Raw genomic sequence first — 56,701 nt, forward strand, 5'->3', positions numbered from 1 at the left:
TGTCGGCGGCTATCAGGGATCGCCGATTTCGCATCTGATGGATGTTCTCGCGGATGCGAAGGACGTTATGGAAGACTTGGGCGTCCATTTCGAATCGTCCGCATCGGAAGCCGCAGCCGCAGCCATGCTTTCCGCCTCCGTGATGTATCCGGTGCGCGGTGCGGTGACGTGGAAATCGACGGCTGGCACCAATGTCGCCTCCGACGCCCTGTCCAACCTTGCCTCTGGCGGTGTGACCGGCGGCGCGCTGGTCATCATCGGCGAGGATTATGGCGAAGGCTCCTCCATCATGCAGGAGCGCAGCCATGCCTATGCGATGAAATCGCAAATGTGGCTTTTGACGCCGCGGCCCAACCTGCCTTCGATTGTGGAAGCCGTTGAAAAAGGCTTTGAACTGTCGGAAGCCTCCAACACGCCGGTCATGTTGCAGGTCGGCATTCGCAGCTGCCACGTGCATGGTCAGTTTGTGGCGAAGGATAACAAGCGGCCTGCCCACACGCTGGCCGAAGCACTGGAAAATCCGAAGCGCGACGTCAACCGCATCGTCCTGCCGCCTGCATCTTTCCTGCATGAGAAGGAAAAGCTCGAAAAGCGCTGGCCCGCAGCCGTCGAGTTCGTCAAAGCCAATCGTCTCAACGAATATTTCGGCCCGAAAGAGGGCGATGTCGGCATCATCCTGCAAGGCGGGCTTTACAACAGCGCCATGCGCGCCTTGCAGCAAATGGGGCTGGCCGATGTTTACGGCGAAAGCCGGGTTCCGCTCTATGTGATGAATGTCGCCTATCCGATGATAGACGACGAGGTCATCGACTTCGTTGCCGGCAAAAAAGCCGTGGTGATGCTGGAGGAGGGCGCGCCTGAATATATCGAGCAGGCGCTGCATACGCTGCTGCGCCGCCGCGATATACAGACAAAACTGTCCGGCAAGGACGTGCTGCCGCTCGGCGGCGAATATACGACGCCCGTGCTGCTCAAAGGCCTGACGGCATTCTTCGATGCGCATGCGCCGCAATTGCTCGGCAACCGTCCGCCTCTGCCTGATCCGTCGCCGGTTCTGGCCGATGAGCGCGTCAAGGCGCTGGCCGAAGTGGTGCCGCCGCGCCCCGCAGGTTTCTGCACCGGTTGCCCGGAACGCCCGATCTTCGCCGCCATGAAGCTGGTGGAAAAGGAGCTCGGCGAGCATCACGTGTCAGCCGATATCGGCTGCCACCTCTTTTCCATTCTGCCGCCGTTCAATCTCGGCGGCACGACCATGGGGTACGGCCTTGGTCCGGCCTCGGCCTCCGCTTTCAACGTGCCTGCGGGCAAACGCTCCATTTCCGTGATGGGTGATGGCGGTTTCTGGCACAACGGTCTTGCCACTTCGGTCGGCAATGCCGTCTTCAACAAGCAGGACGGCGTCATCCTCGTGGTCGACAATTACTATTCGTCGGCGACGGGCGGTCAGGACGTGATGTCCTCCAGAGCGATCAATCCGCGCCGCAAGACCAACAATTCCATCGTCGATGCGGTCAAGGGAATTGGTGCGGGCTGGGTCCGCCAGATCGACCACACCTATGACGTTGCAAAGATGCGCGACACGCTGAAGGAAGCGCTGACGACGGAAGAAAAAGGCCCAAAGATCATCGTGGCGTCGTCGGAATGCATGCTCAACAAGCAGCGCCGCGTGAAGCCGCAATTCGCCAAGGCCGTCAAGGACGGCAAGCGGATGGTCAAGCAGCGTTTCGGTGTCGATGAGGATGTGTGTACCGGTGATCACGCCTGCATCCGTCTGTCGGGTTGTCCGTCGCTTTCGGTGAAGCACACCGACGATCCGCTGAAGGACGATCCGGTCGCGGCCATCGACAATTCCTGCGTCGGTTGCGGCAATTGCGGTGAGGTTTCGGAAGCGGCGGTTCTGTGCCCGTCCTTCTATCGCGCCGATGTCATCCACAACCCGACGGGTTGGGACAAGTTCGCGCATCGTCTGCGCTCCGGCGTCATCGGCTGGCTGCAAAAGCGCCGCCGCGCGTCGCGCATTGTCTTTGCGGATTGAGGAACAGGCCATGTCTACATTGAATGCATCGCCGTCCACCCCTCTTTCGCAGGACAAGCCGCTATCGATTGCTATTCTCGCCATGGGCGGTCAGGGCGGCGGCGTTCTGGCCGACTGGGTTGTGGCGCTGGCGGAAACCAATGGCTGGGTCGCGCAGACCACATCCGTGCCCGGCGTGGCGCAGAGAACCGGCGCGACGATCTATTATCTCGAACTGTTGCGGGCCCGCGAAGGGGCGCATCCGATCCTGTCGCTGATGCCCACGCCCGGCGACGTCGATATCGTCATCGCGGCTGAATTGATGGAAGCGGGGCGCTCGGTGCTGCGCGGCCTCGTGACGCCCGACAAGACATTGCTCATCACCTCCACCCATCGCTCCTTCGCGGTGGGCGAAAAGGAAAAGCCGGGCGACGGCACCGGTAATCCGGTGGTGGTTGAGGACGCGACGGCCTTTGCAGCGCGCAAGACCATTGCCTTTGACATGGAAGCGCTGGCGACAAAAAGCGGCAGCGTGGTATCTTCGGCTTTGTTCGGCGCGCTTGCGGCTGCCGGCGCTTTGCCTTTCGACAAGGCCGCCTTCGAAGCGACCATCAAGTCTGGCGGCAAGGGCATCGAGGCAAGCCTCAGGGCTTTTGAAGCTGCCTATCAGCGCGCGCTTGGCGGCGCGAATGACAAGCTTGCGGCAACGCCCGCAAAGCGGCTCGACCCTTTGCCTGAACGGTCCGATCATCCGGCACTTGACGGGCTTATCAAGCGCATTCGCAGCGAATTCCCGGGTGAATGTCATCCGATGTTTTTTGCGGGCATCAAGAAACTGACCGAGTTTCAGGACCCGGCCTATGCGGATGAATATCTGACCCGTTGCGCTGCCTTGCTCAAGGCGGATCGCGATAATGGCGGCACGGCGCATGGCTTTGCCTTCACCGAACAGGCGGCAAAATATGTCGCTATCGCCATGGCCTATGACGATGTGGTCCGGGTGGCCGAAATCAAGGTGCGGGGCTCGCGGTTTGAGCGGGTGCGTAAGGAAATCGGCCTCAAGAAAGACCAGATTGCCTATACGACCGAATATATGCATCCGCGCATGGAAGAAGTGTGCGGCACTTTGCCGAAAGGCATCGGCGCCTGGATCGAAAATCGACCAAAACTCTTTACCTGGCTCGACAAGCGCATCAGCAAGGGTCGCCGGGTGAATACGGGAACATTGTTCTGGTTCACCGGGCTTTATGTCGTTTCGGGGCTGCGGCGTTTTCGACGCGGCAGCCTGCGCCATCAGCGCGAGGTTGAACATCGCGAAGCCTGGCTGGCGCAGGCGCTTATCGCTTTGCCGCAGAACTATGATCTCGCAGTTGAAGTTCTAGCCTGCCGCCGTCTGGTCAAGGGCTACTCCGACACGCATTCGCGTGGCCTGTCGAAATTCGACCGCGTTCTGTCCGCCTTGCCTGTTCTGACCGAGCGGGACGACGGCGCGGCCTGGTTGCGGCGCCTGCGGCAGGCAGCCTTGCTGGACGAACAGGGTATCGCGCTTGATGGCGCGCTGAAAACAATCGCGACGCTCTGAGAGAAGCGCGCCGCTATTTCAAAGAAAAAAGGGGAAGGACTATGTCTCAAGCGCAGAGCATAGATGCGCCGGCTGTTGCCGGAAAGGAAATATCGGCAGGCAAAAGCCTGCTCGTCGTCGGCCTGTGCTGGCTTGCCATTTTTGCGGAAGGCTATGATGTCGGCGTCATCGGGGCCATTCTGCCCGCCTTGTCGGTCGATCCGGTCTGGCAACTGACGCCGATAGAGCTTGGCGCCATCGGCAGCTATACGGTGATAGGCATGCTGATCGGCGGCATTCTTGCGGGCACGCTGAGCGAGCTTCATGGGCGCAAACCGCTATTCGTCGCCTGTATCACCCTGTTTTCGCTGTGCATGATCGTCAGCGCCATGGCGCCGTCGCCTTTCATCTTCGGATTGAGCCGGTTTATTTCGGGCATCGGGCTTGGCGGGATTATTCCGGTCGCAGCCGCGCTGACGGTGGAATATTCCCCGATCAAGAAGAAGAGCTTCAACTACGGTCTCATGTATTCGGGTTATTCAATGGGATTGCTTGCCGCCGCCTTGTGCGGTCGTGGCTTTCTGGAAGCCCATGGCTGGCGCACCATTGTGCTGATCGGCGCAATCCCGCTGCTGTTTGTTCCGATCTTCCTCGCATTCCTGCCGGAAAGCGTGGAATCGCTGGTCCAGCGCGGCAAGCATGATGCAGCACGCAAGACGGCAGCGCGCATGGGCGTCGGCGTTCCGGCGGCAATTGTCCGCAAGCATGGCAAGGTTGGCTGGCGCACCGTTTTCAGCGAAATCTTCTCCCCGAAAAAGGCGTTCGAAACCGCCTGTTTCTGGATCGCACTCTTCATGGGGCTGCTCTTGGTCTATGGTCTCGCGCAATGGCTGCCGCAGATCATGCGCAAGAATGGCTATGATCTTGGCAACAGCCTGCTGTTCCTTGCTGTCTTCAGCCTCAGCTCGGCGATTGGCGGTATTGTATTGGGCACATGGGCGGATCGCTTTGGCGTGCGCCGCACGGTTGCCTGCTCCTATGCGCTGGGCGCGCTTGGCATTGTGGCGCTCGCCTTCAAGGGCTCGCTGATGATGAACTATGTGTTTGTCGCGATTGCCGGTTTTGGCACCGTGTCCGCGTCGCTGGTTCTCACGGGCTTTCTTGCCCAGCGGCTCGATTCCTCGATCCGTTCTGCCGGAACCGGCTGGGCGCTGAGCTTCTCGCGCATTGGCGCGCTGTCGGGTCCGCTTCTGGGCGGATTGATCGCAAGCCTCAATGTCGGCCCGCAGTGGAACTTCTATATCTTTGCCATCGTCGCCGCTTTGGCCGCTGTGGCAACCGCGCTGATTCCGTCACGCTCGACGGACTAAGCCACGAAAAGGCCGATCCGCACTTGAGAGCGGATCGGCCTATTATTCAGCATACTATCAAAGTTCGTTCTTACGGATATTGCGCAGCATTTTCTGCAAGGTGCCGACAAAGGCGCGATGCTCGTCTTCATCAATGCCTTCAAACAATTGCAACAGCAGATCATACATGACCGGCCATGCTTCGTTAAAAATGTTGCGGCCTTCTTCGGTCATCGAAATATCGCGAATGCGCATGTCTTCTGCACGCGCCTGACGGCGGATGTAACCCTGCTCTTCAAGGGAATCGAGCGTGCGGCTCATCGTCGATTGTTCGGTCACGGTAAAGACCGCAAGCTCGTTGATCGTGGCCGAAGGCGTGACACTCAAGACGGCCAGCGTTCGCAATTTGACTGTCGTGATCTGGCGGCCTTTCAGCGCTTCCGCGAGATTCGCATTATAGCGCGCCATCAGGCGGTTCATCAGGTAGGGCGCAAAACTGTTCAAGCCGATCTCGCCCAGCGAACGCGCGGGGTTCTCCTCCTGATGTTCGGAAGCCAGAACCGTACCTGAGAAGCGTTCCTCCATGAATTCCCTCACTTTAGATCATGGTTACAATAGTCATGCGCCCGATGCAGTGAGGCATCAGGCGCAACAAGGCGCTCTCATCGGTGTTAATATCGGTTGTGGAAAGATGCCAGAGAAAAAGGCGGATGCGATCTTGCAATCGCATTCGCTGCTGTTTCTGGATCAGGGGCGGGAGGCCTCACCCGAGATGCCGTTGCCGCTGGTGGCAATGGCAACCTTGTCGTCGTTGAGGCTGAAACTCTCGCGGGTGACTACAAGAACGATAGCCAGAATGATCGCTTCCATGATCGCGAAGGTCAGGAAGGCGCTGACAAAGGACCCGCCCGAAACCTTGATGACCACGCCCATGACCCAGGGCGAAATGAACGTCGCAAGGATGGCGAAGATTTCGGCATAACCAACCGCTGCTGTTGCCAGCTCTTCTGGGTATTTTTCACTGAGAAAGGCGAAGATTGCACCGCCGCCGAAAAGTGCCATGCCGCTCAGGAGCGCCATCAGGATGAGCCAGCCGAAGCCAAGCGGTATGGCCATGCCGACCGTGAACATTGCAGCGACGAGGACGGCAAGCACGGTTCCGAACTTGATCATCCCTGTTTTGTTCAGGCGGTCGGCGGCGTAACCGCCGATGACGAGAAACACGACCTGCGACAGTCCCATCAAGGTGCCGATCAGTGCTGCGTCTTCCACCGGCATCTGATGCACGGCAATATATCCGGGAATGACCCAGGTGGCGGTTCCGGCAATGGCCATCGTGCAGGCCGAAATGCCGAGGCTGCCGACGATAATCCATTTCGAGCGGAAGATGCTGGCCAGAGACGCCGTGGAGGTTTGCTGCTTTTCCGGCTCCCAGCGGAAATCCTTATAGCCGATATGAGCCGGATTGTTGCGGGTGAAGAGCAGCACAGCCGCCGCCGTCACCAGCGTTCCGATGGCAAGAATAGCAAAGAAGGTGCGCCAGCCATAGGTGATGGAAAGCGGAATGCCAATCGCAAAGTCCAGCGTGATTGCAAGACTATAGGCCGCGAGGATCAAGCCGATCATGCTGCCGCGCCGCTTCTGCGGGAACCAGCCGATAATGAGTTTCATATTGCCGAGGAAGATCGCCGCGTCGAAGAAACCGATAAACAGGCGCAGTGCAATCAGCTGGGCATAGTTCTGTACATAGACTTGCGCCACCATGCCGACAGCGGTGCAGAACAGACCGATCAGCAGCAGCGACCGGGCATTCATGCGGCGGCTCAATTGTGACCAGACAATCATGCCGAGACCATAGGTCAGTGCGAAAATCCCCTGTGCCAGACCGGCCTGCGCGGAATCAAGCTGGAGCGTTTCCGAAATGAACGGTATCACTGCCGCAAAGGCGTACCAGTCAGCGGCGAGAAACATTTCGCATAAAAGCGCCAGCGCCAGCATGCCCCATTGCCAGCGCTTTATTCTGGATTGATCGAAGTCCGATAGGCTTTCCCATTGCATGGCTGGTTCCCCTTATTTTTACCTGCAAAGTTATGATGCTTCCTCGCGGGAGCGTGCGGTGCCAAATGCTTGAAAACGGACCTCAGACCGTGGACAGGAAATCGCGCACAAGTGTCGCCGCAGCTGGCGCCTCTTCAAACAGCAAATGTCCGGTCGCGCCGAGTTTTTCCAGCCGTGCTTCATCGATCCCGCGCTGCCATTCTTCGGCATATTGCGCGGGGATGACCCTGTCTTCCTCGCCCCAGAGGATCAGGGTCGGCATGTGAAGCCGGTGCAGCCAGTGTCCAAGCTTCGGATTGCCGCGTCCGTCAGTTGCGTGGACCAGCGCCAGCGCACCCATTTCGCGTCCCAGTGCTTCATCGAACCGGCTGTCGGGCGCAGTTGGGAAATAGCGGAGTGCAACTGACGGATCATGCGTGAGATGGGCTGGGATATCGGCAGGCGCGACCTGAAACAGATCGGGAAGAGGGATTGCCGGAAGGTCAAGTCCGGCGGGCGCTGCCAGAAACAGCGCGGCGAGCCTGTCCGGCTGCCTGATCGCGAATTCTGCGGCAATCCAGCCGCCAAGCGAAAAGCCGCCAAGGCTGAATTGATCCAGCGCGAGTGCATCGAAGAAATCCATGTAATGGAGTACATAGTCGCCAATCTGCACGATATCGGTATCATCGTCGCTTTCACCGAAATTCGGATGAAACGGGATGATGAGCCGGTTTCGCGAAGCAATGTCGGCCAGGCTGTCGAAGCCGGGAAATGTCCCGGTTCCATGCAGAAAGACCACATCCTTACCTTCACCCTTCACAAGATAGGTGAGGGTTTTGCCTCGGATTTCGACCGTGCGTTTTTCAAAACTGCTCGAGTAATTCAACATCTTTCCACCTTATGCCGCTGGCTTGGTGTGACTGGACCAATTGCTTTCTCATCTGGTCGACGGCGCTGTCGATCCGCGCTTCCAGAGCCGGAGGCAGAAGGCCGTCCGGTTCCAGTTCCGCCGAACAGGCATAGATGCCCGTTGCGACGGTTCCCGCTTCGAAAAAGCCGAAGAGCGGACGCAGATGATGCTCGACGACCAGCGCATGACGATGCCCGCCGCCCACTGCGCACAGCACGGTCGGGCGACCGCGCAGCGCGAGCGGGTGGACGAGATCGAACACGTGTTTGAAAAGACCGGGATAGCTTCCCTGATAAACAGGGCAACCGACGATCAAAGCATCGCAATGTTCAATCTCTGAAATGAGGCTTTCTGATTGCCGGTCCAGCGCCTTGCGATTGACGGTAAACAGGTTCGGCCCGGCATGCGACAGGTCCAGATGCGTGACCGACACATCGTCTTCCGCTTCCAGCCTTGCGGCAATCGCCTGGGTTAGCCGGTGAACTTTCGTCGGGCGGTCACACCCGACGAAGCTGACAATATTTCGCGCCATGGCCGGTCTCAGTTTTCGCTGATGCCGAAAACGGTCCATCGCGCATCGGGGCCGGGCAGGCCAAGTAGCCCCTTGCCGCATTCCTCGACGATCTGGTCGGCGAGCAAAATATGCTGGGTGCCGGAATGGATATCGCGATAGAAGCGCTGCATGGCCGTGTTGTGCAGCGAGGCTCCACGAGCCGCACGATGCGCGAATGTCGCCACATCCGAAACGATGTCGTGCATATAGCGCAGCGAGAGCTTCACCATCGTCATCTGGTCGAGGGACGGGACGCCGCCGGATGCGGTGGTCTGCGAGACGTCTTCCCATGTTTCCATGGCCAGCGCCCGTGCGGCCCGGTAACGGGCTTCGGCATTGGCAAACTGGAACCGCAGGCTGGCGCTGTCTGCACTTTTGCCGAATGGATCCTGTCGCTGGCGGATCACCTTGGCAAGTTCGTCGAGTATCCGGCGACCGACGCCGATGGCCCAGCTTGTATGGGTGAGGGCGCTGTAGCCCGCCAGCCCGAGATGGCCCTGTGTCTGACCGCGCTTCGGTGCGGACTGCGTGAAACTATAGGTCATTGAATCCGGCACGAAGAGGTCTTCATCGGTTGCCAGCGTGTAGTCGAAGCTGCCCGTGGCGCGCAGGCCCAGCACATCCCAGTTGCCAAGCAGCTGGATCGTCGAGCGCGGGTGATGTGCGACGATGATCTGCGGTGCGCCGGTTTCGTCTTTAAGAAGTGCCTTTCCGCTCGGGTCCTTGGGATCGAGAAGGAAGCAGCCGGAATGAATCCATTCCGCGTGGAAGATGGAGCTTCCATAAGCCCAGTTGCCGCGGATCATGTAGCCGCCATCGACCTTGCGGGCAAAGCCGCGCGGCACGCCATTGCCTGCAATAGTGATGTCGACGCCGTCCTTGAAGACATTCGCAATCCCCTCGTCGTCGAGGTAGATCGCCATGGTGGTACCTTCCATATTGTTGACCATCGTGCACCAGCCCGATGATGCGTGGGCATAGGAAAGCGCGGACATTAATCTCATGGCATCGATTGGGCGCAGTTCGGCCCCGCCGACTTCCTTGGGAAACAGCATTGTGTAGAAGCCACCCTTGCGCATGGCGTCCACGACGTCGTCATGCATCCGTCCGAGTGTCTCTGCCTCTTCCGCCTTTTCTTCAATCAAGGGTAGAATCGCTTGAAGGCGGTCATTGAAGCCCTGAAGGACTGCGGAATAGTTGTCGGCTGTGTGAGTCCGGTGCACGCTGGTATCCAAGTTAGTTCCCCTTGATTTAGTGGTTATAAGCAGGAATGATACGGATAAGAGTGGGAACGGACATTCCCCCCAGATGGGGGGCTTGGGAACTCGGGAGAGAGAATGCCCAGGCAAATATTATCGACAGACGAGCGGATATCTGCAGCGCTTTCCGTTGCGGAGAGTCGTAATTATGACGATTTTACAATAGCTTGTGATTATTTTGTCGCGAATGTTCTGCGAGTGCGTTCGCTTGGAATTTATTTGCTGGAGAATAATCGACCGCGCCTTTTTCACAGCATCAACACGCCCACCGGCTTTCTTCTTGAATACCAGAATGGGCTTGCGGATTCGGATCCGATGATTGCGGCAGTGGTGCAGAATGCCGGCGCGGTTGCGGGCTCGCGATTGCCCCAGAATGCGGCGGGGAATGTGCCGCTGATGCGAACGCTGCTCTATCGATGGAACTACAACGATAACTTGTGCTGTCCGGTTTATGTCGGCGACAACATACAGGCGCTGATCTATGCCGCCGGTTTCGAGATGCACGCAACACAGCTCGAAGAACAGGTTTCGCTGCTGTGCCGTTCGTCGGCGCTTGCCTTGCGCAACATTCAGGAAGCGCGTCCGGCGAAGACGCCCAGCGCCAATCTGACCAACCTGTCGCCGCGCCTATCGACGGTCGCCCGGTTGCTTGCAGCTGGCAATACCAACAAGCAGATTGCCCGACATCTGGAGCTTTCACCCCATACGGTGAAGGATTATGTCGACGATCTGATCAAGCGTTTCGGTGTTCGCAACAGAACCGAAGTGGCCGTCCTGATCAACCGCATGAGCGGTGGGAGGAAAGCCGAGCCGGCCGGATTTGTCCTGTCGGGACAGGAACGGCGCGGCCTTCCCATAGAGCATTTCTGAAAACGCTTTCCGCGTTACTAAGGGCAGAGGAATTTAACGGCGCGGCTTTCGGGATCGCACAGCGTGTCGATGACATTGCAATGATGCGTGCCATCGATTTCCCAAGCGCTGGTTTCTATTCCCAACCCGTACCAGATGTTTTCCAGCAGCGCATTTTGTCGCCGGAACTCCATCAGCTCATCGCCGCCGACGCAGCAATGAACGGCAATATCTGTACGCGGGCGCTGGAGTGCCGCGCTCTCCGCGACAGCTTCGGCCTCGTCCATAGAGAAAATATCGTTCATCGCGGTTTTGAGAAGCGGGCGTAAATCGTGCAGCCCGCTGATAGAAAGAACACGCTTGATCCGTTCCGCCGTTGCGACGGCAATGGGCGCATTTTCGCACGCCATGCGGCTGACCAGATGCCCTCCGGCGGAATGGCCGGTCAAGGCGATATCGCCGTCCACTTCCTGCGCCAGATGGTCGATAAAGCGGCCAATTTCCCGTGTGATACCGGAAATGCGTGCTTCGGGGCACAGCGTATAGCTTGGCATGGCAACGCGATATCCGCGCGCAAGCGCGCCTTGCGCCAGATGTGACCAGAAGCTTTTGTCCAGCCCCTTCCAATAGCCGCCATGGACATAAACAAGTGTGCCCTTGGCCGTGCCTTCCGGCAGGAAGAGGTCATAATGGTTCCGCGCGCCGTCGGCATAGGCGATGTCAGGGATCAAGCGACCCTGATCGCGCATTTTCTCGCGAAAGCCGGATGCCAGTTTCGTCCAGCGCGGCGGATAGGTGGCGGAATCGCTGATGGCCTTCATATTGTCGTAAGCGGTATCGTAGTCGTGCAGCACAGAAGTCTCCTGCGTATTTCATGCTTGAAGCCGCACGTCAGGCGCGGGCTTCGGTTGCCGCCTGCGCGCGCAGGGCGGATCGCTGCAATTTTCCGGATTCTGTTTTGGGCAGGCTTGAAACCCAGCATATGAGGCGTGGATATTTATAAGGCGCGAGTTCGCTTTTGACGTGACTTTGCAGTGCTTCCTGCAAGTTCGTGTCGCCATTATATCCTTCGTTCAGCACGACATAGGCTTTGACGATGCAGCCCCGTTCGTCATCGGGCGCCGCCACCACGCCACATTCCGCCACGGCTGGATGCGCGAGCAGGCTGGCTTCGACCTCCGGTCCGGCGATGTTGTATCCGGCAGAAACGATCATGTCGTCATTGCGGGCCTGATACCAGAAATAGCCGTCCGCATCCATGATATAGGTATCGCCGGTGATGTTCCAGCCGTTCTCGACATATTTGGTCTGGCGCGCGTCGGCCAGATATTTGCAGCCGAGCGGCCCGCGAACGGCAAGTCGTCCGGGGGTGCCGGGCGCGCATTCCTGCCCGTTGTCATCGATGACACGCGCTTCATAACCGGGGATGGGTTTACCAGTCGCTCCGGGTCTGATGTCGTCTTCCGGCGCAGAGATGAAGATATGCAGCATTTCCGTCGCGCCGATGCCGTCGGCCAGCGAAAGCCCGGTCGCACGCTTCCACGCTTCGAAAGTAGGGAGCGGCAGCGCTTCACCAGCTGAAACACATTTGCGCAGGGACGAAAGATCATACTGATCGATCTTCGAAAGCATGGCTCGGTAAGCGGTCGGCGCTGTGAAACAGACAGTTGGTTTATATTCCCCGATAGCGAGCGCGAGGTCATGCGGGGCGGTTTTTGCCGGTAGCACTGTGGAAGCGCCGATCCTGAAGGGAAACAGGACCAGTCCGCCAAGCCCGAATGTAAAGGCCAGCGGCGGTGAGCCGATGAAAATGTCATCTTCGGTCGCGTTCAATATATGATGTGCATAGCAATCACAGACGATCAGCAGGTCGCGGTGGAAATGGATCGTCGCTTTCGGCAAGCCGGTGGTGCCGGATGTGAAGCCGAGCAGGCACGGATCATCCCCGCGTGTCGCGACCGCCTCGAAATCGCTGGAGGCACCGGCCAGCAATGCCCCAAGCTCTCCGCCTGCATTGCCCTCCCAGGTCACCAGAGTTTTAATGAAATCGGTCTGTGCCACGGCATTCTGCATCTCGCCGATCAGCGCGTGATCGCAAAAGGCAATGCTGATTTCGGCCTTGTCGATGATCTGGACCAGTTCACGGGCGCGCAGGAGTGGCATGGTCGCGACCACAACGCCGCCCGCTTTGATGATCGCCATATAGAGCGCAATCTTGGTCGGGTTATTGCCCGAGCGGATCATCACGCGATTGCCTGTTTTCATGCCGAGCTTGTCGGTCAGCACATTGGCGATCTTGTTGATCATTGCGGCGAGATCGCTATAGGTCCAGCGCACGCCAGGCGCCTGCAATGCAATGCGGTCGCCTTTGCCGTTTGCAAGATGTGCATCCACCAGTTCGGTGGTGGCATTGAGCTGTTCCGGGTAGCCGAGTGCGTCGAGGTTGATGATATCCGGTAGAAATTCCGCAGCCGGGAGATTATCCAGAACGAATGTGTCCACATGAGCGCTGGGGTGCATGCTCGTCTCCTGTCAATGCCAGTTTGCGTTCGACTGCTGGGTCAAACGTGCAAGTAACGTTCCTTGATGTCCGGGGTGTTCAAAAGGGCGGCGTTGTCACCGCTCCACACCACACGGCCCTTTTCGATGACCACATGACGGTCTGCGAAGCGCGCCAGCGCATCGACATTCTTGTCGATGACGAGGATCGCTTCGCCCTCGTCCTTGATGTTGCGCAGGCAGGACCAGATCTCTTCGCGCATGAGCGGCGACAGGCCTTCCGTAGCCTCGTCCAGCACGACCATTTTCGGATTGGTCATCAATGCGCGACCAACCGCCAGCATCTGCTGCTCACCGCCGGAAAGCTGGTTGCCCATGTTGCGCCGCCGCTCCTTCAGGCGTGGGAACATCCGATAGATGCTTTCCAGCGTCCATTTGGACGAGCGCGCATCCGAACGCCGGGTGGCCAGCAGGTTCTCTTCGACGCTCAGCGTCGGAAATATCTGCCGCCCTTCCGGGACCAGACCGAGCCCCTCGCGGGCAATCGCATAGGGCGGCTTGCCGGTAACGTCATGGCCATTGACGAACACCTTGCCGCCCTTGGGCGGCAGCAAGCCGAAGATCGACTTGATGGTCGTCGTTTTCCCCATGCCGTTTCTGCCGAGGATCGTGACGACTTCTCCCGCACTGACTTCAAAGTCGATGCCGAAGAGAATGCGAGACTGGCCATAGGCGTTCTGGAGTCCTTCGACCTTCAGCATCACGCGGCCTCCTCTTCGCCGAGATAGGCGGCGCGCACATCCGGGTCGGAGCGCACGGCGGCGGGTGTTCCCGATGCGATCACGCGCCCGTAGACGAGGACGCTCACCTGATCCGCCAGCGAGAAAACGGCATCCATGTCATGCTCGATCAGAACCAGCGTATGCGTCTGACGTAATGCGCGCATCAGTTCGACCAGCACCACGGATTCCTCGTGGCTGGTGCCAGCCAGTGGTTCATCGAGCAACAGCATCTGCGCTTCGGTGGCGAGCGCGATGGCAATCTCAAGCTGGCGCTTTTCGCCGTGCGACAGCGCTCCGGCCCGGCGATGGGCGCGGTCGTCCAGCCGGACGCGAGCAAGCGCAGTCATGGCTTGCTCGTTGATATCGGCTTCCTTGTTTGCCGCCTGAAAAAAGCGGAAGCTCGAACCTGATCGTGCCTGAACGGCAAGTGCAACATTGTCCAGCACGCTGAAACCTTCAAGAACCGAGGTGATCTGAAACGAACGTGCAAGGCCGAGATGGACACGATTGGGCATAGGCAGACCGGAAATGTCACGGCCATCGAAGATGACCGAACCGCGGTCGCTTTTGAGATTTCCCGAAAGCTGGTGGATCAATGTCGTCTTTCCGGCGCCATTGGGGCCGATCAGCGCGTGAATTTCGCCGCGTTTGACGGTGAGATTGACCCCATCCGTGACCTTGAGCGCGCCGAAGCTTTTATGCAGGTCATGAACCTGAAGCAGTTCATCCGACATCGGAACCTCCACGCAGCTTGCGGAGCAGCCCGCCGATACCGTCGCGACTGAAAAGCACGACGAGAACAAGGAAAAGACCAAGGCCGAGTTTCCAGTGCTCGGAGAAATGCGCCAGCACCTCTTCCAGCACGATGAAGGCGGTTGCGCCGAGGACCGGGCCGATCAGCGTGCCCATTCCACCCAGCACGACCATGACGATCAGTTCGCCAGAACGCTGCCAGCTCATGAAGGCAGGCGAAACGAACTGGATCTGGTTGGCGAGCAGAACACCGGCAATGGCCGCTGCCACACCGGCAATCACATAGGCGGTGAGCTGAAACGAGAAGGGCGAGAAACCGATGGCGCGCATACGCACCGGATTGTCCCGCGTTCCACGCAGCACACGACCGAACCGTGAATGCACCAGCATGCGGAAGATGAAAAATGCGCCCATCAGAACCGCCAGCACGAAGTAGAACAGCACCAGATTGCTGGAAAGCAGCGTATTGCCGAACAGCGTTGAGCGGGTGGACAGCGTCATTCCATCGTCGCCGCCAAAGGCTGACAGGGAAACCATGAAGAAGAAGGCCATCTGCCCGAAGGCCAGCGTGATCATGATGAAATAGACGCCGCTGGTTCTCAGCGAGATATAGCCGGTGACGAGGGCGAAGAACGCTGCAACAACGATGGCCGCAACCAGCTGGAGGATCAGATCGTCGATGCCATAGCTGGACAGGATGCCGACTGCATAGGCGCCGATCCCGATATAGGCAGCATGGCCGAAGGAAACGAGCGCGCCGTAACCCATGATGAAATTGAGCGAAAGCGCGGCCAGCGCGAAGATCATGATGCGTGTCACGATCACGAGAAGAAAGCTGTCGTTCAATACGGATGCGAGAAGCGGAACGATTGCAAAGGCGGCGAAGACCAGCCACGGGCCCGCATCCAGCAAAGGCGAGGTTCGGCTCTTTGCCGTTTCCGGCATGGCGGTATCGCGGGTGCTGTTATGGGTAATCTCGCTCATCGGGTTCCTCCCTGCGCCGGGAAGAGACCTGTCGGACGGAAATAGAGCACAGCTGCCATCAGAATATAGGTGAGCATCGGCACCAGCGTGCGGCCCATCTGGGAGGCAGCGGCCGGATCGAGCAGATTGCGGAGCAGCATCGGTCCGAAGGTGCGGCCAAGCGTATCGACGAGGCCAACGGTGATGGCCGCAACGAAAGCACCGCGCACGGAGCCGACGCCGCCGATCACGATGACGACGAATGTGAGGATCAGGATGGAATCGCCCATGCCTGGATCAACGGAGAGAATGGGGGAGATCATGCCACCGGCAAAGCCTGCAAGCATCGCGCCAAGTCCGAAGACCACCATGAACAGGCGGCGTATATTGATGCCCAGAGCCGAGACCATGTCGCCATTGGTCGCTCCGGCACGCAGCAACATGCCGATGCGCGTGTGATTGACGAGGACATAAAGACCCGCCGCCGTGGCGAGGCCAGCAGCGATGATCAGCAGGCGATAGACGGGATAGCGCAGGTTGCCAAAGAGCTGGATGGAACCGGATAGGGAATCCGGCATCGGCACGCTGAGCGGAGCCGCGCCCCAGATGATCTTCACGAGTTCGTTCACTATCAGGATCAACCCGAATGTAGCCAGAACCTGATCGAGATGGCTGCGTTCGTATAATCGTCGAAAGACCAGTACTTCCAGCACAATGCCGATGACAAGGGTGACGGGCAGGGCGATCAGGATGCCGTAAAAGAAGCTGCCTGTCATGGCAGTGAAAGTCGCAGTCAGATAGGCGCCGACCATATAAAGAACGCCATGCGCCAGGTTGATGAGGTCCATGACGCCGAAGATCAGTGTCAAACCGGCTGCGACGAGAAAGAGCAAAATGCCAAACTGAATCCCGTTAAGGGACTGCAGCAGAAAAAGATTGAGCATGGGGGACGTCCGGAACTCGTTGTACTGAAGTCCGTTTCACGCCAGACAAACTGGCGTGAACTGTTTCAGACTTGGAAATTGAGAGGACTGGGCTCATCGGAGCACCCGCCTTCCACCGGGTTACATCTTGCATTCAGCTGCGTAATTATCCTTGTAATCGTTGAAGACCGTTTCAACGTAGGACGTGGCGAACTGGCCGTCGTCACGCTTGACGACTTTGGTCAGGTAGAAATTCTGGATCGGAAAGTGGTTGTCGCCAAAGCTGAATTCACCGCGCGGCGAGGTGAATTTCGCGTCTTTCATGGCGGCCCGCAAGGCATCCTTGTCGGCAATATTGCCGTTGACCTGCTTGACGGCCGCATCGATCAGCATGGCGGCGTCATAAGCCTGCACTGCAAAAGTCGCCGGAATGCGCTTGAATTTGGCTTCATAGGCGGCGGCAAATTCCTTGGCTGGTGCGGAATCAAGATCCGGCGCCCAGTTCGAACCGGCGAAGAAGCCAACTGCCGCATCCTGCTGCGCGGGCAGGGTGGTCTCATCCACGGTGAATGCCGAGAGGAACGGAGTGCCTTCAAGACCGGCCTGACGATACTGTTTGACGAAATTTACGCCCATGCCGCCGGGCAGGAAGGCGTAGACGGCGTCAGGCTGTTCGGCTGCGATCTGGGCGAGTTCTGCCGAATAGTCGAGCTGGCCAAGCGGCACATAGATTTCCTGCGCGACTTCGTTCTTGTAGGAGTGCTTGAAACCGGCCAGAGCGTCCTTGCCAGCCTGATAATTCGGGGCGATCAGCACGACGCGCTGGTAGTTCTGCTTTTCGGCATATTTGCCGGAAACTTCATGCATCTGGTCGTTCTGATAGGAGGTGACGAACAGATTGGGGTTGCAATCCTTACCGGCCAGATTGGACGTGCCTGCATTGGTCGAGATCAGAAACGTGCCGGAATCGGTCGCCGGCTTGACGATAGCGTTCAGGACATTGGAGAAGATGGGGCCTACGACAAAATCCACTTTGTCGCGCTGGATCATCTGCTGGACCTTGTTGACGCCGATATCCGGCTTCTGCTCATCGTCCTGAATGATGATTTCAGCATCGAGGCCGCCGAGCTTGTTGCCCAGCTTGTCCATGGCAAGCAGAAAACCGTCGCGGGATTGTTCGCCCAGCAAGGCCGCTGGCCCGCTCAGCGTATAGATCAAACCGATCTTGATCTTGCCTTCTTCGGCCTGCGCGGTTCCGTTCAACATGGTTGCGGCGAGCAGCGCGAAGGCCGCTTTCGTCGAAATTTTCATTGTTCCACCTCGATTGCAGCGTTCTGCTTTGTCTTATTTTTCTTTCGCATTATCCGGCGCAAAACCGCTTCACACTTTTGCTGGAAATGCCCTGATACCCGGCAGATGTACTCCCATACTTCTGCCGGGCGGATGCATTATTCTGCTGGAGCGGGCAAAAATTCAACCTCGTGTGCCGGTGCAATGCGAACTATTTCGGCAGGATCACCGACATTGTCGATGCGAACGAACAGATCCCAAAGTTTTGCGGTCGGCGAAACCCAGAAAACGCACTTCACTGGCTGCTCGGTCTTGTTGAAAATACCGTGCGACACGTTGCGTGGTAGGCAGACGAGATCGCCAGCTTCGGCAACGGCTTCCTTGCCGTCGAGAAGCAGGTCGAAGCGTCCTTCCAGCACGTAGATGAATTCTTCCTGCGTGGTGTGGATATGTGGCGGAACGAAAGTGCCGGGAGGGAAGGTTGCGTGCCAGGACATGGAGCTTTCGCAGACATGCTTGGGCACATAGGTCTGACCGAGAATATGCCAGACAACACCGTCCACGGAGGAACCGGATTTGGTCACGCCAGCTTGAAGAACAGTCACTCGAATTCCCTTTCATTAGAGCGCACCCCGAAAAGTGTGAAACGGTTTTCGGAAAAGATGCGCGTTAAAAATTATTCCGACGCAGGTTTCAGGCAGAGGCCCGAGACACTCCCCGATTGACTTGCTGTGTTGAAAAGCCAGCCTTTGCGGCATAGCCGCGAACAATGGCTTCGCGCTCGGCAAAGCTGATGACGCCGTCCAGATCGGCAACACCGGATGGAGCGCGGCGTTCAACCTCATCGATGACGCCTTCCGGGCCGCCCAGCCGGTTGAGCCGGACGATTTCCGCCGTCGCGGGCAGCCGGATTGCCTGATAGGCCGCCAGCGCCGCGCGACCGTGCTCCGCAGCGGCAAGATGGTCGGCAAGCGTGCGTGCGTCGATGATCGCCTGGCTCGCGCCGTTCGACCCCACCGGATACATCGGATGGGCGGCGTCGCCGATCAGCGCCACGCGGCCATCCGTCCACCAGCGGGCGGGGTCGCGGTCGCACATCGGATATTCGAAGAATGTATCGGTTGCGCGCACCAAAGCGGCAAGGTCCACGACATTGATGCCAAATTTTTCGACATGGGGCATCAGTTCTTCATGCGTGCCGCGACGGCTCCAGTCCTCGCGCTTCGGCGCAGGCGATCCGTCGGCGCCGGGACGATAGGTGACGACCCAGTTGTTGAGAATCTTGCCGGGCGTGGTGCCCTTGGCTATCGGGTAAAGCACCAGCTTATACGTAAAGCCGCCAGCGACGATCATGGTGCGACCGTCAAGGAACGGATCGCTTTCAACAGCGCCGCGCCACATCATGACGCCGTTCCATTTGAGACCGGCTTCGTTCGGGAACATCTGATGTCGAATGACGGAATGAATACCGTCCGCGCCGATAATGATGTCGGCAGTTGCCGAGGTAATTTTTGAACCTTCGGCAAAATGAACCGTGGCAGAACCCTCGTTCTGGGTGTAGCCCACGCAGCGCTGGTTCGCGATGACGGCATCCGGTCCAAGCCGTTCGATGACGGCATTATAAAGCAGTTTCTGCAAATAGCCGCGATGGATTGAGAACTGAGGCACATCATAGCCTGCATCGATGCCGCGGGGCTCGCGCCAGATTTCCTGGCCCTGCCGTGTAGCGTAAATCAGCTCTCGGGTGCGGATGCCGGTGGCGTCCAGCGCGGGCAGAAGGCCGATTTCAGCCAGTTCGCGGATGGCGTGCGGAAGGACATTGATACCAACGCCCAGTTCACGGACTTCCGGTGCTGCTTCGAAAATCTGGCAGTCAATGCCTCGTGCGTGCAGCATCAATGCCATCGTGAGGCCACCGATGCCCCCTCCGACGATAATCGCTTTCATTCGCGGTTCCCTTTTTCGTGGCTGCTCTTTGGCGCCTGGGACCAACGATAAAAGCGGGAACAATGCTGTCTATCACCAAAACGCCATTCCTAACAGGAAACCGCCAGAAACGCGCTTTCGTGCAAAATTTTCGTGGCGCTTGCGCTCTCGCTCCAGCGTGATACTTTAATCTTAAAATAAAATGCTCTCTAAATGAGATACGGGGAATATCGTGATGCCGACTACGAGCTATATGCACAGGCTTTCGCCGTCCATCGATTCGTTCCAGGACACCATGTCGGGTCTCCTCAGGCCTTGCCGCATCTCGAAAAAATCCAGCCGGACCTACCGGACGGAAGTTTCACATGGGCGCATGCGTCCCTTCGGCCTGACTGCGATCCGCATTGGCGGCCATGCCCGCATCGAAGTCGAAGCGCATAACGACATGACTTTGTTGCAGGTTCCGTTGCAGGGTATCTTTGTCTCGCGCGACCGGCGCGGTGACGAGCTGTTGTATCAGTCCGGCATGAATGCGCAGCTGGTCGACGCGCATTCGGCGATTGATCTCGAATTTCACCCTTCCACGCGCATGCTGATCTTCAGCCTGAACGATACCCAGATCGATATTCTGGGGGGCAAGGAATTCATCGAGCAGTTTACCCATAACAAGCGCGTCGTATCCTTCGATACTCTGGTGGGGCATGCCTTCTATCAGCTGGCGCATTTCGTCATAAACGAGATCGAGAAGGATAAGGAAGCATTCTTCCATGGCGGTCTGTCGGAGCGGCTCGAAGACAGCCTGATGGCATCGCTTGCGGCGGCGCTCGACACGCAGCCGCGCGCAAGGCCGCTGACGAGTGCGGTTCCGAGCTATGTCCAGCGTGCTGAAAAATTCATGCTCGACAATCTCGACAAGCAGCTGACCTTGCAGGAGCTTGTCGATGCAACGGGCACCAGCGCACGTACCTTGCACCGCACATTTCGCAGTGTCCGGGGCAACACGCCGCTCGGCGTGTTCAAGAACATGCGGCTGGACAAGGTGCATGCAGAGCTTGTCCGCGGCCATGCCGGGCCGGGGGATATCACGCGTATCGCCATGGCCTGGGCTTTCAATCATATGGGCTTGTTTTCAGCGGATTACCGACAGCGCTTCGGCTATCTCCCATCGGAAACCGTGCGCCGCGCGCAATGATCCTTCGGTAGAAACGCTTCGGGCGGCACCCCGTATATTGAATTTCCGGCTGGACTGTGGTGCTGCACGCCGCCAACCTCAGGCGTGCCTGTGCCGGGAGCAAAGCCCCGGGGCCTGCTCGGCGAGCATATGTTCTTGCAAATCAGAAACACTATCACTGCCGACCGTATAGACGGTAGGACGGCCGGTCGGTTACCTTGGCTCTTGAGATTTGAACCGGAGATGAAGCCTTCATGATCAAGGGTATAGCGCTGCTATTGTTGTTTCAGCTGCTTGGCGAAAGCTTTATCTTCATGAGCGGGCTTCCTATACCGGGCCCCGTTGTGGGGCTCGTGCTTCTGTTCGTTGCCATGCAACTGTGCAAGATATTCGACTGGGGTATCTTTGCCGAAGCAGAAACGGCGGCCGATGGTTTTCTTGGTAATCTCGGCCTGCTTTTTGTCCCGGCGGGGGTCGGAGTGGTGGCTATGTGGAGCCAGATTCAGGGGCAGGCCACGGCAATTCTGGCTATCGTGGTGATCTCGGCAATTCTCACATTGGCGGTGACGGTCTGGACCTTCATTCTTGTGCAACGCTTCATGGGGCGGAGGTAGCGTCATGAAACATCCACTGGAACTATGGGTTTACCTTTCAGCATCACCTTTGCTGTGGCTCACTCTCACATTATGCGCATGGATCGCGGCGACGCATATTTCCGTTCGACTGAAGCGCCATCCATTGGCCAATCCTGTACTGATTTCCATCGTGCTGCTTTCCAGCCTGCTTGTGATTTTTGATGTTCCCTATGGACGATTCTTTGAAGGAGCCCAGTTTATCCACTTCCTGCTCGGTCCAGCCACAGTAGCCATCGCCGTGCCTCTATTCCGCCAATGGCATCAGGTGCGGCAAGCGCTGATCCCAATGGGAGCAGCGCTGGTCGTCGGCTCCTTCTTTGCGGTTCTTTCCATTGTGGTGATGGGTAAATGGGCCAATCTCTCCAATGAAGTGCTGATTTCTTTTCTGCCAAAATCCGCAACTGCCGGGGTTGCCATGGCGATCTCTTCCACACTTGGCGGCACACCGTCGCTAACCGCGGTATTGGTCGTACTTACCGGTATCATCGGCGCACTTGTCGTCACCCCTTTCATGAATGCCATGCGGATAAGGGATTACGCCGCACGTGGATTTGCTGTTGGGCTGACGTCGCACGGTATCGGAACTGCACGTGCTTTCGATGTCGATGAGACGGCTGGGCTCTTCGCCGGGATTGCCATGGCGCTGAACGCTATTGCAACGTCACTCGTTGTGCCGCTGCTCGTCAAATTGTTCCTCAGCTGAAACGCCGACGCGGTATTCCAGCGGGTGGCTGATTGATACTAAAGCGTATTCCGAAAAATGTGGAACGATTTTCGGAACGAGATGCGTGTTGAAGCAAACCGTTAGAGCTTCTCATAGCCACGCGAGCCGTTTGGCTCGCTGGCTGGCACTACGGCCTGGTGCTATGCAGTTCGGATTACGGTACTCAATGTCCCATAGGTAGGACGGCTGCCTACGCTGAATCGAAACTGCACAGGATGCTACATATTTTCGGGGCGCATCTGGCAGTTGACGGCTGCGCTCCGTTCTCCGTGAAGCGATAACAGCTTCTCAAGCCTGACTCATCAGAAGTGACAAAAATGCCGGGCTATAACCCGGCGTTCTCTTGCAACGTTCCAACCGACAAGCACAGCTCGCTTACCGGAATTGTCGCGGCGGCTTATTTGCCGGATGCCATCGTGTTGTAGCTGGTAATCAGGTTGCGATAATCTGGAATGTGGTTTGCAAACAGCGTACCCAGACCTTCAATATCGTTGCGCCAGTCGCGATGCAGTTCACAATATCTGGTTGTGCTGGACGGTGCCGGGATCGTGCAGCTGCCAACCATGATGATCTGGCGTGACCTTGCCGCAGGCACATTGGTGCCTGTCTTGCCCGAATGGCGCCCGGCTGCGGGCATCGTCCATGCAGTATTTCCATCCAGGCGTGGCCTGCTGCCTTCGGTGCGTACCCTGATCGACTTTCTGGCGCGGGAATGCGCCGTTCAGCGCAAGGCCATCGACGAAACTATTCTTTAGCCAGCGGCAGACCATACGTCGGAGAAGGTCTCTGGGTCGTCATGACCTGTGTTCGCTTGCGGATAAAGCGGCATACTCTTCGACCAAAAAATCGAGAAGCGCGCGCACCGAAGGCAGCAGGCCACGCCGCGAAGGAAAGGCAGCATGGATGATGCCGCTGCGGGGTGCCCAGTCGGGCAGAAGATCAACCAACCGCCCAGCCTTTATATCATCCCGGACAACCATTGTAGGAAACTGGCAAACGCCGATGCCTTGAAGAGCGGCCAGCCGCAGCGCAACCATATCTTCCGTGATCAGCAGCGGTTGATAGGGAATTTCAGCCGTGGTGCCGTTCGGACCAAGCAGGTTCCATTCAAAACTGTTGTGGGATGATCCCCAGGCAAGGCCGGGCATGTCGACGAGGTCGGCGGGGACGGCGTTGCATCCTTCCTTGACGAATACAGGGCTTCCCACCAGTCGTTGCTCGCTTTCCGCCAGCTTGCGGATGACGAGATCGCTATCCTCGAGCGGTGGAAAGCGGACGCGGATAGCGAGATCGAAGCCTTCGCGGATAACATCCACGCGCCGGTTTGTGCTTTCCAGATGTATCTTTACCTTTGGGTATCGCGCCATGAAACGGGCGATCATTTCACCGACCTGGAAATAAATGACCGATGCCGGGCAACTCACCCGCACCGTGCCTTGCGGTTCTGTGCGCATTCTGTCGATCACATCCAGTGCGGCATCGGCCTCAACCATCATCGCCAGACAATGGCGATAAAATTCCTGGCCGATATCCGTCACGGCAAATTGTCGGGTGGTGCGCTGGATAAGCCTGACACCGAGATCATCTTCCAGCAGGGCGATCCGGCGGCTCAGCCTGGAGCGCGGCATATCCAGTTTTCGGGACGCAGCGGAAAAGCCGCCTTGCTCCACGACTTCCACATAAAGCCGCATATCGTTGAGATCAGCCATGGCCGGGCCTTTCATTGTCCTGTTTTCAGGACAGTATAGCCTGAACTTCGATCTACCGGTCAATTTGTTCCAGATTTATTTTGCTCTCAGACAGTCAATTCAGTGTCCGCAAGGCAACGAAATAAATCGGGAAGATCGAGATGAGACAGGTTATCGGCATTTACAGCAGCTCATCGCCCCATTGGGTGGGTGATGGATTTCCGGTTCGCTCCATGGTTTCCCATGCGACAATGGGCGAACACATCAGCCCCTTCTTGCATCTTGATTATGCCGGGCCGGAACAGTTTGCACCCACGGCAACCCCGCGCGGTGTTGGCAGCCATCCCCATCGCGGTTTTGAAACCGTGACCATTGTCTATCAGGGCGAAGTTGAACATCGCGATTCCACTGGAAGCGGAGGCATGATCGGTCCCGGTGATGTACAATGGATGACTGCTGCCGCCGGGATTTTGCACGAGGAGCGCCATTCGAAGGCGTTTACCGAACAGGGAGGCACGCTGGAAATGGTGCAGCTCTGGGTCAACCTGCCTGCCAAGGACAAGTCCGCGCCCGCCACTTACCAGACGGTGCTCGATCGGGATATTCCGACCGTGGCCCTGCCGGATGAAGCTGGAATTGTCCGTGTCATAGCCGGGAACTATGCCGGACATGCCGGACCGGCACGCACCTTCACGCCGATTGATCTATGGGACCTGCGCCTGAAACAGGGCGGAAGCGTTGTGTTTGATCTTCCCGATCAACATACGACCGGCCTGGCAATCTTGCGCGGAACGATCACCGTCAACGGCAACAGATCGGCACGGGATGCGCAATTCGTTCTGCTCGACCGAAAGGGTGGCAGTTTCGAGATTACGGCTGACAGCGACGCAACCGTCCTTCTGCTGAGTGGCGAACCGCTTGGCGAGCCTGTCGCCATGCGTGGCCCTTTCGTCATGAACACAAATGAAGAATTGCAGGATGCTTTCGCGGATTTCCGAACAGGGAAATTCGGCACCATTCCTGCCTGATCCATTCCCCTGGTGTCAGTATGAACCACGGGTATCCCCGGACCGGAAATGCTTTCGGCCCTGAATACGTCCAAGCCTGAAGAAGGAGACAAAAAATGAGCAGCCCAGCTAACTTTAATGGCCAGCGTCCGGTTATCGACCCCAACGACGCTGTCATGCTTCTGATCGATCATCAGAGCGGCCTGTTTCAGACCGTCGCAGACATGCCGATGCCTGTTTTGCGCAATCATGCGACCGCGCTTGCCAAGATGGCCACGCTGACCAAGATGCCGGTCATCACCACGGCATCCGTGCCGCAGGGCCCCAATGGTCCGCTGATCCCCGAGATTCATGAGAACGCCCCTCATGCCAAATATGTAGCGCGCCGCGGCGAGATCAACGCATGGGACAATCCGGATTTCGTTGCTGCCGTGAAGGCCACAGGCCGCAAGACCCTGATCATCGCAGGCACCATCACCAGCGTTTGCATGGCCTTCCCGGCAATCAGTGCCGTTCAGGATGGTTACAAGGTTTTCGCCGTGGTGGACGCATCCGGTACCTATTCCAAGATGGCGCAGGAAATCACGCTCGCTCGTGTTGTTCAGGCCGGTGTCGTGCCGATGGATACGGCTGCGGTGGCTTCGGAACTCCAGAAGACATGGCATCGTGACGATGCGCAGGAATGGGCCAATGTCTACACCAAGATTTTTCCTCCCTACCAGCTTCTCATCGAAAGCTACTTGAAGGCGCAGGAAGTCGAAAAGAACCACGAACAGCTCGATTCACAGCGTGGCTGATTGTGATTGAAATACAAAAGGGCGGCATTACCTGCCGCCCTTCTTCTTGTCCTCAAGTTGATATGAAAACCGCATTGCGCAATGAATGTACGCAATGCGGTTCAATGTTCAGCCTGTCGTGTCATCCCACGGATTTCCCGACAGTGTTTATGCGCAAGGCTTACTTCTGCCAGCTCTTGACCAGTTCATCGTAATTGACCGTAACCGGCTTTTCTTTTTCGTTCTCGATCTTCAGCTGAGGAGCGAGGTTACCCTTGGAAACGGCATCCTTGTTCCAGTACTCGATGTCATGTTCCTCGGCGAGCTTCGGTCCGATGTCGCCCTGTACCCCCGCACGTTCCAGACGCGAGAGAACTTTTTCCTGTTCGGCGCAAAGTGAATCCATCGCTTCCTGTGCCGTTTTTGCACCCGACGATGCATCACCGATCGCCTGCCACCAGAGCTGAGCCAGCTTTGGATAGTCAGGCACGTTGGTGCCGGTTGGCGACCACTGGACGCGGGCCGGCGACCGATAGAACTCGACCAGACCGCCGAGCTTCGGTGCCCGATCCGTGAAGCTTTGATGATGGATGGACGAGTCGCGGATGAAGGTCAGACCCACATGGCTCTTTTTCACATCGACCGTCTTGGACGTCACGAACTGCGCATAGAGCCAGGCAGCCTTGGCCCGGTCATCCGGGGTGGACTTCATGAGGGTCCAGGAACCCACGTCCTGATAGCCCAGCTTCATGCCGTCCTTCCAGTAGACGCCATGCGGGGAGGGGGCAACACGCCATTTCGGCGTGCCATCCTCGTTCACGACCGGCAGGCCGGGCTTGGCCATATCGGCGGTGAAAGCCGTGTACCAGAAAATCTGCTGGGCGATGTTGCCCTGCGACGGAACCGGACCGGATTCGGAGAAGGTCATGCCTTGAGCTTCTGCCGGAGCATAGGCCTTGATCCAGTCGAGATATTTCTGGATGGCGTAGACCGAAGCTGGTCCATTGGTATCGCCGCCGCGGGCTACGCATGAGCCGACCGGACGCGACTGGTCATCAACCTTGATACCCCATTCATCGACCGGCAGACCGTTTGGCAGTCCCTTGTCACCGTTGCCAGCCATGGAAAGCCACGCATCGGTAAAGCGCCAGCCGAGAGACGGGTCCTTCTTGCCATAGTCCATATGGCCGTAGACCTTTTTGCCGTCGACATCGCGACCGGTGAAGAACTCGGCGATGTCCTCATAGGCAGACCAGTTGACGGGTACGCCAAGATCGTAGCCGTACTTGGCCTTGAAGTCGGCCTTGTTCTTCTCGTCGTTGAACCAGTCGTAGCGGAACCAGTAGAGGTTTGCGAACTGCTGGTCGGGAAGCTGGTAGAGCTTCTTGTCCGGAGCCGTCGTGAACTTGCTGCCGATGAAATCGTCCAGATCGAGGCCCGGATTGGTGACATCCTTACCTTCATTGGCCATGAAGTCGGTGAGGTTGCGGACCTGCTGATAGCGCCAGTGCGTGCCGATCAGATCGGAGTCGTTGACCCAGCCGTCATAAAGATTCTGGCCGGTCTGCATCTGGGTCTGAATTTTTTCGACGACGTCGCCTTCCTGAATAAGGTCATGCGTGACCTTGATGCCGGTGATGGCGGTAAATGCGGGCGCCAGCACCTTCGATTCATAATCATGGGTGGTCAGCGATTCCGAAACGACCTTGATATCCATGCCCTGGAAAGGCTTGGCCGCATCGATGAACCACTGCATTTCCTTTTCCTGATCGGCGCGCGACAGGGATGAAAGGTCGCCAATTTCCTTGTCGAGAAATTGCTTCGCCTCATCCATTCCCGCTGAAGCTGCCCCTGTCATTGCCAGCACGATAAGTGCTGTAGTCGTCATTAGATGCCGTCGCATGTTGATCCTCCCAAAGCTTGCGAGTGCATTGCATATCGACTTCCGGGCGCGGTTTGTCCCCCGAGCCCATTTTGCGCGGAGCGGAAACCTTCCGCTCCGGATTTCTCACACAAAGCGGAATACGCCGATGGCGTAGACCACTGAAATGGCAAGAGCCCACCAGAGGTTCGGACCAACCAGCCCGAGCCATGCCAGATTGATGAATGCGCTGCCGAGCAGCGAGATAAACAGGCGGTCGCCGCGTGTTGTCTCGAAGCGCAGGATACCATTGCGCGGCGAGCCGCCGGGCGAGATATATTCCCACACGCCCATGCCCAGCAGCAGAAATGCTATGGCGCAGAAAAACGCCGCCGTCTGCCAGGTCCAGGCCATCCATGAGAAGTCGGGTATATGAAACATCGTCATACCCTCCCCAGGGCAAAGCCCTTGGCGATGTAATTGCGAACAAACCAGATCACCAACGCACCGGGTATCAGCGTCAGAACACCCGCCGCAGCGAGCAGCCCCCAGTCCATACCGGCAGCAGAAACGGTGCGTGTCATCGTGGCTGCAATGGGTTTCGCGTCTGTCGTCGTGAGCGTGCGGGCGATGAGCAATTCCACCCATGAGAACATGAAGCAGAAGAAGGCTGCCACGCCGATGCCGGATGCGATCAGGGGCATGAAGATCTTCACGAAGAACTTTGGAAACGAATAGCCGTCGATATAGGCTGTCTCGTCGATTTCCTTCGGTACGCCCGACATGAAGCCTTCCAGAATCCACACCGCCAGCGGCACATTGAACAGACAATGCGCCAGTGCGACCGCGATATGTGTATCGATGAGCCCGAATGCCGAATAGAGCTGGAAGAACGGCAGGGCGAACACCGCCGGAGGCGCCATGCGGTTGGTCAGGAGCCAGAAGAACAGGTGTTTGTCGCCCAGAAACCGGTAGCGCGAGAAGGCATAGGCTGCAGGCAGCGCCACCGAAACCGAAATCACCATGTTCATGACCACATAGATGATCGAGTTGATATAACCCGAATACCAGGCGGAGTCGGTGAAGATGGCGCGATAGTTCTGCAATGTTGGCTCATGCGGAAAGAGCGTCAGCGACGTCAGGATTTCCTGATTGGTCTTGAAGCTCATATTGATGAGCCAATAGATCGGTATCAGAAGCAGAACGATGTAGATTGTCGGTATCAGCCAGCCGAACCGCGACCTCTCACGTCTGCTCGATTTTTGTCGGACGGCGTTTGAGACCGGTGCAATTGCAGGTGCACTGCCCACGGAAGTTCCCTGTATGGCGTTCATCTCACACCTCCTGATCGTGACTGGTCATGACGGTGTAGAACACCCATGACAGCAGCAGGATGATGAGGAAGTAGATCAACGACATCGCCGCCGCCGGTCCAAGATCGAACTGACCCAGCGCCATCTTGACCAGATCGATCGACAGAAATGTTGTCGAATTGCCCGGTCCACCGCCAGTCACCACGAAGGGCTCGGTATAGATCATGAAACTGTCCATGAAACGGAGCAGGACGGCGATCAGCAAAACGCGCTTCATCTTCGGCAGCTGGATGTAACGGAACACTGAAAACCGCGAGGCTCCGTCGATCCTGGCTGCCTGATAATAGGCATCCGGAATGGATACGAGACTTGCATAGCACAACAGCACCACGAGGCTGGTCCAGTGCCATACGTCCATGATGATGATCGTCACCCAGGCGTCGAACGGATCGTTGACATAGTTGTAGTCCAGCCCCAGCCAGTTGGCGTAGTAGCCGAGCAGGCCGATGTCGCTGCGTCCGAAAACCTGCCAGATCGTGCCGACCACGTTCCACGGGATCAGCAGGGGCAATGCCATGGTGACCAGACAGACGGGGACCCAGAAGCCCTTTTTCGGCATGTTGAGCGCAATCAGGATGCCGAGCGGTATCTGGATCGCGAGGACGATGAACGAGAAAATGAGATTGCGCCAGAGCGCATCCCAGAAACGACCGGAGTGAAGAATTTGCTCGAACCAGTCCGTCCCGGCCCAGAAGAACTGGTTGTTGCCGAACGTATCCTGCACCGAATAGTTCACCACCGTCATCAGCGGAATGACGGCGGAAAAGGCGACCAGCACCAGCACCGGCAGGACCAGGAACCAGGCTTTGTTATTCCAGCTTTTTTCCATGGTCAGCCCTCCATTCCCACGCGCCAGGAATCCGCGAATATGCCGATTGCCTTCGGATCGAAGGTCACGCGCGGTTCGGCTGGTATCTCGTCGTCCTCGCCGATCACGACGGCGAGTTTCTGCCCCTCGAAGCCTGCCCGCACGATGCGGTAGCGCCCGATATCCTCGATCTTGTCGATGTGGATTGGCAGGCCTTCGCGACCGAGCCTGACAAATTCCGGCCGGATGCCCAGTTCGATGCTTTTTGCATCGCCAATCTGCGGTATGCCGGGCAGTGGAATGGCCTGCGCGCCGACTGTGGCAGTCTGGCCGTCGATCCGTGCTGGCATGAGGTTCATACCCGGCGAGCCGATGAAATAGCCAACGAATGTATGCTTCGGGCGCTCGAACAGTTCGGCAGGCGTGCCGATCTGCACGATTTCTCCGTTATGCATCACCACGACCTTGTCGGCGAATGTCAGCGCCTCCGTCTGGTCATGTGTGACATAGACCATCGTGAAACCCGATTGGCGGTGCAAGCGTTTCAGCTGCGAGCGCAGCACCCATTTCATATGCGGATCGATAACCGTCAGGGGTTCATCGAACAGGATTGCGTTCACATTCGCGCGTACCAGTCCCCGACCGAGCGAAATCTTCTGTTTCTGATCTGCCGTCAGTCCGCGTGCGCGTCGCCCGGCAATGCCGCCGAGATCGGTCATTTCCAGAATATCCTTGACGCGACGTTCCACTTCCGCTTCCGGCATCCGTCGGTTGCGCAACGGAAAGGCCAGATTGTCGAACACGGTCATCGTGTCGTAGACGACGGGAAACTGAAAGACCTGCGCAATGTTGCGGTCTTCGGTGGCAAGGCCGGTTACGTCCTGCCCGTCGAAAAGGATGCGCCCCTCAGTCGGTTGCAGCAGGCCGGAAATGATGTTGAGCAGGGTTGTCTTGCCGCAACCGGACGGGCCGAGCAGCGCGTAGGCGCTGCCGTCCTCCCACTCGTAATTGACCATGTTGAGAGCGTATTCGCCTGCGGCTTGCGCCTTCGCATTATAAGCGTGGCGGATATGATCGAGAGTGATACGTGCCATCGTCGCCCTCCTATGCCGCCAAACCAACCGTGCGGCCAACCGCGCGGCCAGTTTCATCGAATGCCATCAGGTGTCGCGTGTCGAGGTAGACCTCGATTTCGCGGTCAGGCTCGACGATCTGGATACCGTGCGCCAGCATGACCCAGCGGTCGCCTTCGTAATCGAGATGGATAAAGCTTTCCGATCCTGCGATCTCGGATACCAGCGTGCGGGCCCGAATGGGAACCGTAGCGTTTTCCGCCGGACGGACCAGCAGATGATGTGGCTGAAACGCGATCGTCAGTGGACCGTCGCTTATATCAGCCAATTGGCTTGGTACGGCAATGGCCGGGCGGTCGGCGCGCAGGAAACGATCCCCCGACTTGACCATGCGTGCTGTGTTCAGGGGCGGGTCGGCAAATGTTCGTGCCGTGACGAGGTCGAGCGGGCGGCGATAGACATCGATTGTGCGCCCGAACTGCGTGATGCGGCCTTCTGAAAGTGCCGCCGTATTGCCGCCGAGCAGCAGTGCTTCCGAAGGTTCGGTTGTTGCGTAAACAAAGATCGCACCGGATTCGGCAAAGATGCGCGGCAGCTCTTCACGGAGTTCCTCACGCAGCTTGTAGTCGAGATTGGCCAGCGGTTCATCGAGGAGGACGAGATTGGCCTTTTTCACAATGGCCCGGGCAATCGCAGTGCGCTGTTGCTGTCCGCCGGAGAGGTTAAGCGGTGTGCGGTCCAGATAAGGCGTCAGCTTGAGAAGGTCTGCCGCCTTGCGAACCTCGCTGTCGATCTCCGACTGTGCCTTTCCGGCGATGCGCATCGGCGAAGCAATGTTTTCATAGACCGTCAGAGCCGGGTAATTGATAAACTGCTGGTAGACCATCGCCACATTGCGCTTCTGCACGGGCATGCCTGTAACATCCTGTCCGTCGAACAGGATCGAGCCTTCACTTGGCTTGTCCAGACCCGCCATGAGGCGCATGAGCGAGGTCTTCCCGGACAAGGTCGGTCCGAGCAGCACATTCAGGCTCCCGCGAGGCAGTACCAGACTTGTCGGATGGATATGGGTGGCTCCACCAACCGTCTTCGAGATATTTCGCAATTCCAGCATATGTCCCGAGGCCTCCTCCAACCGTCGGAATTATTGCGCTTATTGGCAATTCCTCTCAATATGAACTTCCAGGGACTGTGCCTTATCCCTTATGAGCAATCCGTGTTCTGCGGACCGCTTCCACACTTTCTCAGGAAACATGCAAGTTCCAACGACAATCCGGGCGCTGTTAACAGGATGTTTCCCAACGGATTTCATCCAGCTTAACACAACACCGAACCCGGCGCTCAATGAGCGCGAGCCAGCAGATGCGGCAGCGCGACCGTGATCTTTAACGCTTGAACAAACTCGGTTTGGATGACTTCGACAAGCACGCAGCTTGTCGCTTTGGCGATGGTGCCGAACACCGTTATCGCCACTGTCCGAGAAGAGGGCATGCGCACTCGTAACTGACATGTTCCTCCCCCTGTTCACACGTTCGGCCATTGCGAGTGTGAAAGCCAAACAATGAAAATCGAAAACAAAAAGAAAGTCAAATGAAGATAATTGTTTCACTTGCGAAATGTGGGCAGACCGTCGCGCGCCATGTGAAATGGTGGCTGTCGGTATAGCCATGGTCCGTGCAGAGCACGTTTCCAGCAGCGGATCCATATAAGCTCAAGTTACCCGCACGGAACCCGAAGGGTGCATTACACCCAAACAGATGTAGACAAATTACCGGCTCTTCTTTTGCGTCATTTGACGGCACAATAGCCATGGAGCCGAATATTTCTCAACACCATTGGGAATTGGGCCCGGCGAGGAGAAATGGTGATGAATGAACTACGTCCCATATCCAACGAGACCCTCACTGCAGGTGGTGTTCAAGGTACGTCTTTAACTACCGCAGCCGGACATCTGGCGCTCGTGCCGACATGGCTCCCTTTCGGTGTCGCTTCAGGCACAACTGGCAATTCCGCTGGAAGCGGTGGAATGGGACTGAGCGTCGGTGTGATAAGCAGCGACGCATCCGCTGTGTTCGTTCCGTCCAATACGGCAATTGCCGGTCCGGGAGCCGGGGCGGGCGCGGACCAGTTCAACAATGCATTGATTAATCAGCATGTCGTTGAAATGGCTGGAATGGGGGGAGACGGCGGAAACGGCAACGCCGTGATCGGAGGTACAGAAGGCGCGACCTCCAATCATGCAGGAAGCGGTGGCGCCGGGGTTTTCTTCGGGGGACTTGTCAGCTCTGACGTCGCGGTTTTTGCTCCCGTCAATGCTGCGGTTGCAGGCGGATCCAATTCCGTAGCGTCTGCCAACCAGACCAACAACGCTGCCTTCCTGCAAGGCGCGGACCAGATGGCGGGTATTGGAGGCTCGGGTGGAGACCATAATGCCGCCGGGTCCGTTTCGGCCTCTCCGATACATACAGACGCTGGAAATTCCTATTATTTCACCGGTGATAATTATGCGGGTCATGGTGGCGCGGGTGTTTTTGCCGGCACCATGATCGATGTGAACGTGGCGATCTTCTCCCCCATCAATATCGCTGTCGCTGCCGCTGGCGGCAATGCAGAGGCGCACCAGACAAACAACGTGATTTTCGATCAGGGCGGCACGCAGATTGCCGGGATCGGCGGTAATGGCGGCGGCTTCAACATGGCCTCGGACACAATTTTCACCGGCAATACAGCTGCAGGAAGCGGTGGTGACGGTGTTTCCCTGGGCAGTATGGTGGACGTGAATATCGGGTATTTCCACCCGATCAATATTGCAGTTCCCGCTGGCGGAACCGCTGATGCCCAGCAGATAGACCATCTGCTTGTCGATCAGCATGCTTTACAGATTGCCGGTATCGGTGGTTCAGGCGGCTACGATAATCTGACCGACACAAGCCATGATGCGCTTCTTGCAAACGACATTCTTGGCCTTCTTCACGCTTGATACATTCCGGTCTGGCCCACCCTAAAGTAGGTACCCGAATTTCTAGCTAGTCCCGCAACATCAACACGCGCACTCTTTGGAACGCGGTCGGTAACGCGATTTTGCCAATCTCTTATCTGGGAATGCCGACCACCAAGACTGATGTTCAATCCGAAACAGGGCTGGGGCTCAACAGGGAGGAATTAAACAATGCCTATTCCGAGAGTTTCCGACACAATCCATCTCAGTGACGTTTATGCAGGCGACGCTAATGCCGGTAACGGTGCTGATGGCTATAATTTTGGGAATATCAATTACAATCCAAGTGCAGTCGTGGCCAATACGCAAAACGTAACAGGCGCAGCCGTTGATGTGCATAGTGGCGATTCCCCGTGGTTAAACGCCAGCTGGGACGCAGGCCATGCCGGAGATGGCGGCGGAGCCGATGCAGCGAATGGCTTTCTCGCCAACATCACCAACAATGGTGCTGGCGGTGCTGGCGGCGACGCGAATTCCAACGGCAGTCTGGGTTCTTCGAGCGGCGGCAATGTAGCAGCCGGTCAGGCGGACACCAGTGCCGTTCAATATACCGAACTTCTGGCCGACCAGCACGCAACGATCCTTGCAGGGGTCGGTGGCAACGGCGGCGATGGGAACATGGCTCGCGGCGGTGATATTTCCTCTGCGCTCGTGCACTCCAATCCGGAAACGACGACCACAACAACCACTACGACGACCAACGATATCGCGAACTTTGTCGACAGCTTTAACGACAATTTTCACGATATCGATCTGAGCCACTTGCCGCTGTGATCGGCGATTGGCTTTTGCTGGGTAGTCGAGAAATCCGACTTGGGAGCGACGGTTGAAATCGTTGCTCCCCATTTTACCCGGAATTGCCGATACGCTGACATTGCCTCACAGGCCAATGGGTATTGTGAACCTACGATAACAATGGAGATCTCGACGGAGACGACACATGACAGCGGCATTTACGCAAGCGCGCTATACGGTGACCCCATTGGTCGCTGCCTTGCGTCGGTGTGCCGGTGCCTTCGGTTTGGTCTTCGCCTATAGCTGCGGCTATAATATCTTTCTGCTTGCTCCCTCCCTCTATCTTCTTCAGATCTATGATCGTGTTCTGTCGAGCCGCAGCGTCGATACTTTGTTGATGCTCACGATCATCATCGCGATAGCCGTTATTGTCGGGTCTCTGCTCGATATCGTACGCCGCGCCGCGCTTTCCCGGATCGGCAGCTGGCTCGATCGTCAATTGCGTCCTGTCGTCATGAATGCATCATTTGAATATGCGGCGCGCACTGATGCCGGAACAGCCGCTGAAAATTATCGTGACCTTTCCGTTTTGCGTCAGTTTCTGGATTCCCCATCATGTGCGCTATTGTTCGATATTCCCTGGGCCCCAGTTTTTCTTGTGCTGCTTTTTCTGGTTCATCCGCTCCTCGGGTTTATCGGCTTGAGCAGTGCATTGTGTCTGCTGCTTTTGGCCTTGTTGAATGAATTCACGACGCGCGAATTGAATGAACAGGCAAATATTGCGCAGGCACGAAGCTATTCCCGCTTCACAATGGCTCTCAAATATATCGGTGTAATCCGCGCGATGGGGATGCAACATGGCGCAGCTCACCTCATTTACCGGGATGCCGAGGCTGTCAGAGCGGCTCAGGACGGGGTGGCACGTCGAACAGAGGTACTTCAGGCATTCTCGAAATCGGTGCGTGCGTTGACGCAAATTTTGATGATGGGAGCCGCGACATGGCTCGTCCTCCAGAACAACAGCAACCCCGGAATTATTTTTGTCGCCAGTCTGTTGCTGGGGCGTGGACTGGCACCTGTAGAAGGCGCCATAGGCGCGTGGCGGGCACTGGCTTTCGTGCGCGGCGCATTCAACCGCCTGAATAAGATGCTCACTCTGGTTGCACCCGGAGACAACAAGCGAACCATTCTGCTACCGGAGCCCAAAGGCCAGCTCGTTCTCGACAATGTCGGCTATCGGTTCCCCTCATCGGATCGGTTCATTCTGCGAGGCGTATCGTTTCAGGTTGCTCCTGGCGATTGTGTTGCCTTGATCGGCCCTTCAGGATCGGGAAAATCCACTCTCGGACGAATTCTGGCCGGCGTTTCACGGCCCACCTGCGGATGTGCTCTTCTGGGCGGCATCGATATTTCACTGCTTCGCCATTGCGACAATGCCCGCCATATCGGCTATCTGCCGCAGGATATTGAACTTTTCGGCGGTGCGATCAAAGATGTCATCGGTCGGCTCGACAGCTCGGATCCGCGTAAGGTTATCGAAGCTGCCAAGCTCGTCGGGCTGCATGAGACGATCATGCGATTGCCGCAGGGATACGAAACCGATATCGGCGAAGGTGGCGCCTTGCTTCTGCGGGCGCAACGCCAGCAATTGGGACTGGCGCGCGCAGCCTATGGCAACCCTCCTCTCGTGGTCCTTGATGATCCGAATTCCAGTCTCGACTATGAGGGTGAGCGGCTGTTGTTCGACGCCATAGAGCGCATGAAGTGCAGGCAAATTACAATTGTGATCATCACGCATCGAATGGGCATTCTGCCCGTGACCGACAAAATCGCTGTGATGCGCGACGGTATGGTGAGCGCTTTTGGAGATAGCGAGAAAATCTTCGATGCTTTCCTTCGCGTCCCCGCGAAAACTGGACCGTAAGGGATGCCTCGTCATGACCCTCGTTCCCATCGAACTCCCGGTGAAGGTAGCAAATGCGTTGAAGTATTCGCTGCTGCTGGCTCATTTGCGGGCAATACAGCTGAAGCTCCCGTCTTTCCCGCTATTGCTGCCTGGGAAAAACACTTTGCCAACGCCGCTTACATCACGGCCAAGGCTGCGCGGCGTGGCCTGGACAGGAAACCTGCTCGTATTGATATTCGTTGCAGGCTTCGGAATATGGGCAGTTTTCGCACCGCTTAAAAGTGCGGCGGTCGCTGTGGGTGTTGTCGAAGCGGAATCCAGCCGCAAGACCATTCAGCATCTGGAAGGCGGTATTGTTCAGCAGATCTATGTCCACAATGGCGATTTGGTTTCCAACGGTCAGATTCTGATCAAGCTGGACGATACAAAGCCCAGGACGGAGCTGGTCGGTATTCAAGGACAGCTGTGGGACGCACAGGCGAGCCGGGCTCGGCTGGTCGCTGAACAGGCGAACGAGATGCAACTTTTGTTTCCACCGGAGCTGGAACAACTCGCGCCGCATAACCCGGCCGTCAACGCCATTGTCGTCGGACAACGAAGAATATTTGAAGCCCGTCGCGACGTCTATCGATCTGAAATTGCCATAACGCACGAGAAAATGGGGCAGGTGAAGGAAGAGATAACCGGATTGGCAGCGCAAAAAATGGCCTTGTCGTCCCGCATCGAGATCACGCGCCAGCAACTGGACATGATAAACCCGCTTGTGAAAAAGGGACTCGAGCGCAAAACGAGCGTATTGAATCTCGCACGCGAGAAAGCTGATCTGGATGGACAGCTGGGAGAGACCATAGCTCAGATGTCCCGCGCTTATCAGGTGATCAATGAAGCACAGGCCAATCTCGTCAAGCTGGAGAGTGATCGCCAAAACGAGATCGCAAAGGAACTGCGCGAGACCGAAAACCAGCTTTTCCTGTTAAGCGAACGATACCGCGCAATCAACGATCAACTGATCCGGACAGATATCAAGGCGCCCGAGAACGGGATTGTCATGGATTTGCGCATTCACACGACGGGCGGCGTTATCGGGGCAGGCGAGCCGTTGCTGGATCTGGTGCCGCAGGATGGCAACATGATCGTGTCAGCGCATGTTCGGCCCGAGGATATCAACCTTGTGCGTCCCGGCTTGAACGCTCAGGTGCATCTTTTGCCCTATGATCAGCGACGCGTGCCTCTTCTGGAAGGACAAGTGACATATGTTTCGGCCGACCGGCTTATCGATAAACAGACCGGGCAGCCCTACTATGCCGCGACGATCCGCGTGACCGACGATGAACTGATGCAGGCCGGAGACGTGGAAATGATCCCCGGAATGCCTGTGCAGGCCCTGATAGAAACCGGGGAAAGCAGTGTCGCACTTTATGCTGTCAGGCCATTGCTGGACAGTTTTCACCGGGCTTTCCGCGAAAACTGAATTATCTGCGCCTATTGAATGGCGCTCCCATTGGCAGTCGCTTTGGCACCAAGCAACAGAACGACTTCAGTTCTGTTCTGAACATGTAGTTTACGCATAATATGCTGCAAGTGCATCTTCACGGTATTGCCGGAAAGATTGAGCTTCTCAGCAATGACCTTGTTTGAATGACCGCGCTGCAACTCAGTCAGAACGTCAACTTCCCGCGGTGTGAAACCGGTAATGGCTGGCTGGCACCAGCTGTAGTTCACACTATCGGTTCCATCGTCGGTCAATTCAGTCGTTGATCTGTCTTTGAGGGAGATCGTTGTTTGAATCGTACTCTGAGCGCCCTGCGGATGCGGACAGAATATGCCTCCCGCGAGCACCAGCCGAATGCCAGCCAGAGCGATCTCTACCGGAAGGGACGACGTAAAGAACCCTCGCACGCCCATTTTAATCGCTTGTGACTCCAGCAGAACATCGTCCTTGTCAGAGAAAAGGGCAATCGACGCCGCTTGAAAGTGGCTCTCAACGGTGAGGAGCTCTTCCCGCAGTGCGGAGCTATCCATCGCTCTGCCTCCCAGATCCAACGCAATAAGAGCTATGTCACGTCTGCTGGCTTTGACCAGTTCTGTTAAAGAGGCCATGCCAACGACATTACAATCGGCAAGTTCGTATTCCAGGAATTTCACGATGGATGTCCGCACGAGCGTATGTTTGGCCACGATGATCATGGTCCGACGTCTGCGCACTGTGCGCCGTATCTTTTCAAACTCGGTTGACACTGCAGGCTCCGTTTCTTCAATCGCCGGAGGTCTTCTCGACAGTTCCGAATGTCCATCGAATCTAGCATTCGATGGAGTAAAGGGATGCTCGCACTGTGTGTGAAGATTGGATATTATCCATACATCCTATCACAGATGATGGTGGGATTACCAAATAATCTTTGGTTTATATTCCGGTGTCATTATTTAATAGAGATTATTCCAGCTTAACATATGTTAATACAATAAAAGTCGAAAATGACAATCAAGAGTATATTTAAACTTACTTTGAAATACTCCGGCGCCGGAGCGCAAAAGTGAATAGGTGACCGGGAGTGCCACCATGGCTCATCAACAGGATTGGTTCAGCATAGGAAGCGTCGTTGCTCATCATCCCAGGCATATTGGGGTCGAGTGATAGATAGCAGCTGGGCGGCGGAGGGTATTGAAACCGCGCAGAGCCCACAGATCAGGCGCTTTCTCAGCGCATGGGTATATGTGACCCAGGGCAATGTCGGTCATCCAATGAAAAAAGCCCCGGAAAACCGGGGCTGTTTCCTGTAGTGTCTGGGCACTTAGGCCAGTTCGCCAGCCAGCGCCTTTTTGATCAGCGCGCGGGTTTCGTCGATGCCGTAAAGCGCGACGAAGGAGCCGAAGCGCGGTCCGCGTTCCTGACCGATCAGCACTTCATAGAGCATCTGGAAGAAGGAAACCGAAACGCCGGGACCGCCTTCCGGGCTCTTCTTGGTGTGGTCCTGATAACGCTCAATGGCGCGGGCAACGTCGAGAATGGCATTCTGGATGTCGTTGCCATCGGTGCCGGCAGGCAGCGTTGCGAGCTTCGCATCCAGCGCTTCGAGCGCTGCGCGTTCCACATCGTCCGGCGCGCGGAACTGCTTGGTCGGCTTCACGAAATCGTTGAAGTAACGGATCGCATAGCCGACGAGCGCGTCGAGTTCCGGATTGTTTTCCGGCGTAACGCCCGGCACGTGGCGCGAGATAAAACCCCACAGCACAGCCGGATTTTCGGCATTCGATGCGCTGACCAGATTGAGCATCAGCGCGAAAGTGACTGGCAGGTTCACCTTCGGCGGGTTGCCGTAATGAATGTGCCAGACCGGATTATTCAGCCGGTCCTTCCATTCCTGACGCTCATAGGCCGAGAGATAGGTGAAATATTCGTCCACCGCCTTCGGGATGACATCGAAGTAAAGCCGCTTGGCGGTCTTCGGCTTCTGAAAATTGTAAAGCGCAAGGCTTTCAGTCGGCGCATAGGCTAGCCATTCATCGATGGAAATGCCGTTGCCCTTGGACTTGGAAATCTTCTGGCCCAGCTCGTCGAGGAATAGTTCGTAGACGAAATGTTCCGGCGCGCGACCGCCGAGGATTTCGCAGATGCGGTCATAAACACCCGCATTGGTCTGGTGGTCCTTGCCGAACATTTCGAAATCGACGCCGAGCGCTGCCCAGCGCATGCCGAAATCCGGCTTCCATTGCAGCTTCACCTTGCCGCCTGTGACGGATAGCGTGGTTTCAACGCCGTCCTCATCGTCGAACGTGATGGTGCCAGCCTTGGCATCCACGCTCTTCATCGGCACGTAAAGCACGCGACCGGACTTCGGCGAGATCGGCAGGAACGGGCTGTAGGTCGCCTGACGCTCTTCGCCGAGCGTCGGCAGCATCACCTTCATGATGTCGTCATAGCGCTCGACAGCCTTGAGAAGCACGGCGTCGAACTTGCCGGACTGGTAATATTCCGTCGCGCTGGCGAATTCATAATCGAAGCCGAAAGTGTCGAGGAAGCGGCACAGCATGGCGTTGTTATGGTCCGCAAAGCTCTTGTAGTCGCCACCGAACGGGTTCGGAACGGCGGAAAGCGGCATCTGCAGATAGGGTTCAAGGGCTGCCTTGTCCGGCACGTTGTCCGGGATCTTGCGCATGCCGTCGAGATCGTCGGAGAAGCAGATCAGGCGTGTCTTGACCTTGTCTTCGGTGAGGATGCGAAAGGCGTGGCGCACCATCGAGGTGCGCGCCACTTCGCCGAACGTGCCGATATGCGGCAGGCCGGAAGGGCCATAACCGGTCTCGAAAATCACCGTTTCCGGCAGGCCGGTCTTTGCATAGCGCTTGAGGATTTTCTTCGCTTCTTCAAAAGGCCATGCTTTCGCTTCCGCAGCCGCCGCGGTCAGTTCCGGGGTCAGCGTGATTTCGGGAAGGCGGTGCGAGGTCATGGTTTAATCCTGTGAAGAAAGTTTATTCATTGAAAACTTGCGCGCAAGGGAGGCGCATACTGCTCTATGGCGCGGCAACCACTGTCCGTCAACGGTTGCGACCGAATTTCCTTGCGCAACGGGATGCGGCTTCCTAACTTTCAAAACAATTTGGGCCGTTGAAGTTGATTCCGGCTATTGTTGTGCAGGAGTACCCGATGAAAAAGATCACCCAGCAGGATGCACTCGTCTATATTATGATTACGACGTCTGCCGCCGACACCACCATGACCGATGCCGAGCTGGAATCCATCGGCAATGTGGTGACGCGCCTGCCGGTTTTCCGCGGGTTCGATACCGGCCGCCTGCCGCAGATTGCCAATGATTGCTATGCGCTTCTTGCCGATGAAGACGGCCTGGAAAAAATTCTCGACCTTGCCCATGAAGCACTGCCGGAACGTCTCTACGATACGGCCTATGCGCTGGCTGTCGAAGTCGCTGCTGCCGATCTGCATGTGGAGCAGGAAGAACTGGAATTTCTCCAGATGCTGCGTGACCGCTGGACACTGGATGAACTGACCGTTGCCGCCATCGAACGCAGCGCCCGCGTGCGCTTCCGCAAACTTGATCCTGTTGTTTAGAGCCTGTTCCAAAAGCCATCCTGTGTGGCTGCAAATGGCAATTTGTCTGCGTTCCGGCGCTCATGCAGCTTTCTCTGGTGCATAGTCTTATCCGAAAAGTCTGCAACTTTTGGGGGCCATGCTCAAAAGTACACTGCGCTCCGGTACTCGAAAATCACCATTTTCGCACACACATGCAGCTTTTTGATTCAGGCTCTCAAGCGCTGGTGGCTGCATAGGCTCGGCTTCCTTCATCCAGAACTGTCGAACCTCATCCTGAGCTTGTCGAAGGATCAGCAGTTGAATGCAAAACGGGCGGAAAATCCGCCCGTTTCCTTTATGGTTTCAGGAAATCAGCACACGACCGGGAGCCGTCGTGCCTTGCGCCCTTCCAGAGCGGCACGCATGATGCGGGCGGCTTCTGCAAATGTGGGCGTTTCCTTCCAGTGTTCAGCATGGATGATGCCGGTCGGAACGATATCCCTCAGCGCTTCCAGCGTGTGGCGCGGCACCATGTCGGTGCAGTTCCACAGGCGGCGGAAGATGACACTGATCCGTGTGACCTTGCCGTTGACCTGAACGGACGGTTCGGTCGTTTCCAGAGCCCAATCTTCATAAGCATCGACCGCATCCTGGAATGCATGATGCAGATAGATCGGTGCGTGACCGTCATGAAGCGGGGGCAGCAAACTAGACATTTCTGTTTCCTCTCTTCCAATGGGTTCAGCTTTCAGGGGGCATTTGCCGCCAGATGAATGAAATGGGGCGTACAAATGCATTCAAATAAGAGCCATGAATTGCTCTTCAGTGGTCTATGCGTGCCGTGTCGAAATGAAACTCACGAAATACGACAACACATAATTAACCATGATCTACGGAAGAAGCCCTGTTTGGCAAGAGGGGATTTTCTTTAAATTGGGTTTAATCGAAAAAATAATTCAAACGCATAGGTTGAAATACTTCAATAATAAGCTAGCAAATAATTGAAATATTATTTTTACTTGACGGTTAAAGATGCCGGAAAGCGAAGTGTTTTTCGATATTTATTGTTCCGGTAACAGGTTTTGATCCTGTCATTTACGGGTGACTGGTATAAAAAGTCGTCAAATGAAAATGTGATTGCGGGGCAATGGATATGGCTCAACTGGTTCTGTCACGTAGGGCTTTTCTGGCGGGATCGACCGCTTTGGCCGCTGTCGCCGTCTGGCCGCAACGGTCGAATGCGGCTGGTGAAGCGCAGAAAGGCGGGCGACTGGTCGTGGCCGCAGATTCAGAGCCACGTAATCTGAACCCGGCCATCGTGGCCTCCAATGGCGTTTTCTTCGTCGCAAGCAAGGTGATCGAACCTCTGGCGGAAGCGTCCTTCGAGGGCGAAAATGGTCTCGCGCCACGACTTGCGACAGGCTGGGAAGGCTCCGCCGACGGGCTGACGGTGAGGTTCCGTCTGCGCGAAGGCGTTAAATGGCATGACGGCAAGCCGTTCACATCGGCGGATGTTGCGTTCTCGGCCATGGAAATCTGGAAACCGCTGCAAAACCTGGGCCGTGTTGTGTTCAAGGCGCTGGAGAAGGTCGAAACGCCGGATGACCTCACTGCCGTTTTCCATTTCTCCGAGCCGACGCCCTTCCAGCTTATCCGCAATGCCCTGCCGGCGCTGACGGCAGTGCTGCCGAAGCATGTCTTCGCGGGCAGTGACGTCATGGCCAACCCGGCCAATGAAAAGCTCGTAGGCACCGGCCCGTTCAAATATGCCGAACATAAGACCGGCGAATATTACCGGCTGACACGCAACGACGATTATTGGGGCAAGGGTGAGCCTTATCTGGACGAGATTGTCTATCGCGTGCTGCCGGATCGCGCCGCAGCGGCTGGCGCGCTGGAGGCCGAAGAAATCGACCTCGCCGCCTTTTCCGCCGTGCCGCTCGCCGATCTGGACCGCATTTCGAAGGTTCCGGGCCTCACGGTCATCTCCAAGGGCTATGAGGCGTTGACCTACCAGCTCGTGGTGGAAATCAACCACCGCCGCAAGGAACTGGCGAACCTGAAGGTTCGGCAGGCAATCGCCCATGCTATCGATCGCGATTTCGTGGTGAAGACAATTTTCCTCGGTTACGCCAAGACCTCGACCGGTCCTGTGCCGCGTTATGACAGCCAGTTCTATACCGATGACGTGCCGCCCTATCCGTTCGACGTCGCGAAAGCGAATGCGCTTCTGGACGAGGCTGGTTACGAGCGGGGCAAGGACGGAACGCGCTTCACGCTCAAGCTTCTCCCAGCGCCCTATTTCAACGAAACGAAACAGTTCGGTGATTATCTGCGGCAGGCGCTTGCGGCGGTCGGCATCGATGCACGCATCGTCAACAACGATTCCGCCGCGCACCAGAAGGCAGTTTACACTGACCACGATTTTGATCTGGCCATTGCGCCGACGGTTTATCGTGGTGATCCGGCCATATCCACGACAATTCTGGTTGAGGGCGGTATCCCGGCAGGCGTGCCGTTTTCCAATCAGGGTGGCTATGCCAATGCCGAACTGGACGCGCTGATCGCCAAAGCCGCACGCGAAATCGATGAGAAAAAGCGCACGGCGCTCTATCATCAGTTCCAGCAGATGGTGGACGCAGATTTGCCGCTCATCAATGTTGCGGAATGGGGTTTCATCACCGTCGCCAGCGACCGCGTGAAGAATGTTTCCAGCAATCCGCGCTGGGTAGTTTCCAACTGGGTGGATACGTGGCTGGAACAGTGACGAACCTCGTGGATTGATTGTATCCTGCCACCGTGAAACAGATTCTGGCCCTTTTCCGCAAACGATTGATCGGCAGCATTATGGTGCTGGTGATTGTCATTGTCGGCTGCTTTTTTATGTTGGAAAGCGCGCCGGGCGATGCCGTCGACGCTTATGCCGTAACATTCGGCGGTGATGCGGCAACGATTGCAGAAATGCGGGCGCGCTGGGGGCTGGATCAGTCGGTCTGGCATCGGCTCGGGGCCTATCTGGCAACCCTTGTGCAGGGTAATCTTGGCTGGTCCGTCAGTTTCAACCGGCCCATTCTCGACGTTATTCTGGAGCGCCTGCCCAACACGCTTCTTTTGATGGGCGCGGCGACTGCCTTGTCTTTTGCCGTGGGGTCGCTCCTTGGCATCGTGGCAGGGGCGAAGCCCGGAAGTTTTCGCGACCGGTTTCTTTCCGTTGCATCGCTGGTTCTTTATGCGATCCCCGGTTTCTGGCTGGCGCTCGTGCTGGTCATCCTGTTTTCGATCAGGCTGCGCTGGTTGCCGTCGAGCGGCATTGAAACGATTGCCTCCGGCAAGCACGGGTTGGCGCGGGCAGGCGACATTGCGGTCCATCTGGTGTTGCCGGTCGTTTCGCTGGCGGTGATCTATCTGGCGCTTTACCTGCGGGTCATGCGCGCCGCCATGGCCGACATATGGCGCATGGATTTCGTGCGCGCCTTGCGGGCGAGGGGCATTTCGCATTCGCGTATTGTCCTGCGCCACGTGGCGCGGAATGCATTGTTGCCGCTCTTTACCGTGCTGGGCTTGCAGGCCGCATCCATGCTCGGCGGCAGCGTGGTGATCGAAAGCGTTTTCGCCGTGCCGGGGCTGGGGCGGCTTGCACAGGAGGCCGTCGCAAGCCGCGATACGCCGCTTCTGCTCGGAGTCATTCTGATCAGCGCCGTCATGGTGATTGTGGTGAATTTCCTTATCGACCTGATCTATCTCTGGCTTGATCCGCGTATCGCTGCCGGAGGCGGTAGGGCATGAGCGGGGCTAAACGTTATTTCAGAACGGGTGAGGGTATAGCAGGTGCAATCCTGCTGGTGCTGCTCGTGCTGGCAGCACTTGCCGCTCCGCTACTCTTTCCCGCAGATCCTTTAAGTATTGTCTCAACGCCGCTGCTGCAACCCTTTGACAATGCAGATTTTATTCTTGGAACTGACCGGTTGGGACGTGATGTTCTGGCTGAGCTTTTCTATGGTGCGCGCACATCGCTTGCAGTCGGGCTGGCCGCAGCCTGCGCCGCAGTCGTCCTCGGCAGCACTGTCGGGACGCTGGCCGGTTTTGCGGGCGGTATCGTCGATGAAGTCCTGATGCGGATTACGGAAGCCTTCCAGACCGTGCCGGGCTTTCTGCTGGCGCTGGCGCTGGTCAGCATTGCCGGGCCGTCGCTGCCGGTGCTGATTGCAGCAATTGCACTTTCAAGCTGGACGCAGGCTGCGCGCCTCACACGCGGGCAGGTGCTCACAATCCGCGAAAGCGACTATGTGGCTTCGGCCCGTGTCATCGGCATGCATCCGATGGAAATCGCTTTCCGCCAGATTCTGCCAAATGCTTTACCGCCAGTTCTGGCACTGGTGCCGGTGATCGTCGCTTCCGCCATATTGATCGAAGCGGCCTTGTCCTTTCTGGGCTTGGGCGATCCGAACCGCGTCACCTGGGGCGGCATGATCGCCGAGGGCCGCACGGTTTTGCGCTCTGCGCCCTGGCTTTCGATCCTGCCGGGACTGGCACTGGCGTTCACTGTCGTCGGTGTCTATCTGGCGGGCGAAGGACTGACGAACGCCTTGTCCCGGCGCGAGGTGCAGTCATGACGGTGATTGTCCGGCTGGAACAGCTTTCCGTGCGCTATGGCCGTGAAACGGCGCTGGAGAACATCGATCTTGATGTCCGACGCGGTGAAACTCTGGCAATCATCGGCGAAAGCGGTTCGGGCAAAAGCACGCTGGCGCTGGCGCTGGCCTCGCTCCTGCCGGGCAATGCACGCATTTCGGGCAATATGGAATGGGCAGACGGTAAGCCGCTACCGGGACGCGACATTGGCTTCGTGTTTCAGGACCCGGCATCGAGCTTCGACCCACTGATGACGTTGGGCGCGCAACTTGTCGAGACCATTCGCGCCCACACAAAAATTGACCGAGCGGCAGCGAAAGCCAAAGCAGTAAGCCTTTTACAGCGGGTTCACATTCCGCAACCCGAAGCAAGTTTTTCGCGCTATCCGCACCAGTTTTCGGGCGGGCAGAAACAGCGTATCGCGATTGCGCTCGCCATTGCCGCCGCGCCGCGCCTGCTGATCGCGGATGAGCCGACAAGCGCGCTCGACACCATTGTGCAGAAGGAGATTGTCTCTCTTCTGCAGGAACTGGTGCGCGCAGACGGAATGACGCTGATCTTCATCACCCATGATATTGCTTTGGCATCGGGACTGGCGGATCGCATCGCGGTTTTCCGGCGGGGTGTGCTGGTGGAACTTGGCCCCGCTCGAACGATCATTTCAGACCCACAAACAGATTACACGAAAGCGCTGATCACCGCCGTGCCGGTGCTGGAGGCGGCCCATGGCTGATCCGCTTCTGAATGCAGATCAGCTTGTGGTTCGCTATGGCGACGCCCTTGCGCTTGACGGCGTCAGCCTGACGATCCAGCCGGGCGAGACACTGGCGCTGGTCGGTCCGTCTGGCAGCGGCAAGTCCACGCTGGCGCGGGCACTGCTGCGACTTCACCCGCTTGCAAGCGGTACAATCCGTTTTGAAGGCGAGGACTGGCTGGCGCTCAAAGGGGCTAGTCTCCGCAAGCAGCGGGCGCGCATGCAGATGGTGTTTCAGGACCCGCTCTCGGCTTTTAATCCACGTGCGAGCGTCTACGATCTCTTACGCGAACCGCTGCGCATTCATGGGCTGAAACGCGATATTGCCAGTCTTCTGCAAGCGGTGGGGCTTGATCCGGCACTGGCCCGGCGCGGCGTCCAAGAGATTTCCGGTGGGCAGCGCCAGCGCGTCGCAATTGCGCGGGCGCTTGCAACTACTCCGTCGCTGATCGTGCTGGACGAGGCTGTTTCGGCGCTCGACGTCACCGTGCGCGGTGCCATTCTCAACCTTTTGCGGGATATACAGAAAGCGGAACAGACGGCCTATCTCTTCATCACGCATGATCTCGCCGTGGCAGCGCAAATGGCGGACCGTATCGCGGTGATGGAGCGCGGGCAGATTGTTGAATGCCGCCCGACGCGGGAGCTGATAACGGCACCGCAAGCGCCTGTTACAAAGGCGCTCATCGAAGCGGTGCCGCGTCTCTCAGTTTAGCTTTTGCCCAGTTCCACCGACCGCTTGCGAGCCGCTTCCACCGCTTCGGCAACAAGCGTCTTGAGGCGGTCGCCGCCCATCAGAACTTCGAGCGCGGCAGCGGTGGTGCCGTTCGGGCTTGTCACTTGTTCGCGCAGCTTTGACGGCGTGTCCGTGCTGGCATCGGCCAGAGCACCTGCACCCATCACCGTCTGCATGGCCAGCAAAGCTGCCGTTTCCTGCGGCAGACCGGCGGTCACACCGGCATCGGTCAGCGCCTCGATGAAGTGGAACACATAGGCAGGCCCGGAACCCGAAACGGCGGTTACAACGTCCATCAGCGCTTCATCGTCCACACTTGCGACCTTGCCGGATGTCTCAAGCAGGCGGCCTACGAAGACTTCGTTCTCGTCGCTCACATTGGCGTTCTTGTAGGTGACGAGCATCCCCTTGCCGATGGCGGCAGGCGTGTTCGGCATGCAGCGAAGCACGGCTGCATCGTGACCAAGCTTGCTTTCAAAAAGGGCGACCGGAATACCGGCTGCAACACTGACGAAAGTGGCAGCGGGTGCGAAGCGCTTATAGGCTGGCAGAACCTGTGCCATGACCTGCGGCTTGACCGCCACGAGAACCATGCGCGGCTTCAGATCGCCGGGCAGGGCTTCAGCATCGGCAAAGGCATGGACGCCAGCACCAGCGGCGCGATCGCGAAGCGCTTCGGTCGGCTCCACGACATAAACGTCTTTTGCCTTGAGGATACCGCTATCGAGCCAGCCTTTCAGCATGGCGAAGCCCATATTGCCGCAACCGACCAGAATTACCGTGTCATGCATATTGATTGTTCCACCTTTGGATTTCATTTGGACATGGCCCGCGATGGTATAGCCCCGCCTTATTACACTCCGCAAGTATATGCGGCGTATCCACGAATTTCTGAGGTTAAATCATTGATCGCCCAAAATATATCGACCAATATGAACCAAAGTTGAGTGAAGCTTCGGAGGGGAAGAATGGATCCGGCTTTGACAACGGGTGTGCCGCCAGCCGAAGCCTTTGGCCATGTCCGCATCATCATAGGCATGATCCTCGGCCTGTGTGTTTCACGCCTTTTGACTGGATTGGCACGCTTTATCCAGCATCCCGGCAAGCAGAAAATTTACCCGGTCCATCTGGCTTGGGTGGGTTTCATCCTGCTTTCGGTCATCCATTTCTGGTGGTTCGAGTTCAGCTTGCGAACCATTCCGCTCTGGACTTTCGAGAAGTATCTGTTCGTAATCTTCTATGCCGGATTGTATTTCCTGCTCTGCACGCTGCTCTTCCCCGACAGTATGGAAGAATATACCGGCTACCGCGATTACTTCATTTCCCGGCGCAAGTGGTTTTTCGGCATTCTGGCGCTGGTCTATGTGGCTGATTTCATCGATACGTTGTTGAAGGGAGCCGATCACTACCGGCTCTATGGCACTGAATATCCGATTCAGGTTGCAGGCTTTATCCTGTTCAGTCTGATTGCGGTGTTCTGGGATAACCGGCGCTATCATGCGATCTTCGCTGCCGCCGCGCTGATTTACCAGATCACCTTCACACTGCGCCACTTCGCGACGTTGAGTTAGAGCATGTCTTTATCCCGCAACGATAGGATAAAGACATGCGTAGAAACAAAGAGATAGAGTATTTTCGATGATTCAATCAAAACAGGAAATGCTCTAACGCTTTTCGGCATTGCGCCGGGTTTCCGCGTCCACGATTTCGCGGAACTGGCGTAGCAGCGGGTGGCGCGCTGTCTGCTTGACGCCGTAGTCGAGATTGAATGCATAATCAAAATCCGGCGGATTGAGCCCGATATTATGCTGCATCATGGTTTCGAGCTTGTCGAAGCCCTTGGCAAAGATAGCTTCAGTCGATTTGCCTTCGCTGTAATCCGCCCACAGCTCCATGATTTCTGCGCGCAGATCCTCCGGCAGCGGGGCACACAGCGTCATGAGGTCCGTTTTTTCGCGCTCGGCTCGCCCGTCATCGGCAGATTGGTGGATTGCGGGCACATCGCCGGAAATCGCCTCGCCCAGATCGTGGACGATGCACATCTTGATGAGTTTCAGCCGGTCGCAATCGCCCAGCTCGCGGTCGAACAGCGTAGCCAGAAGGCATAGCCGCCAGCTATGTTCGGCGGTGCTTTCCGGTCGGCCCTGTGAGGTATGACCGGATCGCAAAGTGCTTTTCAGCCGCTCTGCATTCTGGATAAACTGGATTATGCCACTCAGCCGCTCTGGATCGATCGGGTATTCCGTTTCGGTGCTCACAACGGCCTCCTGATTTATCTGTATGAATCAATACATATAATTGCAATTTTAACGATTTATTTGCCATGATGAATACTAATCTGGATTAATAGCCACGGGTGAAAAACGGGACGGAGCGATGGTGGAAAGGGACGGAGAAAGGAGACGTGCTGCTGCGCGCCCACTTCTGGCCTATGCGCCGGAATTCCTTGTGCCTGTACCATCCGTTCGCGCGACCGAAGGCAATGACGAAGAGCGCGAACATCAAAGGCGCCGCGAGGAGTTGCTCCGCCGCAAACAGGATTTGTTAGACGCTGAAGCGAGCGAGCGAGTTGATCCGAAGGCGGATATGCAGGGCCGGATGAATGCCGTGCGGGAGGCGCTGCAAGCCAATCTCGACGGTGCACCGATCAAGACGCAATCCGCGCCAGCTGCCCCCACATCAACCATCGTCCCGAAGCTTGAAAAGCCGCTACAATTGCCACGCCGCAGGCGTCGCTGGGGGCTTCTGGCGGGTTTCACAATGCTGGGCGGAATTATCGGAACCGCATATGCTGTTCTGGAGCCGCCCCAATATAGCGCGACAGCATCCTTGCAGGTTTTCCCGCCCGAGCGGCGGAGCGAAATTGCCTCGAATGCCGTGCTTGAGCGCGCCGCACAGATGGCGCGCATTGAACGTGCAGCCGATCTCGGCGCTCCTTCATTTCTGGAGGAATTGCACTTTCGCCTGACCCTATTGTTGCCCGAAGACCAGCAATCTCCGGCCCTGGCCGGACACAAAAAGATGTCGGGTGCGCAATTGCTGCGCCAGCGTCTTGATTTTACACAGGCACTCGACAGCGGCACGGTCAATGTCGAGGCTATGGCTGACAGGCCGGAAACGGCAGCACTTTTGGCCAATGCCGTTGCACAGGCGTTTCGCGATCATCTGCAGGGTGGCGCGGAACTGAGCGGGTCTGAGGGTGATCTTCCGACGCGCCTGCAAAGTCTGGAAACAGACGCCGAAGCGGCGCAGCAGGCGGCAACTGCTTTTCGCGTCAGCCGCGATTTTGGCGACGACGACAACAAGGCCGCACTTCAACGTGAATTCGCCGACAGCAAGGCCGAGACAGCGCGCATCGCAGCGGAGGCCAACAGCCTGAACGGCGCGACTGCGGAGAGCCTCGCCGGTAAGGGCGTGCCTGAAACCATGCGATCTGGAGCGTTGGGTGCTCTGGTGGAGCGTTATCGCGCTGCAGGGCAGGGGGCTGACGCGAACCAGATCGAAGCGGAAATCGACAAGGAGATTTCCAGCCAGCGTAGTGTGTTACAGGCCGATCTTAAGAATGCAGTCGAACGCGAGCAAAAGGCAGCAGCTGCTATTGCCGGTTTCGGCTCGACGCCTGCCACGGACGAAGACAAAGCACGCCTGCAGATGCTGGAACGCGATGCGGCGGCAAAGCAGGCGCTGTTTGAAGATTTGCAGATGCGTGCGGCACGGGGCGAACCTGCCTCGGCGGGGTCTGCTGCGACGGTGCGGATCGTTACGCCAGCGATGGCGGAACCGAACCCGCGCACTCTCTCTCCACAAGGGATTATCGCCCTTGGATTGCTGGGCGGGTTTTTGCTTGGCCTTCTTGCGATGATGCTGGCCGGTCGCAAGCCCCGATCGTCGGTCAGAAGCGAAGCCGATCCGGACGAGGTACTGGAACCCTATGGCGAAACCCGGCTTGCTGCCGTTATCCGCGAAGCCAATGCGCGCTGGGAAGCCGAGAATGAAGGCACCAACAGCACCACGGAAAATGCCGCCCTCGGTCGTGCCATCGATGATGTGCGCTCATCCCGTGTCGCAAAGTCCTGACCGGTTCTCGCAGGACTTTCCGTTCTGAAACTTCATAAAATCCTGCATTGTCGCGCATTCGCCAATTGTCATCGGGCATCATGACGCTTATGGGCATGTGTACGAAAAAGATGTCGTGTATCTCCCAGACACTTAAGCCCGATATCACAAAAGAACGGAGCGCTCGCTATGGCTCAATTGATTGATGGCAAGAAGCTCGCCGAGGATGTGGTTTCCACGGTGAAGACCGAAACCGAAAAGCTCGTGGCCGCAACCGGCATCGTGCCCGGCATTGCGGTGGTGATTGTCGGTGAAGACCCGGCAAGTCAGGTCTATGTCGCTTCCAAGAGCAAGAAGGCCAAGGAATGCGGTTTCCACTCGGTGCAGCACGATCTGCCGGAAACGGCGTCGGAGCAGGAGCTTCTCGACCTGATTGAGAGCTTGAACAAGGATCCCGCCATTCACGGCATTCTGGTGCAGTTGCCGCTGCCGAAGCACATCGACTCGGGCCGGGTGATCCAGACCATTTCACCCGACAAGGATGTCGATGGCTTTCACTTTATCAATGTCGGCAAGCTTGGCACCGGCGAAGTTGAAACGGCTTTCGTTCCCTGCACGCCCGCGGGCGCGATGATCATGATTGAGCGCATCCATGGCCGTGATCTTTCGGGCCTTAATGCCGTGGTAATCGGTCGCTCCAACATTGTTGGCAAGCCGATGTTCAATCTTCTGCTCGCTGCCAATGCAACCGTTACGGTTGCGCACAGCCGCACGAAAGACCTGCCCGCGATTGCCCGCACTGCGGATATTCTGGTGGCGGCGGTCGGACGCCCGCAAATGGTCAAGGGCGATTGGGTCAAGCCGGGCGCAACGGTGATCGACGTCGGTATCAATCGCATTCCGGCACCGGAACGGGGCGAGGGTAAGACGCGACTGGTCGGCGATGTCGATTTCGCGGAAGCCGAAAAAGTTGCCGGAGCGATCACGCCAGTTCCAGGTGGCGTCGGTCCGATGACCATCGCCATGCTGATGGCCAACACGCTGACTGCGGCCTGCCGCACTGCTGGCGTGAAAAAGCCAGTTTTTTGACACAATTGAGCCGCGCTTTTTGCGCAGTTTTATTCCGGTTTTGATGGTTTGAGAGGCAAAACAGCTGAAATCGCTGTTTTGCCTTAATTTCATTCGGACTGTTTTCAGAACACCGAAGCGCCTTCGTCGGCCCGTCCCGCGATTTGGCGGAAAGCGCGGAACAATTCGCGCCCCATGCCATGCTCGTTGCCTGAAAGATCAGGACGGTCTTCGCCACGATCATTCAGCAAGGCCACATTGACCAGAGCTTCCAGAGTGCCGTTCACGGCATCCAGACGAATGACATCGCCGTCGCGGATTTTTCCGATGGCGCCGCCATCGAGAGCCTCCGGTGTGACGTGGATAGCGGAGGGCACCTTGCCTGATGCACCGGACAGGCGACCGTCGGTAACAAGAGCAACACGCTGGCCGCGATCCTGCAGAATGCCCAGAACCGTCATCAGCTTGTGCAGCTCGGGCATACCATTGGCTTTCGGCCCCTGATAGCGAACCACCGCGATGAAATCACCGGTCAGCTCGCCAGCCTTGAACGCGGCCTGCATTTCTGCCTGATCGTTGAAGACCTTGGCGGGCGCTTCGATGACCTGGCGCTCCGGCTTCACGGCGGAAACCTTGATGATCGCATTGCCGATATTGCCGGTCAGAACCTTGAGGCCGCCGGTCGGCTGGAATGGCGCATGGATCTTGGCCAGAACCTTGTCGTCGCCGCTTTTCTCCGGCACCGGCTCACGCACGACTGTACCGTCAGCACCCAACTTCGGTTCGATCGCGTAAGGACGCAGACCTTCGCCGAACACGGTGCGCACATCCTCATGCAGGATGCCGCCATCGAGCAGTTCGCGGATCAGGAAGCCCATGCCGCCAGCGGCATGGAAATGGTTCACGTCGGCAAGGCCGTTCGGATAGACGCGGGCCAGAAGCGGAACCACATCCGAAATCTCGGAAATATCGTGCCATGTCAGCTTGATACCGGCCGCAGCTGCCATGGCGATCAGGTGGATGGTATGGTTGGTCGAGCCGCCGGTCGCATTCAGACCGATGACGCCATTGACGAAGGAACGCTCGTCCAGCATCTCGCCGACCGGCGTATATTCATTGCCGCAGGCAGTGATCGCCAGCGCGCGTTTGGCGGCCTCGCGGGTCAAGGCGTCGCGGAGCGGCGTGCCCGGATTAATGAAGGATGCGCCCGGCAGATGCAGGCCCATGATTTCCATCAGCATCTGGTTGGAATTGGCCGTGCCGTAGAAAGTGCAGGTGCCGGGACCGTGATAGGACTTCGATTCCGATTCCAGAAGCTCGGCACGCCCGACCTTGCCTTCGGCATAGAGCTGGCGGGTCTTGGCCTTTTCATCGTTCGGCAGGCCGCTGGTCATCGGACCGGCAGGCACGAACACGGCGGGCAGGTGGCCGAAGGTCAGCGCACCAATGATGAGACCGGGCACGATCTTGTCGCAGACACCGAGATAGACGGCCGCATCGAACATATCGTGCGACAGGCCGACGGCGGTTGCCATCGCAATCACTTCGCGGGAGAACAGCGACAGTTCCATGCCCGCAAAACCCTGCGTAACCCCATCGCACATGGCAGGCACGCCGCCAGCAACCTGCGCCACGCCACCCGCTTCACGTGCAGCCTGCTTGATAAGCTGCGGGAAGGTTTCGAATGGCTGATGCGCCGATAGCATGTCGTTATAGGCGGTGATGATGCCGAGGTTCGGAATCTCGTCGCCGATCAGCGCCGCCTTGTCGTGCGGGCCGCAGGCGGCGAAACCATGCGCGAGATTGGCACAGCCCAGCACTGCGCGTTTTGGCTTGTTGGATGAAGCCTCTCGCACACGGCCAAGATAGGCTTCGCGTGTCGGCTTGGACCGTTCGCGAATGCGCGCGGTGATTTCCTGAATGCGTTTATGTGCCGTCTCGGTGGGCATGGGTATCACCTGTGCCAATCTGGCTTGAATCGAATTTAACTTGTCCAGTAGAGCTGGATCGGTGTGCGCGCATGATGGAAGACAGCCCGCACGGGCATTTCATTCTCGTCATCGCCGGAAAGCGCCTTTTCCAGCGTTGCCTGCTTGGCAGCGCCTTCGATATGCAGAACCAGCAGGTCGGCTTCGGCAATGATGGGAAGGGTCAGGGTCAGACGTTTTTCGCCAGCACCCTCGGCATGGATCGGCAGCACAAGCGCCCTTGTTTCCGGGTTGATCGCCTGATCAAGCCGGTCGGCACCGGGAAAGAAGGAGGCGGTATGACCATCATTGCCCATGCCAAGCACCACCACGTCGAAAGGACGACGCAACGCATCGATGCGGCTGGCGGCAGCAAGCGCCGCCGTTTCGGCCGTCGCCGCCGGATTGTAAAGGCCGACGAATTTGGCCACGCCCGCATGATCGCGCAAAAGATGCTCGCGCACCAGCTTTTCGTTGGAACGGTCGCTATCGACGGGGACGAAACGCTCATCCACAAGGGTGATCGTGACGAGGTTCCAGTCGATCATCTTGCGGGAGAGCACTTCGAACAGCTTGAGCGGCGTGGTGCCGCCAGAGACGGCCAAGGTGGCCTGTCCCCGTTCAGCGATGGCGGCATTCAGCTTGTTCGCAATGGCTTCCGACAATGCCTGCGCCAGTTCCGTTCCGCTGGTAAAATCGTGCCGTTCAATGCTCATTCCATACCTTTCCAAAGCAGAAACCAGAGCGGTTTCAATCGGATAAAATCGTGAAGCCGCTCTATCTCTTTGTTTTGACGCGCATCTTTTCCGAAAACCGTTTCACACTTTTCGGGATGCGCTCTAGAGGCTCTCGTGCCATGTGCGTCCGTCACGCTCAATGAGCGCGATGGACGATGACGGTCCCCAAGTTCCTGCTGTGTAGCCCTGCACAGGCTGGCTGTTCAATTCCCACCCCTGAAGGATAGGGTCGACCCAGCGCCATGCCGCCTCAACTTCGTCGCGCCGCATGAAAAGGGTCTGGTTACCGCGAACGACATCCATGATGAGACGTTCATAGGCATCCGGATTGCGCTCGCTGAAAGATTCGGCAAAGCTCATATCCAGCGGCACGTGACGCAGGCGCATACCGCCCGGACCCGGATCCTTGATCATCATCCACTGCTTCACGCCTTCATCCGGTTGCAGGCGGATGACAAGCTGGTTGGCGATGACCTTGCCAGCACTTTCGCCGAAGATGGAGTGCGGGATCGGCTTGAACGTGACGACGATTTCCGAAACGCGCGTGGCAAGACGCTTGCCGGTGCGCAGATAGAACGGCACGCCAGCCCAGCGCCAGTTGGCGATTTCAGCTTTCAGCGCCACAAAGGTTTCAGTGTTGCTGGTGTTGTTTTCGAGGTCTTCCAGATAGCCCTTGACCGGACCGCCTGCGGATGCGCCTGCACGATATTGGCCGCGAACGGTCAAGTCTTCGACATTTACATTGGTAATTGGCTGAAGGGACCGCAGAACCTTGACCTTCTCGTCATGGACGGCATCGGCCTCCAGCGAGGATGGCGGCTCCATGGCGACAAGGCAGAGCAGCTGAAGAATGTGGTTCTGCACCATGTCGCGCAGCGCACCTGCCGTGTCGTAATAACCGGCGCGGCCCTCAAGGCCGACAGATTCGGCAACCGTGATCTGCACATGGTCGATATGGGCAGAGTTCCACAATGGCTCATAAAGCGCATTGGCAAAGCGCAGCGCCATCAGGTTCTGCACGGTTTCCTTGCCGAGATAGTGGTCAATGCGGAAAATCTGATCTTCGCGGAAAACGCTGCCCAGCGTATCATTGAGCGCCATGGCGGATTCGAGGTCGCGACCGATCGGCTTTTCCACGATGATGCGTGTATCGCGGGTAATCAGGCCATGCGCCTTGAGGCGCGTGGCGATATCGCCGAAGAGCGTGGGGCTGACGGCGAGATAGAAAGCGCGAATCTTTTCCGGCTTCTTGCCGATCAGCGTCTTGAGCGCATCCCAGCCCTCTTCGGACTTGGCATC

General features: G+C 57.4%; 54 protein-coding genes (2 of these 54 running past the window's edge). 23 read left to right on the forward strand and 31 right to left on the reverse strand.

The window, feature by feature from the left end:
- The 3 genes in view from AC1RHM_RS11125 to AC1RHM_RS11135 are tightly spaced (at most 41 nt apart) and all read left to right on the forward strand, a layout consistent with a single transcriptional unit that may run on beyond the window.
- A protein-coding gene (locus AC1RHM_RS11125; protein WP_010659194.1) for a ferredoxin family protein crosses the window boundary here: on the forward strand, positions 1–2,035 show its 3' portion. 119 nt of this gene lie to the left of the window's left edge; the window shows 2,035 of its 2,154 coding nt (coding positions 120–2,154); its start codon lies beyond the left edge, outside the window; its stop codon occupies positions 2,033–2,035.
- Positions 2,036–2,045: 10 nt separating this feature from the next.
- Positions 2,046–3,596 (forward strand): indolepyruvate oxidoreductase subunit beta family protein, encoded by a 1,551-nt coding sequence (locus AC1RHM_RS11130; RefSeq protein WP_010659193.1) that lies wholly within the window; start codon positions 2,046–2,048, stop codon positions 3,594–3,596.
- A gap of 41 nt (positions 3,597–3,637) precedes the next feature.
- On the forward strand, positions 3,638–4,945 hold the full coding sequence (locus AC1RHM_RS11135; protein ID WP_010659192.1) for an MFS transporter: 1,308 nt from the start codon (positions 3,638–3,640) through the stop codon (positions 4,943–4,945).
- Between the two features lie 57 nt (positions 4,946–5,002).
- Here AC1RHM_RS11135 and AC1RHM_RS11140 read toward each other — a convergent pair whose 3' ends face one another.
- The 5 genes from AC1RHM_RS11140 to AC1RHM_RS11160 all read right to left on the reverse strand — a co-directional run bounded on the left by AC1RHM_RS11140 (position 5,003) and on the right by AC1RHM_RS11160 (position 9,647).
- Entirely contained in the window at positions 5,003–5,509 is a 507-nt protein-coding gene (locus AC1RHM_RS11140) for a MarR family winged helix-turn-helix transcriptional regulator (RefSeq protein WP_010659191.1), read from the reverse strand.
- A gap of 162 nt (positions 5,510–5,671) precedes the next feature.
- A complete protein-coding gene (locus AC1RHM_RS11145; RefSeq protein WP_010659190.1) occupies positions 5,672–6,982 on the reverse strand; it encodes an MFS transporter in 1,311 nt (436 codons plus the stop codon).
- Positions 6,983–7,064: 82 nt separating this feature from the next.
- Complete coding sequence (locus AC1RHM_RS11150; RefSeq protein WP_029376007.1) at positions 7,065–7,850, reverse strand: alpha/beta fold hydrolase; 786 nt, start codon at positions 7,848–7,850, stop codon at positions 7,065–7,067.
- Positions 7,825–8,403 (reverse strand): NAD(P)H-dependent oxidoreductase, encoded by a 579-nt coding sequence (locus AC1RHM_RS11155; protein WP_029926677.1) that lies wholly within the window; start codon positions 8,401–8,403, stop codon positions 7,825–7,827. The genes AC1RHM_RS11150 and AC1RHM_RS11155 overlap by 26 nt, the downstream gene beginning before the upstream one ends.
- Positions 8,404–8,411: 8 nt before the next feature.
- Positions 8,412–9,647, reverse strand: a complete 1,236-nt coding sequence (locus AC1RHM_RS11160; protein ID WP_105529409.1) for an acyl-CoA dehydrogenase family protein — start codon at positions 9,645–9,647, stop codon at positions 8,412–8,414.
- Positions 9,648–9,902: 255 nt separating this feature from the next.
- Between AC1RHM_RS11160 and AC1RHM_RS11165 the strand changes: the two genes are divergently transcribed.
- Positions 9,903–10,553 carry a response regulator transcription factor gene (locus tag AC1RHM_RS11165; RefSeq protein ID WP_226622630.1) on the forward strand — a complete coding sequence of 217 codons (651 nt, stop codon included), beginning with the start codon at positions 9,903–9,905 and terminating at the stop codon, positions 10,551–10,553.
- Between the two features lie 17 nt (positions 10,554–10,570).
- Here AC1RHM_RS11165 and AC1RHM_RS11170 read toward each other — a convergent pair whose 3' ends face one another.
- The 9 genes from AC1RHM_RS11170 to AC1RHM_RS11210 form a co-directional block, all read right to left on the reverse strand.
- The gene (locus tag AC1RHM_RS11170) at positions 10,571–11,386 is read right to left on the reverse strand and encodes a hormone-sensitive lipase (RefSeq protein WP_010659185.1); all 816 of its coding nucleotides are present in this window, start codon (positions 11,384–11,386) and stop codon (positions 10,571–10,573) included.
- A 37-nt stretch (positions 11,387–11,423) separates the two neighbouring features.
- Positions 11,424–13,052 carry a benzoate-CoA ligase family protein gene (locus tag AC1RHM_RS11175; RefSeq protein WP_010659184.1) on the reverse strand — a complete coding sequence of 543 codons (1,629 nt, stop codon included), beginning with the start codon at positions 13,050–13,052 and terminating at the stop codon, positions 11,424–11,426.
- 41 nt (positions 13,053–13,093) lie between these two features.
- Entirely contained in the window at positions 13,094–13,792 is a 699-nt protein-coding gene (locus AC1RHM_RS11180; protein ID WP_010659183.1) for an ABC transporter ATP-binding protein, read from the reverse strand.
- Complete coding sequence (locus tag AC1RHM_RS11185) at positions 13,792–14,547, reverse strand: ABC transporter ATP-binding protein (protein WP_010659182.1); 756 nt, start codon at positions 14,545–14,547, stop codon at positions 13,792–13,794. The genes AC1RHM_RS11180 and AC1RHM_RS11185 overlap by 1 nt, the downstream gene beginning before the upstream one ends.
- Positions 14,537–15,550 carry a branched-chain amino acid ABC transporter permease gene (locus AC1RHM_RS11190; RefSeq protein WP_010659181.1) on the reverse strand — a complete coding sequence of 338 codons (1,014 nt, stop codon included), beginning with the start codon at positions 15,548–15,550 and terminating at the stop codon, positions 14,537–14,539. Before AC1RHM_RS11190 ends, AC1RHM_RS11185 begins: the two co-directional genes overlap by 11 nt.
- Complete coding sequence (locus AC1RHM_RS11195) at positions 15,547–16,473, reverse strand: branched-chain amino acid ABC transporter permease (protein WP_010659180.1); 927 nt, start codon at positions 16,471–16,473, stop codon at positions 15,547–15,549. Before AC1RHM_RS11195 ends, AC1RHM_RS11190 begins: the two co-directional genes overlap by 4 nt.
- Positions 16,474–16,593: 120 nt before the next feature.
- Entirely contained in the window at positions 16,594–17,763 is a 1,170-nt protein-coding gene (locus AC1RHM_RS11200) for an ABC transporter substrate-binding protein (RefSeq protein ID WP_010659179.1), read from the reverse strand.
- A 137-nt stretch (positions 17,764–17,900) separates the two neighbouring features.
- On the reverse strand, positions 17,901–18,347 hold the full coding sequence (locus tag AC1RHM_RS11205; protein ID WP_010659178.1) for a cupin domain-containing protein: 447 nt from the start codon (positions 18,345–18,347) through the stop codon (positions 17,901–17,903).
- Between the two features lie 88 nt (positions 18,348–18,435).
- A complete protein-coding gene (locus AC1RHM_RS11210; protein ID WP_010659177.1) occupies positions 18,436–19,689 on the reverse strand; it encodes a flavin-dependent oxidoreductase in 1,254 nt (417 codons plus the stop codon).
- Positions 19,690–19,903: 214 nt separating this feature from the next.
- Between AC1RHM_RS11210 and AC1RHM_RS11215 the strand changes: the two genes are divergently transcribed.
- The 3 genes from AC1RHM_RS11215 to AC1RHM_RS11225 all read left to right on the forward strand — a co-directional run bounded on the left by AC1RHM_RS11215 (position 19,904) and on the right by AC1RHM_RS11225 (position 22,177).
- Positions 19,904–20,860, forward strand: a complete 957-nt coding sequence (locus AC1RHM_RS11215; protein WP_010659176.1) for an AraC family transcriptional regulator — start codon at positions 19,904–19,906, stop codon at positions 20,858–20,860.
- 233 nt (positions 20,861–21,093) lie between these two features.
- Positions 21,094–21,453 carry a CidA/LrgA family protein gene (locus tag AC1RHM_RS11220; RefSeq protein WP_010659175.1) on the forward strand — a complete coding sequence of 120 codons (360 nt, stop codon included), beginning with the start codon at positions 21,094–21,096 and terminating at the stop codon, positions 21,451–21,453.
- Between the two features lie 4 nt (positions 21,454–21,457).
- Positions 21,458–22,177, forward strand: coding sequence for an LrgB family protein (locus tag AC1RHM_RS11225; protein ID WP_010659174.1), 720 nt, complete (start codon positions 21,458–21,460; stop codon positions 22,175–22,177).
- Between the two features lie 418 nt (positions 22,178–22,595).
- On the opposite strand, the gene AC1RHM_RS11230 is transcribed toward AC1RHM_RS11225, so the two are convergent.
- On the reverse strand, positions 22,596–22,763 hold the full coding sequence (locus AC1RHM_RS11230; RefSeq protein WP_010659173.1) for a hypothetical protein: 168 nt from the start codon (positions 22,761–22,763) through the stop codon (positions 22,596–22,598).
- Here AC1RHM_RS11230 and AC1RHM_RS11235 point away from each other — a divergent pair.
- Positions 22,690–22,953 (forward strand): LysR substrate-binding domain-containing protein, encoded by a 264-nt coding sequence (locus AC1RHM_RS11235; RefSeq protein ID WP_235691746.1) that lies wholly within the window; start codon positions 22,690–22,692, stop codon positions 22,951–22,953. The genes AC1RHM_RS11230 and AC1RHM_RS11235 overlap by 74 nt on opposite strands.
- A 39-nt stretch (positions 22,954–22,992) precedes the next feature.
- Here the strand turns inward: AC1RHM_RS11235 and AC1RHM_RS11240 are convergent, their stop codons facing one another.
- Positions 22,993–23,907 carry a LysR family transcriptional regulator gene (locus AC1RHM_RS11240; RefSeq protein WP_029376006.1) on the reverse strand — a complete coding sequence of 305 codons (915 nt, stop codon included), beginning with the start codon at positions 23,905–23,907 and terminating at the stop codon, positions 22,993–22,995.
- Between the two features lie 140 nt (positions 23,908–24,047).
- Between AC1RHM_RS11240 and AC1RHM_RS11245 the strand changes: the two genes are divergently transcribed.
- Together AC1RHM_RS11245 and AC1RHM_RS11250 are read left to right on the forward strand one after the other, a co-directional pair.
- Positions 24,048–24,914 (forward strand): pirin family protein, encoded by an 867-nt coding sequence (locus AC1RHM_RS11245; RefSeq protein WP_010659170.1) that lies wholly within the window; start codon positions 24,048–24,050, stop codon positions 24,912–24,914.
- A 95-nt stretch (positions 24,915–25,009) separates the two neighbouring features.
- Positions 25,010–25,690 carry a hydrolase gene (locus AC1RHM_RS11250; RefSeq protein ID WP_010659169.1) on the forward strand — a complete coding sequence of 227 codons (681 nt, stop codon included), beginning with the start codon at positions 25,010–25,012 and terminating at the stop codon, positions 25,688–25,690.
- 160 nt (positions 25,691–25,850) lie between these two features.
- Here the strand turns inward: AC1RHM_RS11250 and AC1RHM_RS11255 are convergent, their stop codons facing one another.
- From AC1RHM_RS11255 to AC1RHM_RS11285, 7 genes are all read right to left on the reverse strand, one after another.
- Positions 25,851–27,572: an ABC transporter substrate-binding protein gene (locus AC1RHM_RS11255; protein WP_010659168.1), complete on the reverse strand. Its 1,722-nt coding sequence runs from the start codon at positions 27,570–27,572 to the stop codon at positions 25,851–25,853.
- 105 nt (positions 27,573–27,677) lie between these two features.
- Positions 27,678–27,971, reverse strand: a complete 294-nt coding sequence (locus AC1RHM_RS11260) for a DUF2160 domain-containing protein (protein ID WP_029376005.1) — start codon at positions 27,969–27,971, stop codon at positions 27,678–27,680.
- 2 nt (positions 27,972–27,973) lie between these two features.
- Positions 27,974–28,864 (reverse strand): carbohydrate ABC transporter permease, encoded by an 891-nt coding sequence (locus tag AC1RHM_RS11265; RefSeq protein ID WP_010659166.1) that lies wholly within the window; start codon positions 28,862–28,864, stop codon positions 27,974–27,976.
- 1 nt (position 28,865) lies between these two features.
- Positions 28,866–29,732, reverse strand: a complete 867-nt coding sequence (locus tag AC1RHM_RS11270; protein ID WP_010659165.1) for a carbohydrate ABC transporter permease — start codon at positions 29,730–29,732, stop codon at positions 28,866–28,868.
- 2 nt (positions 29,733–29,734) lie between these two features.
- Positions 29,735–30,805 (reverse strand): ABC transporter ATP-binding protein, encoded by a 1,071-nt coding sequence (locus AC1RHM_RS11275; RefSeq protein ID WP_010659164.1) that lies wholly within the window; start codon positions 30,803–30,805, stop codon positions 29,735–29,737.
- Positions 30,806–30,815: 10 nt separating this feature from the next.
- Positions 30,816–31,898 carry an ABC transporter ATP-binding protein gene (locus AC1RHM_RS11280; RefSeq protein WP_010659163.1) on the reverse strand — a complete coding sequence of 361 codons (1,083 nt, stop codon included), beginning with the start codon at positions 31,896–31,898 and terminating at the stop codon, positions 30,816–30,818.
- A gap of 227 nt (positions 31,899–32,125) precedes the next feature.
- Positions 32,126–32,275: a hypothetical protein gene (locus AC1RHM_RS11285; protein ID WP_155269240.1), complete on the reverse strand. Its 150-nt coding sequence runs from the start codon at positions 32,273–32,275 to the stop codon at positions 32,126–32,128.
- 376 nt (positions 32,276–32,651) lie between these two features.
- Between AC1RHM_RS11285 and AC1RHM_RS11290 the strand changes: the two genes are divergently transcribed.
- The 4 genes from AC1RHM_RS11290 to AC1RHM_RS11305 all read left to right on the forward strand — a co-directional run bounded on the left by AC1RHM_RS11290 (position 32,652) and on the right by AC1RHM_RS11305 (position 37,894).
- Complete coding sequence (locus tag AC1RHM_RS11290) at positions 32,652–33,764, forward strand: hypothetical protein (RefSeq protein ID WP_010659162.1); 1,113 nt, start codon at positions 32,652–32,654, stop codon at positions 33,762–33,764.
- Positions 33,765–33,953: 189 nt separating this feature from the next.
- Positions 33,954–34,556: a hypothetical protein gene (locus AC1RHM_RS11295; protein ID WP_010659161.1), complete on the forward strand. Its 603-nt coding sequence runs from the start codon at positions 33,954–33,956 to the stop codon at positions 34,554–34,556.
- A gap of 166 nt (positions 34,557–34,722) precedes the next feature.
- Positions 34,723–36,441 (forward strand): type I secretion system permease/ATPase, encoded by a 1,719-nt coding sequence (locus AC1RHM_RS11300; RefSeq protein WP_052174248.1) that lies wholly within the window; start codon positions 34,723–34,725, stop codon positions 36,439–36,441.
- Positions 36,442–36,454: 13 nt separating this feature from the next.
- Positions 36,455–37,894 carry an HlyD family type I secretion periplasmic adaptor subunit gene (locus AC1RHM_RS11305; protein ID WP_010659160.1) on the forward strand — a complete coding sequence of 480 codons (1,440 nt, stop codon included), beginning with the start codon at positions 36,455–36,457 and terminating at the stop codon, positions 37,892–37,894.
- Between the two features lie 11 nt (positions 37,895–37,905).
- On the opposite strand, the gene AC1RHM_RS11310 is transcribed toward AC1RHM_RS11305, so the two are convergent.
- The gene (locus AC1RHM_RS11310) at positions 37,906–38,610 is read right to left on the reverse strand and encodes a LuxR C-terminal-related transcriptional regulator (RefSeq protein ID WP_010659159.1); all 705 of its coding nucleotides are present in this window, start codon (positions 38,608–38,610) and stop codon (positions 37,906–37,908) included.
- Between the two features lie 605 nt (positions 38,611–39,215).
- Positions 39,216–40,871, reverse strand: a complete 1,656-nt coding sequence (locus AC1RHM_RS11315; RefSeq protein ID WP_010659158.1) for a lysine--tRNA ligase — start codon at positions 40,869–40,871, stop codon at positions 39,216–39,218.
- Between the two features lie 197 nt (positions 40,872–41,068).
- Here AC1RHM_RS11315 and AC1RHM_RS11320 point away from each other — a divergent pair, with 197 nt between their 5' ends.
- Positions 41,069–41,491: a tellurite resistance TerB family protein gene (locus AC1RHM_RS11320; RefSeq protein ID WP_010659157.1), complete on the forward strand. Its 423-nt coding sequence runs from the start codon at positions 41,069–41,071 to the stop codon at positions 41,489–41,491.
- A 332-nt stretch (positions 41,492–41,823) separates the two neighbouring features.
- Here the strand turns inward: AC1RHM_RS11320 and AC1RHM_RS11325 are convergent, their stop codons facing one another.
- On the reverse strand, positions 41,824–42,168 hold the full coding sequence (locus AC1RHM_RS11325) for a BRA0787 family protein (protein ID WP_010659156.1): 345 nt from the start codon (positions 42,166–42,168) through the stop codon (positions 41,824–41,826).
- Between the two features lie 437 nt (positions 42,169–42,605).
- Between AC1RHM_RS11325 and AC1RHM_RS11330 the strand changes: the two genes are divergently transcribed.
- Genes AC1RHM_RS11330 through AC1RHM_RS11350 form a run of 5 tightly spaced genes read left to right on the forward strand, consistent with a single transcriptional unit; the run spans position 42,606 to position 47,553 of the window.
- Complete coding sequence (locus tag AC1RHM_RS11330) at positions 42,606–44,219, forward strand: ABC transporter substrate-binding protein (RefSeq protein ID WP_010659155.1); 1,614 nt, start codon at positions 42,606–42,608, stop codon at positions 44,217–44,219.
- Positions 44,220–44,236: 17 nt separating this feature from the next.
- Entirely contained in the window at positions 44,237–45,238 is a 1,002-nt protein-coding gene (locus AC1RHM_RS11335) for an ABC transporter permease (RefSeq protein WP_010659154.1), read from the forward strand.
- Positions 45,235–46,065, forward strand: coding sequence for an ABC transporter permease (locus tag AC1RHM_RS11340; protein WP_010659153.1), 831 nt, complete (start codon positions 45,235–45,237; stop codon positions 46,063–46,065). Before AC1RHM_RS11335 ends, AC1RHM_RS11340 begins: the two co-directional genes overlap by 4 nt.
- Complete coding sequence (locus AC1RHM_RS11345) at positions 46,062–46,817, forward strand: ABC transporter ATP-binding protein (protein ID WP_010659152.1); 756 nt, start codon at positions 46,062–46,064, stop codon at positions 46,815–46,817. The genes AC1RHM_RS11340 and AC1RHM_RS11345 overlap by 4 nt, the downstream gene beginning before the upstream one ends.
- On the forward strand, positions 46,810–47,553 hold the full coding sequence (locus AC1RHM_RS11350; protein WP_010659151.1) for an ABC transporter ATP-binding protein: 744 nt from the start codon (positions 46,810–46,812) through the stop codon (positions 47,551–47,553). Before AC1RHM_RS11345 ends, AC1RHM_RS11350 begins: the two co-directional genes overlap by 8 nt.
- Here AC1RHM_RS11350 and proC read toward each other — a convergent pair.
- The gene (gene proC, locus AC1RHM_RS11355; RefSeq protein ID WP_010659150.1) at positions 47,550–48,365 is read right to left on the reverse strand and encodes a pyrroline-5-carboxylate reductase; all 816 of its coding nucleotides are present in this window, start codon (positions 48,363–48,365) and stop codon (positions 47,550–47,552) included. The two genes, AC1RHM_RS11350 and proC, sit on opposite strands and share 4 nt — an antisense overlap.
- Before the next feature lie 177 nt (positions 48,366–48,542).
- On the opposite strand from proC, the gene AC1RHM_RS11360 reads away from it, so the two are divergent.
- On the forward strand, positions 48,543–49,145 hold the full coding sequence (locus AC1RHM_RS11360; RefSeq protein WP_010659149.1) for a hypothetical protein: 603 nt from the start codon (positions 48,543–48,545) through the stop codon (positions 49,143–49,145).
- A gap of 93 nt (positions 49,146–49,238) precedes the next feature.
- On the opposite strand, the gene AC1RHM_RS11365 is transcribed toward AC1RHM_RS11360, so the two are convergent.
- Positions 49,239–49,832 (reverse strand): HD domain-containing protein, encoded by a 594-nt coding sequence (locus AC1RHM_RS11365; protein ID WP_010659148.1) that lies wholly within the window; start codon positions 49,830–49,832, stop codon positions 49,239–49,241.
- Positions 49,833–49,950: 118 nt separating this feature from the next.
- Between AC1RHM_RS11365 and AC1RHM_RS11370 the strand changes: the two genes are divergently transcribed.
- Both AC1RHM_RS11370 and folD read left to right on the forward strand, forming a co-directional pair.
- Complete coding sequence (locus AC1RHM_RS11370; protein WP_010659147.1) at positions 49,951–51,651, forward strand: GumC domain-containing protein; 1,701 nt, start codon at positions 49,951–49,953, stop codon at positions 51,649–51,651.
- Between the two features lie 168 nt (positions 51,652–51,819).
- On the forward strand, positions 51,820–52,719 hold the full coding sequence (gene folD, locus AC1RHM_RS11375; RefSeq protein ID WP_036579170.1) for a bifunctional methylenetetrahydrofolate dehydrogenase/methenyltetrahydrofolate cyclohydrolase FolD: 900 nt from the start codon (positions 51,820–51,822) through the stop codon (positions 52,717–52,719).
- Positions 52,720–52,823: 104 nt separating this feature from the next.
- Here the strand turns inward: folD and edd are convergent, their stop codons facing one another.
- From edd to zwf, 3 genes are all read right to left on the reverse strand, one after another.
- Complete coding sequence (gene edd, locus AC1RHM_RS11380) at positions 52,824–54,647, reverse strand: phosphogluconate dehydratase (protein WP_010659145.1); 1,824 nt, start codon at positions 54,645–54,647, stop codon at positions 52,824–52,826.
- A gap of 35 nt (positions 54,648–54,682) precedes the next feature.
- Positions 54,683–55,381: a 6-phosphogluconolactonase gene (gene pgl, locus AC1RHM_RS11385; protein ID WP_010659144.1), complete on the reverse strand. Its 699-nt coding sequence runs from the start codon at positions 55,379–55,381 to the stop codon at positions 54,683–54,685.
- A gap of 123 nt (positions 55,382–55,504) precedes the next feature.
- Positions 55,505–56,701, reverse strand: the 3' portion of a protein-coding gene (zwf, locus tag AC1RHM_RS11390; RefSeq protein ID WP_010659143.1) for a glucose-6-phosphate dehydrogenase. It continues 279 nt past the right edge of the window; the window shows 1,197 of its 1,476 coding nt (coding positions 280–1,476); the start codon falls outside the window, past its right edge; it ends in the stop codon at positions 55,505–55,507.

It is taken from the genome of Brucella sp. GW823-FHT04E01, assembly GCF_058796175.1.

Excerpts from the sequence above, each read along its gene's own strand:
- AC1RHM_RS11130 (WP_010659193.1), top strand. The coding sequence starts at position 2,046 with ATGTCTACATTGAATGCATCGCCGTCCACCCCTCTTTCGCAGGACAAG.
- AC1RHM_RS11135 (WP_010659192.1), top strand. The coding sequence starts at position 3,638 with ATGTCTCAAGCGCAGAGCATAGATGCGCCGGCTGTTGCCGGAAAGGAA.
- AC1RHM_RS11140 (WP_010659191.1), bottom strand. The coding sequence starts at position 5,509 with ATGGAGGAACGCTTCTCAGGTACGGTTCTGGCTTCCGAACATCAGGAG.
- AC1RHM_RS11145 (WP_010659190.1), bottom strand. The coding sequence starts at position 6,982 with ATGCAATGGGAAAGCCTATCGGACTTCGATCAATCCAGAATAAAGCGC.
- AC1RHM_RS11150 (WP_029376007.1), bottom strand. The coding sequence starts at position 7,850 with ATGTTGAATTACTCGAGCAGTTTTGAAAAACGCACGGTCGAAATCCGA.
- AC1RHM_RS11155 (WP_029926677.1), bottom strand. The coding sequence starts at position 8,403 with ATGGCGCGAAATATTGTCAGCTTCGTCGGGTGTGACCGCCCGACGAAA.
- AC1RHM_RS11175 (WP_010659184.1), bottom strand. The coding sequence starts at position 13,052 with ATGCACCCCAGCGCTCATGTGGACACATTCGTTCTGGATAATCTCCCG.
- AC1RHM_RS11180 (WP_010659183.1), bottom strand. The coding sequence starts at position 13,792 with ATGCTGAAGGTCGAAGGACTCCAGAACGCCTATGGCCAGTCTCGCATT.
- AC1RHM_RS11185 (WP_010659182.1), bottom strand. The coding sequence starts at position 14,547 with ATGTCGGATGAACTGCTTCAGGTTCATGACCTGCATAAAAGCTTCGGC.
- AC1RHM_RS11190 (WP_010659181.1), bottom strand. The coding sequence starts at position 15,550 with ATGAGCGAGATTACCCATAACAGCACCCGCGATACCGCCATGCCGGAA.
- AC1RHM_RS11195 (WP_010659180.1), bottom strand. The coding sequence starts at position 16,473 with ATGCTCAATCTTTTTCTGCTGCAGTCCCTTAACGGGATTCAGTTTGGC.
- AC1RHM_RS11200 (WP_010659179.1), bottom strand. The coding sequence starts at position 17,763 with ATGAAAATTTCGACGAAAGCGGCCTTCGCGCTGCTCGCCGCAACCATG.
- AC1RHM_RS11210 (WP_010659177.1), bottom strand. The coding sequence starts at position 19,689 with ATGAAAGCGATTATCGTCGGAGGGGGCATCGGTGGCCTCACGATGGCA.
- AC1RHM_RS11215 (WP_010659176.1), top strand. The coding sequence starts at position 19,904 with ATGCCGACTACGAGCTATATGCACAGGCTTTCGCCGTCCATCGATTCG.
- AC1RHM_RS11220 (WP_010659175.1), top strand. The coding sequence starts at position 21,094 with ATGATCAAGGGTATAGCGCTGCTATTGTTGTTTCAGCTGCTTGGCGAA.
- AC1RHM_RS11225 (WP_010659174.1), top strand. The coding sequence starts at position 21,458 with ATGAAACATCCACTGGAACTATGGGTTTACCTTTCAGCATCACCTTTG.
- AC1RHM_RS11230 (WP_010659173.1), bottom strand. The coding sequence starts at position 22,763 with ATGGTTGGCAGCTGCACGATCCCGGCACCGTCCAGCACAACCAGATAT.
- AC1RHM_RS11240 (WP_029376006.1), bottom strand. The coding sequence starts at position 23,907 with ATGGCTGATCTCAACGATATGCGGCTTTATGTGGAAGTCGTGGAGCAA.
- AC1RHM_RS11245 (WP_010659170.1), top strand. The coding sequence starts at position 24,048 with ATGAGACAGGTTATCGGCATTTACAGCAGCTCATCGCCCCATTGGGTG.
- AC1RHM_RS11250 (WP_010659169.1), top strand. The coding sequence starts at position 25,010 with ATGAGCAGCCCAGCTAACTTTAATGGCCAGCGTCCGGTTATCGACCCC.
- AC1RHM_RS11255 (WP_010659168.1), bottom strand. The coding sequence starts at position 27,572 with ATGCGACGGCATCTAATGACGACTACAGCACTTATCGTGCTGGCAATG.
- AC1RHM_RS11260 (WP_029376005.1), bottom strand. The coding sequence starts at position 27,971 with ATGTTTCATATACCCGACTTCTCATGGATGGCCTGGACCTGGCAGACG.
- AC1RHM_RS11265 (WP_010659166.1), bottom strand. The coding sequence starts at position 28,864 with ATGAACGCCATACAGGGAACTTCCGTGGGCAGTGCACCTGCAATTGCA.
- AC1RHM_RS11270 (WP_010659165.1), bottom strand. The coding sequence starts at position 29,732 with ATGGAAAAAAGCTGGAATAACAAAGCCTGGTTCCTGGTCCTGCCGGTG.
- AC1RHM_RS11275 (WP_010659164.1), bottom strand. The coding sequence starts at position 30,805 with ATGGCACGTATCACTCTCGATCATATCCGCCACGCTTATAATGCGAAG.
- AC1RHM_RS11280 (WP_010659163.1), bottom strand. The coding sequence starts at position 31,898 with ATGCTGGAATTGCGAAATATCTCGAAGACGGTTGGTGGAGCCACCCAT.
- AC1RHM_RS11285 (WP_155269240.1), bottom strand. The coding sequence starts at position 32,275 with ATGCCCTCTTCTCGGACAGTGGCGATAACGGTGTTCGGCACCATCGCC.
- AC1RHM_RS11290 (WP_010659162.1), top strand. The coding sequence starts at position 32,652 with ATGAATGAACTACGTCCCATATCCAACGAGACCCTCACTGCAGGTGGT.
- AC1RHM_RS11295 (WP_010659161.1), top strand. The coding sequence starts at position 33,954 with ATGCCTATTCCGAGAGTTTCCGACACAATCCATCTCAGTGACGTTTAT.
- AC1RHM_RS11300 (WP_052174248.1), top strand. The coding sequence starts at position 34,723 with ATGACAGCGGCATTTACGCAAGCGCGCTATACGGTGACCCCATTGGTC.
- AC1RHM_RS11305 (WP_010659160.1), top strand. The coding sequence starts at position 36,455 with ATGACCCTCGTTCCCATCGAACTCCCGGTGAAGGTAGCAAATGCGTTG.
- AC1RHM_RS11310 (WP_010659159.1), bottom strand. The coding sequence starts at position 38,610 with ATGATCATCGTGGCCAAACATACGCTCGTGCGGACATCCATCGTGAAA.
- AC1RHM_RS11315 (WP_010659158.1), bottom strand. The coding sequence starts at position 40,871 with ATGACCTCGCACCGCCTTCCCGAAATCACGCTGACCCCGGAACTGACC.
- AC1RHM_RS11320 (WP_010659157.1), top strand. The coding sequence starts at position 41,069 with ATGAAAAAGATCACCCAGCAGGATGCACTCGTCTATATTATGATTACG.
- AC1RHM_RS11325 (WP_010659156.1), bottom strand. The coding sequence starts at position 42,168 with ATGTCTAGTTTGCTGCCCCCGCTTCATGACGGTCACGCACCGATCTAT.
- AC1RHM_RS11330 (WP_010659155.1), top strand. The coding sequence starts at position 42,606 with ATGGCTCAACTGGTTCTGTCACGTAGGGCTTTTCTGGCGGGATCGACC.
- AC1RHM_RS11340 (WP_010659153.1), top strand. The coding sequence starts at position 45,235 with ATGAGCGGGGCTAAACGTTATTTCAGAACGGGTGAGGGTATAGCAGGT.
- AC1RHM_RS11345 (WP_010659152.1), top strand. The coding sequence starts at position 46,062 with ATGACGGTGATTGTCCGGCTGGAACAGCTTTCCGTGCGCTATGGCCGT.
- AC1RHM_RS11350 (WP_010659151.1), top strand. The coding sequence starts at position 46,810 with ATGGCTGATCCGCTTCTGAATGCAGATCAGCTTGTGGTTCGCTATGGC.
- proC (WP_010659150.1), bottom strand. The coding sequence starts at position 48,365 with ATGCATGACACGGTAATTCTGGTCGGTTGCGGCAATATGGGCTTCGCC.
- AC1RHM_RS11360 (WP_010659149.1), top strand. The coding sequence starts at position 48,543 with ATGGATCCGGCTTTGACAACGGGTGTGCCGCCAGCCGAAGCCTTTGGC.
- AC1RHM_RS11370 (WP_010659147.1), top strand. The coding sequence starts at position 49,951 with ATGGTGGAAAGGGACGGAGAAAGGAGACGTGCTGCTGCGCGCCCACTT.
- folD (WP_036579170.1), top strand. The coding sequence starts at position 51,820 with ATGGCTCAATTGATTGATGGCAAGAAGCTCGCCGAGGATGTGGTTTCC.
- edd (WP_010659145.1), bottom strand. The coding sequence starts at position 54,647 with ATGCCCACCGAGACGGCACATAAACGCATTCAGGAAATCACCGCGCGC.
- pgl (WP_010659144.1), bottom strand. The coding sequence starts at position 55,381 with ATGAGCATTGAACGGCACGATTTTACCAGCGGAACGGAACTGGCGCAG.